The following is a 42,648-nucleotide window of genomic DNA, read 5'->3' on the forward strand; positions in this document are numbered from 1 at the left end:
ATGTGAAGAAAGAAATTATCCGGTATTAGCTCGCGTTTCCGCGAGTTATCCCAGTCTTACAGGTAGGTTGCCCACGTGTTACTCACCCGTCCGCCGCTAATCGTCAAGGAGCAAGCTCCTATCTGATTCGCTCGACTTGCATGTATTAGGCACGCCGCCAGCGTTCGTCCTGAGCCAGGATCAAACTCTCATAAAAGTGTTGTTTCTACTCAATTGCTGGCAATGGTTCAAAACCATTTATCCAATATTTATTGACGTTCGTTTCGTTCAGTTTTCAAAGATCAAATTCTTGTTCGCCGCCTCGACAGCGACTTTCTTATAATACTTTATTCGATTAAGAAAGTCAAGACTTTTTTTCATGTTGTTGTTTGCTGTTTTTTCTTTGTCATCAGCGACGCTTACTAATATAACAAGAATTATATTCTTCGTCAATACTTTTTTTGAAAAATTATTCCATTTTATATTTTATATGGAATAATCCGGGCGTTTTCGATTCTACTTGAAAGGAATCTATCACATCCTTTTCTACGAGATGTTCAATCAATATGTTTAGATCAGTCCCATAATAAGTTAATTCAGGATGGGATTTAATTTCATTCATATTCCAATCAGGCTGCATTTTTAATATTTTCTTTACATGTTTGGTCCCAGCCGCTGTTCTAGAATAAATTAAAAATTCACTCGCGATAAAAAGCAACTCTAATCTTTTTTCAATTGGTTCATCACTTTTCGTTAGTTCTTCATATAACTTATAAATTTCTGGATCTAATTGTTTCACCTGATTCCAGACAGTGAGCTCAGGATGCAAACCTTTTTCAATAATGGCTAAACGGGCTAGATGATGCAGAGAGTGGACAGTGTGATTAAATGCATCCATAAACTGTTTTGTCTCAAAGAACCCTTTGGCCATCCAATATCTTCTAATTAACTTAGCGAATTCAATCCCTGTTTTTATTTCCCTTTCATATAATGGGAAGTCTTCAAGTTCATTTTGGAGATTAAAGAGATAATCATTTTTATCAAATAGAATCTTGCCAACATGAACCCATTCGACAATTTTTCTATTAGTCCCAAGCAATAACCATTCCCTCAATTGCTGATCACTAACAATTTGCAAGGCAATTTTAACATCCTCAAATTGATAGTGCTTCAAAATCGTTGGTTCTTTCTCTATATCATAAACGATTACAAGTAAGATAATGTCAAAGTTGTTTGTAATGGCAGGGATATGAGGTTTCTTATGAATTTGTAAAACCCCCAGAGAATTTTCCATGCTTGCTCGCTCTTGATATATATGTCTTAAAATATCCTCCATCCTGTTTTACCCTCCAAATAAATCGATTTAAAATATAGGTTTCGACATTTTTCTATAAATTCCTTCTAACTGACACGAGCATAGAGTAAATAAATCTAAGTACCCATCATTTCATTGCTTAATTGCAAAAGTTTTTTCGATTTTTCGCCATCAAAGTTTAAGTAATTAATGGGACGTGTACCATTGATTATGGTATAGTTTATTTTCAGGAGGGCTTGTAATGGCAAAAAAATATTCGAGTAAGATAAATAAGATCCGTTCTTTTGCATTGGGTCTAATCTTTATCGGTTTCATTATTATGTATGTAGGGATTTTCTTTAAAAACCATCCTTTAGTGATGACCATCTTTATGTTGCTTGGGCTACTTGCTATCGTTGCCAGTGTCTTCATCTATTTTTGGATTGGTATGCTTTCAACTAAGGCTGTACAGGTTGTCTGTCCGAATTGCGGTAAGACGACGAAAATATTGGGTAGAGTAGACATGTGTATGTATTGTCATGAACCTTTAACTATTGATCCTAATCTTGAAGGGGTCGAATTCGACGAAAAATACAATCGAAAAAGAAGACAATAGAGGAATTTTCGAGGGGAAATCCCCTCCTCAAACTTCCTTAAGCAATTAGATTTACTAGATTCACAAACTTCGTTTCAGAAATGAAAGATTCATGTTATAATATAATTAAGTACAAGAATTTAACAGATAGTTGGTGAGACATTGAATATTTTAAACAGCAGATTGTACAGCATTTTGGAAACGGTGTCTTTTTTCTTCCTTTTAAATATCCTTTGGTTTATTATGTGTCTTCCAGTCATTACGATTTTCCCAGCAACAGCTGCGATGTTCGGAGTGGTTCGGCAATATATAATGAAGAAAGATTCAGCCGTATTTGTACCTTTTTTTCGTTTCTTCAAAGATAATTTTAAACAAAGCTTTATTTTAGGGATCATCGTTTTAGTTTTTTCGTATATCTTCTATATTGATTTTATGCTGATCAGTAGTTTAGGAAATGTGATGCAAAACCTTTTGTTGGCCTCCTTATTTTTAATTGCTCTTATTGGAACATTAACATTCGTCTATATTTTCCCAATGATGGTACATTATAAATTAACTTTATGGTCAACCATTAAAAATTCATTCTTCTTTTCGGTAAAATATTTCCCGACTACACTTTTATCGATTATTTTTATAGGACTAATGCTGGTTGTTTTATATTATTTGCCAGTTGCCTTTCTCATGATCTTTAGCTTTATGGCATATGTTACCTTCCTTATCTGTCATAGCCGTTTCCATAAGGAAGGAGAGCTTGCAAAGAAACATCAATTAACACAGGAGCAGCCTTCCGTTGAGGGGTAGTAAGAATCGTCTAGGATTAGGGGTACTTCCAACAGTGATGCCAGGATAAACGAAGTTTTAGCAAAAAAATAGCAACCTATTCTCCAATAGGTTGCTATTTTTTAATTTTTCAATGTGTCTTTTTATCGTGACAATCAGGACAAACACCATAAATTTCCATCCTATGAGAGTCCACTTTAAAGCCAGTGACATGTGCAGCTAATTGCTCTACATCGTCTAGTCCTGGATAATGAAAGTCAACAATTTTACCACAATGCTCACAAATAGCATGATAGTGGTCAGATGTCACAAAATCAAATCTACTTGAGGCATCTCCATACGTAAGCTCTTTGACTAGGCCTGCTTCACGAAAAACACGTAAATTATTATATACGGTTGCAACACTCATGTTCGGGAACTTACCTTCAAGTGATTTATAAATTTCATCTGCAGTTGGGTGTGACATCGATTGGACAAGAAACTCCAAAATCGCATGACGCTGAGGAGTGATTCGAACTCCAGTTTCCTTTAGTGTGTGGATTGCTTCTTTTAATTGATGTTCTGACACCGTCATGCACCTCTTTTCTAACATAAAATTGATTATCTATTTATAATTCTTATAATTAAGTTTACTAAAAATTAGTTGATACGTCAATGTATCCACTTAATCATGAAGGTTCATTTCTTCATAGCCTAAGGTATGATTCACATATCGAGCGGATACAAATAATAAATCGGAAAGCCGGTTTAAATACGGAAGGACAAAGTCATTTTGAACCTCCACGGCAACTGCTAATCTTTCCGCTCTCCGTACTATCGTTCTTGCAGTATGTAATGTGGCACCAGCTGGATGTCCTCCTGGTAAAATGAAATTTTTAAGCTGAGGTATTTTTTCTTCCCACTGGTCAATCAACGTCTCCAATTCAAGCACATCTTTTTCCAAAACTTTCCATGCTACTTCTTTTTCTGGTGGGGTAGATAGTTCTGCCCCTACATGAAAAAGCATTGTTTGGATTTTGTGAAAAGCTTTTTTTAGGTTATTTATTTGCTCATTTTCCATATTATGAAGATGACTTAGTGCCAACCCAATCATTGAATTCGCTTCGTCAACTGTTCCATATGCATCCACTCGAATATCATGCTTAGATATTCGACTTCCATATACTAAAGAAGTTGTGCCTTTGTCGCCTGTCTTTGTATATATCTTCATTATATTCCCTGTCCTTCCATTCATGAATATCTTTAAACGATGTTCAAAAGTGCGGTAAGGATTTCTACTAAGTGCCAGCACGTCCTTCGATAGCCCGTTGGCTTGTTCCTACGTTGCTCGAAAAAGAAAGCCACTTTCCTTCGTCTGATGTGGATTCTGCGAAGTTTTCCTGTGAGCAACATGAAAATCAGTATATCCTGTACAAGTCCGCCTCGATCTTTCGATATACTGAATATACGCTTGGTCCTTTTTATCCTCTTTTTTTGAACATGCACTTAAAATAAAAAGTGGGCTGAAATAAATCAGCCCGGAAAAATTTATATGCAATGAGGAGGTATGCCCTACTTTACTTTATGCGCGGGTGCTTATTTAGAATGGACAACAGCCGGCTTTTTCGAAAAATAGGCCATTATTTTTCACTATTGTTAAAAAATTTATAAAATTCTAGCTTGTAGCTGCATTTCGGTTTGACATCCGACACCTAGCTTCATTGGCGAAGATCTTAGCAGACATCCACTTACAGCGATCACTTAAGATAGGTTAGTTTGGATAAAATTCAATGCTTCTTGCACATGACCGCTTACTTTGACTTTACGCCATTCCTTGGCTACTTTACCCTCTTTATCAATAATAAATGTCGAGCGTTCAATCCCCATAAATTCTTTCCCAAACATTTTCTTCGACTTCCAGACATCAAATTTCTCAGCTACTTCATGTTCATTATCAACAAGCAATAAAAATGGCAATCCATGCTTATCAATGAATTTCTCATGCTTCTCAAGTTGGTCTGCGCTTACACCCAAAATCACGGCATCTAATGCGGAGAAATCTTCATGATGGTCTCGAAAATCACAAGCTTCGGTTGTACAACCAGGGGTCATATCTTTCGGATAAAAATATAAAACCACATGTTTTTTTCCTCGAAAATCTGACAGCTTGACCATTTCTCCATTACTGGCTTGGAGTTGAAAATCTGGTGCCATCTCATTCACAGTTACAGACATCAATAAGTTCCCCCTCTGTTCATCATTTCATTAAGCGTACAAAAAAATGTGCGGGAATTCAAATATTTGATCATTTAGGCCGTTCATAATCTATAAAGGTTCGTACTACAAAAGCGGCTGGGATTGTATAACCTAGTAAAGCTTCGATCATTACAAATAGGCGGCCAATTCCAACAGGCACTACATCTCCAAAACCCACTGAAAATAAGGTTATCGCACTTAAATATAAAGAGGTTGATAAACGCTGATTCCAACCACTAGATTCCTGGAGTGAAGAATCAATGATCACCGTCCAGCCCTTAATCTCCAATAAAAGAAAAAGTAGCCCAAAACCAATCATGATCACCACATATGTACAGCCTAAAAAGGCGAAATTTTCAAAAGAAACTTGTTTATATTTAAAGCGATTAGGGATAAACAATAATCTTAATGCGAAAAGAATACAAATGATTACTGCAAAAAAGATAATATACCACATTAACATCACTTTTCCTTTCTGTTCTATATGTTACGAAAATAAAAATGCGAATAGAACTAAGAAAAGCAGAGGCGACTGGTTAGCGTCGTCCAAATTTCAAGTCTTCTGACGAGATATAGGAAACACGATGAGCTGAAGCGAAGTTGACTCATCGTCGAAGAAGTCGTAAATTTGCTGGGAACCGAAGCTAGATGGAGAAAAGCAGAATCAACTGGTTAGCGACATCCTTTAAAACTTGATTCCCTTTCATTGCGCAGTTTACGCAGAACGTCTACAATAATAGAAGCTTGTGGATTTATAAGAATGCAAATTCGCATAAAATGATTATGCTTTATACACCGAGAAAAAAGGAGTCTTAACGATGAATGTTACACAATCAGAAAGCATCCAAAAAGAAGCGACGAAACATATTGTTGGAGGAGTAAACAGTCCATCCCGTTCCTATAAAGCTGTCGGCGGCGGAGCCCCGATTGTCATGGAAAAAGGAAATGGTGCGTATTTATATGATGTAGATGGTAATCGATATATTGACTATTTAGGGGCGTACGGACCTATTATCACAGGCCATGCCCATCCACATATTACAGACGCTATTAAAAAGGCGGCTGAATTGGGGGTCTTATATGGTACTCCCACTCCCCACGAAGTGAGATTTGCAAAAATGATTAAGGAAGCTATTCCATCCCTTGATAAAGTTCGATTTGTAAATTCCGGTACTGAAGCTGTCATGACGACGATTCGCGTGGCGAGAGCCTACACTGGAAGAGATAAGATTTTAAAATTTGCTGGTTGCTACCATGGCCATTCAGATCTTGTTTTGGTTGCAGCCGGCTCTGGTCCATCGCAATTAGGAATGCCTGATTCTGCCGGAGTCCCACAAAGCATTGCTAAGGAAGTCATCACGGTTCCTTATAATGATATTGAGGCATTTCGAGATGCTATCGAAAAATGGGGGCCTGAAATTGCGGCAGTTCTAACCGAACCAATTGTAGGTAATTTTGGCATTGTTGAACCCTTCCCTGGTTACCTAGAGGAAGTGAAGAAATTAACGCATGAGGCTGGTTCCCTTTTGATTTTTGATGAGGTGATTACTGCTTTTCGTTTTATGTATGGTGGAGCCCAGGATTTACTTGGTGTTACCCCAGATTTGACTGCACTTGGTAAAATTATCGGTGGCGGCCTTCCAATCGGTGCCTATGGAGGGAAAAAGGAAATTATGGAAAAAGTTGCTCCTCTTGGCCCAGCATATCAGGCAGGTACCATGGCTGGAAATCCGGCTTCCATGTTATCAGGAATTGCTTGTTTAGAAGTTTTACAAAAAGAAGGGGTGTATGAACAACTTGATCAGCTAGGGGCCCTTTTAGAAAAAGGAATTTTAGAGGCTGCCAACAAATATAATATTTCCATTTCCATTAATCGTTTAAAAGGGGCTTTAACCGTTTATTTTACACAGGAAAAGGTTATAAACTATAATCAAGCAGAAAGCACGGATGGAGAACTTTTCGCGCGGTTTTTCAAGCAAATTCTTCACCATGGTATTAATCTTGCTCCATCTAAATATGAAGCTTGGTTTATTACAACCGCTCATACAAAGGAAGACATTGAAGAAACAATAAAAGCTGTTGAACTTTCATTTGCACAGCTTTCCAATACCTAATTTTACTAAGAGAGAAAATTGTAAAGCGCCTGAATAGAGATAGGCTGTTCTTCCAAAACGCTATCCGTTCTTATCACCCAATGAAAGGAAAATGTATATGAAGCTTGGTGCCCGCATGTTAAAAACGGGAATAGCCATCATTTTGGCTTTAATGCTTGCAGAGCTTCTCCATATTCCAACACCTGCTTTTGTTGGGATTGCGGCTATTTTTGCTATACAGCCAACGATTTATCGATCTTATTTAACCGGCCTTGAACAGGTACAAGGAAATATTCTTGGAGCTGCCATAGCTATCGGCTTCGTACTTGCTTTTGGTAATCATATTTTAGTGATCGGCTTAGCTGCAGTTGTGGCTATTGGCCTTATGGTTAGATTTAAACTTGAAAATGCGATCCGTCTTGCCCTTGTGACAATCGTGGCTGTAATGGCAGCACCAACGGACGATTTTCTTCAAGTAGCCTTATTACGTTCAGGTTCGATTTTCCTAGGAATCGTCTCATCATTTATTGTGAACCTAGTTTTTCTACCGCCTAAATACGAGACAAAGCTTTTCCAAGGCATTTCTTCAGTAACAGAGGATATTATTAAATGGACGAGATTATCCACTCGCTTTGCCTCAGAAGAAGGTCTTTTAAAAAAGGATCTAGCCCAATTAAAAGAACGTTCATCAGGAAATAATCAACTATATTCCATGTATAAGGAAGAAAGAAAATATTTTCGGAGAAGTGAATATTCCAAGGCAAGAAAGCTTGTCATTTATCGGCAAATGATTCATGTTAATCACAATAGCCTAGCCATTTTAAATTTACAGCATAAATATGAAAATGTCTTACACCAATTACCTGAGGATTTACAAGTTCACACACGCAGAAGACTAGATTTCCTGCTAAGTTATCATGAACAATTATTAATGAAATTTATGGGGAGAGTGCGGCAAGAAATAGAACTAGATCCTTTTCAAGATGAAAATGTGGAAATCAGCCAACTTTTTGATCGCTTTATTACAGAAGTGAAGAAAGACGAAGATTATAATGAGTATCAACCCTATCATCTGATTCACTTTTTCTCAGCTTTACTTGAATATGAAGAACAACTGGAACACCTAGATCGATTAATTCGTTCCTTCCAACTGTATCATAAGAAAGACGCCGTTTTTACAAAGTAAAAAGATGTGGCTGGTAAAAAGCCACATCTTTTTATATATTATTTCGCCTATCTAAATATTAGACTTAGCTAAACACCTAATTGCTGGACTTCAAAGAGTCGAGAATAGTTTCCTTGTTTCTGCATCAATTCCTCATGTGTTCCCATTTCACTGATTCGTCCATGTTCAATCAGTATAATTCGATCTGCATGGGTAATCGTAGACAGACGGTGAGCAATAATAAATGTTGTTCGATCCTTTGCTAAGATGTCAAGAGCCTCTTGGATAAGATGTTCACTTTCAAGGTCAAGTGCTGAAGTGGCTTCATCCAAAATTAAGAGCGGTGGATTTTTAAGAAAGACACGGGCGATTGCAATCCTTTGTTTTTGCCCACCAGATAGCTTAACCCCTCTCTCACCAACCATTGTCTCATAGCCATCAGATAGATTGATAATAAATTCATGAGCATTTGCGGCTTTTGCGGCTTGATAAACCTCTTCATCAGTTGCTTCTGGTTTTCCTAGCAAAATATTGGCTTTCACAGAGTCACTAAATAAAATATTATCCTGCAGTACCATTCCAATGCGATCTCGCAGACTTCGTACTTTTAAATGGCGAATATCTTCTCCATCTAAGAGCACTCTTCCGGAACTAACATCATAGAACCGTGGAATCAAACTGACAAGTGTTGATTTGCCTCCTCCACTCATACCAACGAGTGCAATCGTTTCACCTGTTTGTACATGCAAATGAATATCTTCTAAAACAGGCTTCTCCTTTTGATCATAGGCAAAAGTAACATGATCAAATTGAATATCTCCTTTTACTTGCGCCGGTTCAATCGCATCAGGTGCATCTTCAATATCATATTTTTCATCAGCTAATTGAAACACTCGGTCCATCGAAGCAATAGCTTGAGTTAAGGTTGTTGACGAATTCACTAAACGTCTTAAAGGATTGTACAATCTCTCAACATACCCCATAAAAGCAACCAAGGTCCCAATTGAAAGATTTCCGTTGATTACCTGGTAACCTGAGTATGTAATAACAATTAATGGGGCTAAATCAGTAATCGTATTGACGACAGCAAAAGCCTTTGCTGTCCAACTTGTATGAATTAATGCCCTGTTTAAAAAATGACTGTTGTTTTGATCAAATTGCGTTTGCTCGTGGTCCTCGATCGCAAAACTTTTGATGATCGACATTCCTGCAACTCTTTCATGTAGATAACTTTGAACCTGTGCAAGTGCTTGAGATCGTTGTCGAGTAAGTTTGCGCATATTCCCAAAGAAATAACGAACAGATATGATGTAGAATGGGAATACGGCCAGAGAAACAAGTGTTAACGGAACATCAAGTGATACCATAATAATAATCGCAATAATAACTGTAGCCGCATCAAGCCATAGATTCATTAGTCCAGTGATAACAAAGTCCTTCGTTTGCTCGACATCATTAATAACCCTTGAAATGATCTCCCCTGCTCGAGTATTGGAGTAAAATTTAAAACTTAATTTCTGAATATGTGTAAATAAGCGATCTCGAATATCATATAAAACTTTATTAGCTGTCCACTGTGCAAAATATTGTCTGAAGTATTCAACAGGTGGCCTGATGATAATGAAAAGCGTAAACATGATGCCCATCGTCCAAAATAATTGAGTGGTTTTTTCCGTAGCAGTCATATTTTCCGCACTAATGACATCATCAATCACATACTTCATTAACATCGGAATAAGAAGCGGAATCGCAAATTTAATTACTCCTATAATAAGGGTCCAAAATATCCTCCAGCGATACGGTTTAACAAACTTTAAATATCTTTTGATAACTCCCAAACCAAAAACTCACTCCTAACATAGAAAAGCAAAAACGCCTTGATCAGCTGAGACAAGAAAAGTCCGGTTTTGACTTTTATTGGTTCAGGTTATTTCAACATCGGCTAAGTTCGCGACGTCCTAGCGTTTCATCTGCACTAGTACATCCTGTACGTCGCAACGCCGATGGGCTTGCATTCTGCGAGCCTCTCGGGGCTAAGCGCTGGAAGCTAGACAATAGAGAAGCAAAAGCGCTTATTCACGAATGAGTAGGTAAAGCTGTGTCCTGTACATCCTATACGTCTCTAGCAACCTCCTGACCTGAATCCAGCAAGCCTAACCTCTATAACTCAAATAGCGGTCATACCAAATATCTATAAAATCTGCTGAAAATGGGCCTTTTCTTTGCCGAATCCAAAAGATAAGCTTTTCCACATTTCTTTTTAAGATATGGTCAATCTCTTCGGGATATCCCATATGTAATCGATTGTATTCGTATTCATCCTCATCTAGAAGTGAATATGTCATGTCTGGAAACACTTTAATATCCAAATCATAGTCGATGTATTTTAACGCCTCTACATCCACAACAAAAGGGGAGCCTAAGTTACAGTAATAATAAATACCATCGTCCCTGAGCATTCCAATAATATTGAACCATAAGTTTGTATGAAAATAGGTAATCGCTGGTTCACGAGTGATCCATGTTCTCCCATCTGATTCCGTTACTAACGTATGATCATTTCCACCAATAAGTAAATGACTATTTGCTTTCAATACTTTCGTTTCTTCCCAAACACGATGTAAATGACCATCATGTTTGTAACTGTGTATTTGTATATTCTCTCCTTCAACTGGAATTTGCATTGATTTCTCCTACTTTCTCTCTCCCTATACAATCGTTTCCTTGGTTAAAGTACGTTTCAAGTTTTATTAATATTTTTATTATAACGTTTTTCGTTCTCTTTTAAAACCAATCCGTTTACACATTTTCCTTTGAAAGAAGAATACAAAAAAATAAAGGTCTAACTTTCAAATGAAAGTTAGACCTTTGTTGGACATTATTGTTGTCCGTAATTTCCAGAGTTATTTGCTTTGTTAGCTTCTGCTTTTTTATTACGCTCTTTTACAGATTGAGCATCTGTTTCGCTAGCGAATTCAGTCTCGTAATTTCCTTGTGTGCTAGCAGCGTTTTGTTGTTTTACTTTTTCAACGTTTGTGCCCGCTTGAGATTTTTTGTTTGCCAATGGTATCACCTCCACGTTTGTTAATGTAACCAAACATGAAATTTTAATCCCAAAAAAACAAAAAAAATTTTAAAAGTGCACATTCAAAAGGTGGATAAAAAGAACAAAGTCGGTTAAGGCGCTGAAGCCTTCGAGCACAAGGAAAGCTCCTTCCAATCCACATCGCACGAGGGAAAAGTGATTTTCTTTCCCGAAGAGCGGACTTGCGTGTGTATGGTGAACTTCGACGTTCGACACAGGACGTATCGGGACTTACTCGAAGATCTTATATCCTGCAGTGTCATTTTTACCAGACTTTTTGAACATCCTCTAAAAGTTACGAACTGCTTCCTATACGAGAATAGAGCGCCCGCCATCTACAATAATCGTTTGTCCTCTGATCATCCAAGCATCATCAGAGACTAAAAATAAAATAGTCTTTACAATATCATCGATTTCGACTATTCGTCCTGCAGGGGTATGTTTTCTTGCATCCTCTAGCAGCTCTTCTCGATTCGGGAAATGTGTTAAAGCTTCTGTATCAATCGCTCCACCTGAAACAGCGTTCACCACAATGTTTTTTTGCGCTAATTCAACAGCTAAATACCTTGTAAGTGACTCGACAGCCGCCTTTGATACGCCCACATTTGTATAGTTCTCTAAATAACGAATCGAGCCTAGAGAACTTAAGCTCACAATCCTTCCTCCACCTGTTTTTTCCATTAACCTTGCGGCTTCTTGAGCACAGAAAAGTACTCCTTTCCCGTTAATATTCATTGTCCAATTCCAGTGCGTTTCTTCGATTTCCATAATAGGTCGCAAAACACCTGAAGCTGCATTATTAATTAAAACGTCCAGCCTGCCAAATTCCTGATCAATTGTAGCAAACATCGCCTTAATTTTATCCACATCGCCTATATTCGCTCGAACAATGAGAGCTTTTCTGCCTATTTTCTCAATTTCCTCCGCAGTTTCCTTAGCCTTACTTTTACTACGTGCATAGTTTACTACAATATCATATCCTAGTTTTGCTAAAGCGATCGCTGTTGCCTTACCTACACCACGACTACTTCCTGTGACGAGTGCTACTTTATTCATTTTTCATCAACCTTTCTTTTTCCTATGTATAGTTTACCTTGATGTCGATGCTTGGACAATAAAGAGCATTTTTAATTAATGCTTTTCATGCTGTACATCTCTTTATAGGCTTTCCAAATCTTTTGATGTGGTACAGGGAACGCGAGAGCTTCAAGCTCCTCTTGCGTAACAAGACGAACCTCATCTGGATGATTCAATGTTTTGATGATCTCGCCTGCAAAAACATCCATTGACCATGTTAAATGAGAAAAAACATGATCCACATGAGTAAAAGTCCCTGTTTCAAGCTGTATATTTTCCTTGTATTCTTCCTTTAGATATCTGGATAATGCTTGTCTTTGGGTAGAGTATTGCTTAGTTGTAACTACTTCTGTTGTAGGAAATTCCCAGAGATTCGCTAGTAGGCCTTCATTCGGTCTTTTGCGAATAAGATAACGATCATCAGTTGTTTTTAATACGGCTGATACTAAAGAGAGATGCTTCACTGATTTTTTCCGTGTCTTAATTGGCAGTACTTGTTCCTTCCCATTCGCATACCCTTGACAATGCTCCCTTACTGGGCAAAGCAGACAGGCGGGAGATGTTGGCGTGCATATAAGGGCTCCTAATTCCATTAAAGCTTGATTAAAGTATGAGGGATTGGCCGGATCAATTAAGGTCCGAACAGCTGCTTCAAATACTTTTCTTGTTGAAGGCTTTGCTATGTCTTCTTCGATTAATAAGATTCTAGATAGCACACGCATAACGTTTCCATCTACAGCTGGCTCTGGTTTTCCATAGGCAATACTTAGAATCGCACCAGCTGTATAGGGGCCGACCCCTTTTAATTTTGAAATTTCTTTTTGAGTATCGGGCACTTTCCCTTCGTATTGCTCCACTACTTCTTTTACAGCTGAATGCAAATTTCGAACACGGGAATAGTATCCTAGACCCTCCCATATTTTGAGAATCGATTCATCATCGGCAGCAGCAAAAGCTTCCATCGTAGGGAATGCTTTCATAAACCGTTCAAAATAGGGAATGACTGTATCTACCCTTGTTTGTTGTAACATAATTTCCGATACCCATACTTTATATGGGTGATTATCTTTTCGCCACGGAAGATCACGTTGTTCTTCTACAAACCAGTCAAGCAAATCTTCACGAAATTGTTGAATATTTATATCATTACGTTCTAAATTAGATTCTTCCATATTTAACGCTCCTACAGGTTAATTAATACTCCATTTAGGGAATCATAAAAATGATAGGACTTCAAGTCCCATATTGCATTCTCAATTTTTTTAAAATATTATTAAAATAAGGAATCAAAGATCACGAATACCCTTTTCTAAGGAGGATTTAGTTTGGATACTGCCACTCATTTTGCCATGGGTGTTGCGATTGGTGGGCTCGCTACCCTAGATCCAGTTGTTGCTGAAAGCACCGCCAATACTCATAGTGTTTTAGTAGCGGCCATCATTGGATCGCAAATACCTGATATTGATACTTTTTTAAAACTACGTAATAATGCCGTTTATATAAGGAATCACCGCGGAGTGACTCACTCTATACCTGCTATTTTATTTTGGCCACTCGTTGTGACGGCTTTGGTTGCTTTCATTTTCCCAGAAGCCAATTTATTTCATTTGTGGCTTTGGTCCTTTGCAGCTGTTTTTTTACATGTCTTTGTTGATATTTTCAATGCCTACGGGACTCAGGCATTACGGCCTTTCTCGGCAAACTGGGTCGCATTGGGGGTTATTAACACCTTTGATCCGATCATCTTTGGACTACACATCTTAGCTATTTTCATTTGGGCATTTGGAGCAGACCCCGGTGCCACATTTTTAACCCTATATATTGTTGTATTTTTCTACTATCTTCTGCGGTTTATTATGCAGAAGGTCGTAAAGTCAGCCGTACTAAAAACCATTCCAGATGCGGAAGAAATCATTATCGCACCTACGATGCATTTTAATCAATGGCGATTGGCTGTGATTTCAAAGGAATTTTTCTATGTTGGCCGGGCGTTTAAACGTTCCATTACCATCTTTGATAAATTTAATCGGATTCCTGTCCCTGAAACCCCAGAAATTGAAGCTGCAAAACAAGATAAAAATGTTTCAGCTTTCTTATCTTTTTCTCCAATATATCGTTGGGAAATTAAAGAATTCGATGATTATAAAGAAGTGCGTTTTATTGACTTAAGATATAGAAGTAATGGACATTACCCCTTCGTTGCCATTGTGCATTTAGACGCGGAGCTACAAATCCTCACTTCCTATACTGGCTGGATTTATAGTGAGGAAAAACTTAGAAAAAAATTAAATATAGTTATCGACTAAGGGCGGGACTTTGCCAGCTATCCTTTGGACGTATGTTTTTCAGTTTGTAATCCATAATAAAGGTGACGACTTAAAAACCGTCAACTAAAGGAGGGTGTCCCATTGCGTAATAAAGCAAAAGATTTCCCATATAAAAATGAAAATAAATTTGAAGGTGAACCACGAGCAAAGGCTGAATATTCTCCAATGCGAGCAAATGGAACGATTAATACCGATCCACAAGGCAAAATGAGAGCATCTGGGAATCGAGAAGATAATTCCAATCAGTCCTGATTATTCACCAACAAGGAGGATTTTCAATGGGTAAAAGCGATGGGAATACACATCAAAACCGTAGTTTAAGTCCTTTTAACCGCGGGTTTTATAATCCGAAAAAAATGAGTTCTCAAGTAAATGGGCAAACAGAGCTTTCCCAAACAGACATCATCAGAGAAAGAAATGCTGTAACACGATACAAAAAATAAAGTGAAACTTCAATCAGTGGGGGTTTTACACTGATTGTTAGTTGAACAAATCGGGCTTTTACTGGCTGTTGATCCCCCACTTACAATTCTAGTTTACTTTTCACGCATTCTTGAAGTGGGAGCCAGTTAATGCGGGATAAAGCTGACCTTCATCCAGTGGGAGCAATCTCTCACTGGATGATTTTTATTCCACATTAAAAAGCAGTCATATCCCATGATTAAAATTTCACTTTATACTTTTTTAAGTAAGGAAATTGGCAATGCCTCCTCTTCCCCTGCTCCATTTAATCGATAGCCCCAGGCAAACACCCCTTTTAGATAATCGATTTTAAAATAAGTCCCAGGTGCCCCTTCTACCGCATAAATTTCACCGGGGATAAAATCAGCCGGGGATAACAAGTAAGCCTCTGCCATTACGGCTCTTCGTTCCATAACAGCAAATTCATTGACCATCCCAAGTTGTTCAGCCTTTCTTGCCTTCTCTTTCGTTAAAGCAATTTCGTGTTTAAGTTCTTCATTCGTCATTTCACTGTATTTTTTTTCCCTTTCCATTACAAAAATCCCCTTTACTCTCTTTGATCTAAAAAACGGCCAATCATGTCTATTTCAAAGCCTTTACGAAATAACGCTTGCTTCATCTTTTGGTTGTATTCATATCCTTCTAAATGTTGATATTTTCGATGAGCTTTTTCTCCATGTTTGAGAAGAGATTCCCATTCCTCATCTTCGTCTTTTTCATACTCAATTTCTTCGATTGCCACTGCGATAATTGAAAATGGAAAACCCTTCGTCTGTAAAAACTGCTCCAACTTTTGCTTTAATATCTTTTCAGAGAGTTTTTTATTTTTCATCGCATATTTATTGCCCAACTGAATAGCGTGATCAATTTGGTCTGCTTTTTTGTAAAGAGCTAATGCCTCTTCTATGTTTGCATTTGAAATATCCTTTTGTAATAGTTCCTGTTTTATATTAGCTGGACCTTTCTTCCCCGCATTTATTTGCGTACGCACATAAGCCTTCGAAAACTCCAGATCATCCACATAGCGATGCTCCTGTAATTTTTGCATTACTTGTTCAATGACTTGTTCATTCCAATCTTTTTTAGCTAAATGCTTCTTAATTTCGCCTTCGGCTCTCATACGGAATGATAAATAATGGATCGCTTCATTATAGGCTTTTCGAATTTCGTCCTCATATTGTAGCTGAACAACCTCAAAATCAGCTAATTCTTTGCCTTTTACTAATCCATTTCGAATTAATATCGCTTCATCCACACTAAAAGCGTATTTCTCATCCAAATAAAGATTATAGCGATCTGCTCTTTTCTTTTGCGCTGTAATTTTGGTGATGATCGCCACCGCTAATCACCCCTGCTTTCTTATTTACTGGCTCTATTTTACCATAATCTCTTGCATGTATGTTTATCAAGGTTTTTGAGAAAAATGATAGGGAAAGCCACGATCAGAAGGAGTTGGTCCTTATGAGCAAAAATAAAAACGTTCAAACGAAGAGTACATTATCTACAACACAAGAAGTGCTTTATGCAAAAGAATTTAAACAGGCAGATCGAGCTGGCGGTTATACGCATTCAAGAAGAAAATAACACAATATAATGGAGGGTTCAGATATGGGTAGAGATGATCGAAGAAAGGCCCGTGACAAGAATAAACAAAAGCTTCCGCAGGTGCCAAACAATATGAAATCGGATGGTCTTGATGTAGAATTTTCACAAGAAGCAGCAGATCAAAATGACCTAGAAGCCATGGAAAGAGCAGACGAAGCGGACAAAAGGGCGCAAAGACGTAAAAATTAATATCTGCAAGACCAAGGAATTAGGGATGGACATTGTTCGCGTCCATCCCTAATCTTTTATTAGTCTATATTATTTTTACTATTGTGTAGAACAGCCTGAGGCCGTTGCCCAACAATTAGTTGTGTTCCATCTGAGTAACCTTCTTCTCTGCCTTCTAACTCTTTTATTAATAATTGCCGTAAAGTATTTATTTTATGAGCGTATGGTTGTTGATTGATTAAATTTTTCGTTTCATAAGGATCTGCTTTTAAGTCAAAAAATTGCTCTTCACCAGTTTGTGAATACCAAATGAATTTTTCTTTTCCATTGACAATAAAATGATGTGATTGCCTGCCTTGAGTGTGTTCACCATGAAGGTACTCTCGCCAGTCACTCTCTCCATCCTTAGTTAATGGAAGGATACTTTTTCCTTCTACACTTGAGGGAATTTCTATATCTGCAACATCTAATAAGGTTGGCATGATATCACGTAATTCCACTACACGAGAGCAAGTCGTTCCTTTTTTCAATCCCAATTGATTCCCCGGATCTGAAAGGATAAAAGGAACTTTTGCGCTTCCTTCATAGGCTAAAGATTTTCTCAATAAATGATGATCTCCTAATAATTCCCCATGATCTGAAACAAATAAAATGACCGTATTATTATAAACCTGATATTCAATAAGACTTTGGATAAACCGCCCTATTTGATCATCAATATGGGCAATCAAAGCATAATAAGCAGCTCTCGCTCTTTTCAAACGTTGCTTCGGCACATTCCCGCCTCCAGCAGTTGGCAACAGGCCTTCCTGGCGTTCATCTAGGTCATTTGCCCAATCCCCTATAACAGGTTCATCCATATCCAGACTCATATAATAATCGAAATAAGCCTGTGGTGGATCAAACGGAGGATGCGGGCGGACAAAGGACATTTTTAAAAAGAACGGTTTGCTTGGATCTCTTCTTCTTAAGAAATCAATCGATTGTGTCACAACCCAATTGGTTGGATGAAATTCTTCGGGTAAATGCCATGGTCGACTCATAGCAGAAGCATTACAATCCAAACCGATATCAGTTAGATCGCGATGCCCGCCAAGTCGTTCTCTAAGCCAAGGTAAATAATCATCTGTATGGTCAAAGGATTCTTGAACTGGTGTGTCCTTCATTCGGTTATGATGTAAATAGCCATCATGTAAAATAACATTATGAAAGCCACATAAATTCCGGGTTGGATATACATGCATTTTCCCAACAGCTTGCGTATGATATCCAGCTTGGCTCATTTCTTCTGGAAGCAAATGAGGATATTGATAGGGAACCCGATCCTGATAGCCGACTCTTCCATGCGATCGCTGAGACATACCAGTTAAAACGGCGGCTCGCGCGGGGACGCAAGTAGGGGTCGCGGAATAAGCATTCGTAAATCGAACACCCTGGAGGGCAAGTTGATCGAGATTAGGCGTTTCTACAGCAGGATGGCCAGCAATACTTAAACAATCAAAACGCATTTGATCGACCATTATCATCAATATATTTGGTTTCATTTTGTGCTCCTTCTTTTAAGGTTAATCAAAATATGTCTCTTTATTTGGATTTTCCAGATAGTCAAAAAGCATATGTATTTGTGCTTCAGTATTGCGATTTTGGGATAAAGCTGGCAAATGATTTTTCGAAAAAAATTGAACATCATCGGTTTCTACACCACTAGTCGCACTTCCCCCGACAATCTCACATTGAAAAAACAATTTGTAATAATGGTAAGGCTGGGGCGGGTGTGCATGTTTATGCGTATCGCAAACCGCAAGTAACTTTTTTACATTGACATCATAGCCTGCCTCTTCGGTGATTTCTTTAATAATATTTTCGGATGGAGAAAGACCAATATCACAAAAACCTCCAGGTAACGACCACGCTCCATCATAATTTTCTTGAACTAAAAGGATTTGGTTATTTTGAAAAACGGCTCCTCTTACATCCAATTTAGGTGTTTGATAACCGGTTTCATTCGCAAACAACTCATACACTTTTTCCATTTCTGTCCCGGAATAATCAGCCATGATTTCTACACTAATTTTTCGCAATTCTTCAAATCGTTCCAGATCATATACATCCTTAGAAAATGTTAATCCAGCTTGGGAAATGGCTTGAATTTTCTTCGCCCATTCTAACCATTTATATTCCATGTTTTCACCTCTAACATTCTTAAATTGCAGTCCCTCTTATAGACCATTTCGATAAAAATTGCCAAAATCCTTTGTTTTTCTCAATAGAAAAAAGGGAAAGCATTTTTCAGCTTTCCCTTCTTAGATTACTGTGTAGCAACCCTTCGGAACTTTTTAAAAATATTTTTGTCTTTTAAATTTTTGATCGTAGCTGGGACTAAGAAGCGGTCAACTCCGTAATATACTGTTCCATTGATGACAAATAAGAGAATGATGGCTACGGCAAGTAAGATTGGATTTGTGCTAATCGTTCCTGCAAGTAGGAAGTTCAAGTTCATGAATGCTCCTGCAATCAGAGCTGGGATTGTCAATGCGCCGACAATTAATCCAAGACCAACGAGTATTTCCCCTGCTGGGATCAAGATGTTGATAATCTTCACATTGGGAAGGGCAACATGTTCAAGGAAAGCGGCATACCATCCTTGGACAACTGGGGCTTCTCCTCCTGCTTTGGCTAACGCCCCTTGTAAAAATCCGCCTGCATCAAATGCGCCTAATTTATGCCAACCTGCTTCTAACCATTGAACACCTAACCAAATTCTTAATGCAGCCCATACAATTGCTACCCAACGATTTTCATACCATTTATTCATCATAATCACTCCTGTTTTTTATTGTTTGTGAAAGTATTCACATTAGAATGTAAAAAAATATTAGGACACTGTAGTGAATGTTTGTTATTTTATATTTGTTTGTGAATATTTTCACTAACTTTCTATAGATTTAATATACTATGAAATTCACTGGAAAGCAAGGTGTTTTTTTAAATGACACCTTTTTGTCAAAACTTGAAAAAGTACCCACGGAAAACCTCAACAAAAAAAAGAGTTAACACACCATACGGGTTTATGTAGATGTTATAAAGGATTAAATACTACCATACGAGTTTAAGTTACACCTTTCAGGATTAAAAAGGCTTCTTCATATTTGGTTGCACCTTCCCATCACTATTTGCTCCATCTGTTCCGCAACCTGAGTTCCTTTTTCAATACGACAGCTTGGTTATGTTGCTCATCTTTTGCAGCATAAAGTAAGCTAATGTCATTGTTTTTTGCTTTTTCCCATAACTTTTCAAAGGCAGCTTTCTTTTCTTCATCGTTTCGAAGTTCATTTACATATTTTTGCTCAAATTCTTCAAAACGTTGAGGATCATGCCCGAACCATTTTCTCAATTCGGAGCTAGGTGCCACCTCTTTCATCCACTCATCCAATTTTGCATCTGCTTTTTTTATACCTCGTGGCCAAATCCGGTCAACAAGAATTCGAAGGCCATCTGATTGGTCAAATGAATCGTATACTCTTTTTAGTTGAATCTTTGGCATAGTCTCCCCTCTCCTCTCTTGTGATCTTTCATCCTTATTCATGTTATCCCCTTTTACTGGTCATACTAACCCTATCATAGAAAAGGAGGCTTCACCCATGAAAAAGAACAAACAAAAAACAATCATTAACCAAGAAGACATGACCATTCGAGCAAATCTCAATAATCTAGAACCAGGTGATTCTGTCAATAAAGAACGTACACTTGAAACCGCGAACAGCAAACTAGCAAAAGATGAAATTCAACAACAAAATAACAATCTTTAGAAAAGCAGACCCATTTTTTGTTTTAGACAAGTTCAAAAAAATAATTAAGACACCTTTGCTTAATGTCACACATTTAATGGTGAAAAAAGATGAGGCTGAGACAAAAGTGTTTTCATACAAGACAAAACCGAACTACTACTAGGTTCATATACGCCGCTCCGGAAATATACTTCGCTTACCGCGGGCGGCTGGAGCTTTCTCAGGCTTACAGGATGTAGGTCACGAAGGCGTTGCGACGTACAGGATTAACTAGTGCAGACGAAGCGACAGGACGTCGCGTACCTATCCTTTGATCCTTATTCGCACTCCGGAATCTCACCGTTGTTTTTCCTCCCACAGGAGTCTGCGTATATTTCCTCCGCTAGGCAATACATTGTTCGTCTTTGAAGTTTAACATTTTAATTATGTCCTAGTCTCGTCGCTTTTTATATAACAAATGAAATGACCTCATTTCTCACAACAACTATATTAGGTTACATAATTAAATTTCTTAAGATATTTTTCAATCACTTTCTTGTTTTCATGCCACCATAAAATAGGGACATCTCCTACTTTTCTAAACCCTAATTTCTGCGCTAAACGATTTGAAGCTTCATTTCCAGCATCACAATCCCAGTACGGAGTTAACCCCAGTTCTTTACTTCTCTTTATAAAGTATGAACAAACGATTGTAGCTAGTCCCCTACCTCGATATTCATTTAATGTAATGATATCTGGAGCAATAAATTTGCCACCAATATAGAAGGTATTACAAACACTTACAAATTCATCATTTTTAAGTAAACAAAATCCAAAGGCATTTTTAAGATATTTATCAGAAGAACCCCAAAGATAGGAATAAGAACTATCAATTTGTGCTTTATATTTATTAAACAATTCTCCATTTATTGGCTTATTTTTAAATCCATCGGGTGTTTCTACATCTTGCACCATTTTATTGATTTCTTCCAAAACATAATGAGTTCTTTTTAATTGAACAACATTTCCTTCAAGTGAGCGTTTAAGAAATTCAAGCCACTCATTTGATGATAAATACATATCGAAGAAATTTACATGATTTGAAGGGTCACTTAAATATTCAATAAGTGAATCGTTAAATACATTATCAGATACATCACCAAAAACATAGTAACATCCACCTTCATTCATAACTAAACCAGCACTTGGACTAATCTTATTATTCACAAATATTTTTCCCTGTTGTTTATGTTCAATTACGGAATATACAAACACATTATGAATGTTTTTAGGCTGTTGTAATAAATCTAATACCATATCAAATTCATTTTCAGTTAGTTCAATCAAAGTAATCCCCTTTTTATAAATTATCATTTTTATCTATGTTAACTATTTCCGGAGCGGGGGTTTATGCCCATTTTCCTTTGGTGAAAATATTTATCCCCCGGCCTCTCTCCACTTTATTATTCCTTAATTAAAACCTATAAAAAGCTGATTACTTCTTAAAGCACCTTTTATAATCGTTTTTCATTAACAAACTTTGGCAAGCCAAACCATAGCGGTCATAAATTTCGTTCCTAACATCCAAATTAATACTGTTATCTGACTCTGGATAATTTGGATCCTCATTAGTGATAGCTAAAGTATTTGCTCCGTTCCAGCTTATAGAAAAGTGACTATTTGCGTTACTATAGTAAATTACCTTGGTCTTATGGTCTGTATTATTAGTGATTTGCACCCAAATATTAACCCCTCCTGCGGCACCTCCATACGTTCTATAGTATGTATTAGCAGTATATTCACCATTCGGGGAGTTTATAGGTCCTTCCTGAAGCGTTCCTCTAAGGTTATTAAATGTAAAAAAGTATTGTGTATATAAAAAAACAGCTAAAACCAACGTCGCTCCTATTAAGGAAGTGATTAATAGCCTTTTAGGAAACGCTCTCTTTTTTGCTAAATAAATAAACAATTTAATAACAAGAACAATGAATAGTATGACTGTTATGACGAAAATAAGGAGACTGAAAAGATTTAAGTAGATATTCATACTTCCTCCAATGAATTATCATTCTTATATAGAATAACACAAAAATACCAATTTTCTTTTAATAATATATGCGTTCCTTAACAATAAAAAAAGTAGTTCATTTTGGACTGCGTTTTAGCATTTGTACTCCAAAGCTGAACTACTTCCTACTATAAGTACTCATTAAGTGTGACTTTAAAAGTATTTTTATCAAAAAATAAACATTGTAATCTGGTTTCTTTTTGGCAAATAATTAAAATTCGGCGAAGTCTCAGTCGTGTCAGGCATCTGCACCTCTATCCATAGCATATAATTCGCGATAACGTTTGTGTTGTTTGATTAGTTCGGTATGGGTTCCTTGCATAGTGATCTTGCCGTTGTCTAGAAAGATGATTTGGTCCATTTTTTCGAGTTCGGTTAGGTGGTGGGTGATCATGATGATTGTTTTATCTTTTAATGTCCCAAACATGGTGTTAAGCAAATCCTTTTCTGTGATTGGATCAAGGCCGATTGTTGGTTCATCCAAGATAACAATCGGTGTTTTTTTCAATAAAATGCGTGCTAATGCAATTCGTTGACGCTCACCACCTGAAAAACGTTGCCCTGTTTCTTCCATTTGCGTGTCTAATCCCTTTGGAAGTGAGTGTATATACTCATCTAATTTCACTTGTTGAATCACATTCTCTAGTTCTTCTTGCGTTACATTATTATTTCCTATGCGGATATTATTTGCAACAGTTGTGGCAAATAAGTAAGGCTTCTGATTTAAGTAACCAATTCCTTGATAAATTTTGTCCCCATATTTTTCGGGTGACTGCCCAGCGATTTCAATATGTCCTGCTTGCGGTGTGACTGCGCCTAATAGTAGTTGCGATAAAGTTGATTTTCCCGAACCGCTCTTTCCTAATATCGCGATTTTTTGTCCATATGAGATTGAAAGCTGAAGATCTTTAATAGCTGCTTTCTGCTCATTTGGGTAATGGAACGTGATATTATCTACAAGGATTGCAGGAGTTTTCGCGTCAAAAGGCTGAGAGTCGCCTCTCGGTTTCTCTTGTGAAAACTGGCGAACATCATCAATGCGTTGCAGTGACTCTTGATAGGTTGGAATTTTTTCTACTGCGTCTGAAACCGGGAGCAATCCCTCCATGATTGGAAAGACCACTAGGGTAAACGCCGCAATATAGGTTGGAGCAATTTGTCCATTGCCCGCTGCGATTCCAGCCCATATTCCTACTAGTAATAAGATAATCCCTGATAAACACTGTAATTGGAATGTCCGCGCTTGTTGCCAATTCACAATCGCTTTCTCTACTTTATTTCCTTGTTTTGTTTTTTCTAAAAAACTTGTAATAAAACGATTCTTCCGTCCACTAATCATCCAGTCATGTAAACCAAAAAGGGCATCCGTTAAATTCTGATAAATATGTTTGCGATTCTTTTTCAAGCTAATTTGCTTTTTCTTTAAACTAAACAAGGATAATAAGGGATACACAACTAAAACAATACTGAGAAGAAAGGCCATTCCAATCGCAAACTTCCAGTCAAACAAAGATAAAGTTACAACTGAAAAAATAAATAAACAGATAGCGGAAGCAGTTGGAAAGATGGTCCTTATATAGACATCTTGCAAATGCTCAATATCATCAGCTAATGTCCCTAACAAATCCCCAGTTTGAAAGCGTGAGTGAATAAATAACGCTTGGGGCTCAAGCATTTTATATAAGTGTATGCGCATATCGCCTAATATTTTTAATACTGCATGATGTCCAACTAGGCGTTCCACATAACGTGTCACTGCTTTGGATATACCAAAAGTCCGGACAGCGACGATCGGAACATATAAAAGCAAGATCGTCTCAGGTCTTTCAGATGCTCGTGTAATTAAATACCCGGAGACAAAGGTTAAAAAGGAGGCTGAGAGAAGTGTTAGCACGGCTAATACTATCGTCGTAATCATTACAACTCTATATTGTTTTAAATAAGGCTTTATATAAATGTGATAAAGTTTCAACGATCATCGCCCCCTTTTTGTGCTTGTCGTAATGCTGAAAATGTTCCAGGTCGCTGCATTAAATCATGATAATGACCAGTTTCTACAAGTTTGCCATTCTCCATAACAAAAATCCAATCCATGCTTTGCATCCAATGCAATCGGTGAGTGGCAAAAAAGACTAATTTCCCTTCCATCAATGGCAGCATAGCTTTTTTCAATTCGTACTCCGTCTCAATGTCCAAATGTGCAGTCGGCTCATCTAACAACATTATTGGGCGATCTTGAAGCAAGCCTCTTGCTAAAGCGACACGTTGCTCTTCCCCCCCACTTAAAGTACGCCCACCTTGACCAATGACCTCTTCCAAACCATTCGGAAATCGGGAAACTAATGCTGTTAATCCGACTTTATCAGCCGCTTTCTTAACTTTTTCCTTAGGAGCATCAGGCGAATATAAACGAATATTCTCTGCAATCGTTCCTGCGAAAATATGTGGATGCTGCGGAATATAAGTTAATTGTTTCTGCCAATCGTCCAAAGAAAAATGCGGGAGTTTTTGCCCGTTACAACTGATTTCACCACTAGTTTTCTCTAAAAAACCCGTTAATAAGTCAATAAGCGTGGATTTTCCCGATCCAGAAGTTCCCACAATGCCAATTTTTTGTAAGCCACGTACGTCAAAATTAAGGTTTTCAAGGCGAGTCAAGCCTTCTTCAGATTCCATACTGACGTTTTTTAACGCCAAAACACTATCTTTCGTCCAAGCCGGAATAGCGATTTCAGCTTGATCATTAGCAATAGTTTTCATCGCTAAAATTTGATGAATTTTTTCTCCAGCTTCCTTGCCATCCATCGTAGCATGATAATCATTTCCCAATTCCCGGACTGGCAGAAAGTATTCAGGAGCTAATATTAGAATCAACAGAGCAGGTAAAAGTATAATATGACCGTTAATCAAGCGTAATCCTAGCTCGACAGCAATAATCGCGACGGATAAACTCGCAAAAAAGTCCAATGAAAAGGTAGACAAAAAAGCAACCCGTAATGTACGGTTTGTTGCAATTCTGTATTTATTACTAACCGTTTCAATTGATTTAGCATGTGATTTACTTTTTCCAAGATATTTAAGAGTTACTAATCCACGCAATGAATCAACAAAATGTCGAGATAGTAGTTGATAGGTTTCCCACTGGGCATCCATCTGCTTTTGCGCTGCCATCCCTAATAATATTAAGAAAATAATCATAATCGGCATCACAACAGCTAAGATAACACCTGAGGCAAGGTCTAAAGTGGTGACATAAATGAATAAAATAATCGGTACACAGACCATCGCAATTACTCTTGGAATAAACAGCCGTAAATAAGTGCGAAATTGAGGAATCCCTTCCATAACTAATGTCACGAGCTGTCCAGTACCCTCTTTCCCTACCATCCTCGGCCCCAATGCAAACAACTTTTTTAATAAAAGTTGCTGATATTCATTCGCTGTATCTTCAGCAAACTGATAGGTTAACCTTTCTTTTATCCATTGAATCAAATGACGCAAAATAAAGGCCACAATAAAAATCGCCAATAGAGGAAGGACTGCTTTCCACGCAGTCCTCTCATACATATTCACAATTGCAGCCGCTAGATAGCGGGCCTGCACAATTAAGATAATCGTTTGGATTACCGTTAACAAACCGACGATGAATATAAGACGTTTGCTTCCTTTGTAATGAAGAAGATGTTTATCCATTAGTCTTCTAAAAGCTCCTTATGAGAGACTCTCTTACGAAAAATATAGTAACTCCAAAATGTATAACCTAAAACAATCGGGATCATTGTTGCTGCCACAATTGTCATTAATTTTAAAGAGTATTGACCAGATGCTGCATTATATACCGTTAAATTATTGGCAAAATCCGTCGAGCTAATAAGCACGTTAGGAAACAGGGCGATAAAAAACGATGACATAACAAGGATCATGATCAAGCCTGTGACGGTAAAGCTATACCCTTCTTTTTTATTACGTAAAAGTGGATATAAAGATAAATACAACACGACCACTAAACCGTAGAGTGTGTAAAGAATCCAACCTTTATCAGCTAGAGCATCTGTATAGAGCCCTGTTAAAACAACGAAAAGTACCACAACGAAACCTGTCAAAAAGTAAATCTTTAATCCCATTTCCTTCGACCTTTCTCGTAATGATCCTGTTGTTTTTAAGGAAGCAAACATTAAACCGTGTAAATAAGAAAGGAGTACGAATGCAACACCGCCCACTAGGGTATAAATATTAATTATATCCGTGAAGCCAGCATACATATTCATTTCTGCATCAATGGGCAATCCTTTAATAAGGCTAGAAAACATAACACCTAATAAAAATGGAGGTAAAATGCTTCCAGCAAAAATGGCCCAGTCCCAGACTTTTATCCAATGCTCTGAATCAATTTTTTCTCTAAACTCGAAGCTAACTCCACGGGCAATTAAAGCCAATAATAATACAACAAACGGTAGATAGTAGCCGCTGAACAATGTTGCATACCAGTGCGGGAAGGCAGCGAACATTGCTCCCCCCGCTGTAATCAGCCATACTTCATTCGCATCCCAAAAGGGGCCAATGCTTTTAATTAGCATTTGTTTCTCTTGTTCATTTTTCGCAAGAAACTTTGTCCCCATACCAATTCCAAAATCAAAACCTTCCAAGAAGACAAAGCCAACAAATAAAACGGCAACAAGGATAAACCACACTTCACTTAGTTGCATGTTGAACACCTCCAAGATCAAACGGGTCTGACGCTGATACATCTTCCTTCGCTTTTGCATGCGGCCCTTGCTTGATCACACGGATAAATAGATACACCATCACAATTGCTAAACATGCATAGATGAGAGAAAAGGAGATAAGCGAAAATAAAATTTGTCCTGCACTCACATTCGGTGAGACTCCATCCATTGTCTTCATAAGACCATTTACTACCCAAGGCTGGCGACCAATCTCGGACATGATCCAACCAAAGGAATTGCCGATGAATGGTAAAAAGATAGCAGGAACCAACCATTTCAAATAACGAATGCTATGGACTAATTTTTTTCTCCATAATAAGAACAGACCTAAAGCACTAAGCAGGATTAGAATTCCACCAGTTCCAGCCATAATACGAAAACTCCAAAATGTTGTTTTGACGGGAGGTATATAAATGCCTTCTCCATGCTTTTCAATCATTTTTTCTTGTAAAGTATTCATTCCTTCTACTTTTCCAGTAAATTCACTATATGCCAAGTAGCTTAATAAATATGGTATTTCGATCCGGTGGGTACTTTCCTGGTTTTTAGTATCAATATTGGCAAACAGAGTCCAAGCTGCGGGATCACCACTATCCTCCCAAAGCCCTTCAGCCGCTGCCATTTTCATTGGTTGGGCGTGCATTAAATAGGTTGCTTGCGCGTGACCAGAAAAAGCGAGTCCTAGGCCAGCGACCAATCCAATAACAAGCGAAATAGCAATCGAACGTTTAAAAATTTCCACATCTTTTTTCTTAATCAAATACCAAGCACTGACACCAGCGATAAAAAAGGCACCTGTAGCAAAGCTTCCGAAGATTGTATGTGGAAAGGCAACCCAAAGTTTAGGATTGGTCAACACAGCTACAAAATCGGTCATTTCTGCACGACCATTTTGAATCGTATAGCCAACAGGATTATGCATGAAGGAATTGGCTGCTAAGATCCAAAAAGCGGACATAATTGTACCGATCGACACAAGCCAGATACAAGCTAAATGTAATTTTTTCGGTAGTTTATTCCAACCGAACATCCATAATCCAATAAAGGTAGATTCTAAGAAAAAAGCTAATAAAGCCTCAACAGCAAGCGGCGCTCCAAATACATCCCCGACAAATCGTGAATAACTTGACCAGTTCATTCCAAATTGAAATTCCTGGATAATCCCTGTCACCACTCCGACTGCAAAGTTAATTAGAAAAAAGATACTCCAAAACTTGGTCATCTTCAAATAAACTTCTTTTTTCTTTATCACATACAGTGTCTGCATGATCGCAATAATAAATACTAGACCAATGGACAATGGGACAAAGATAAAATGAAACAATGTCGTTGAAGCAAATTGAATCCTCGCAAGAATAACCTCTTCCATTCCATTTTCCTCCTTAAGTGAAAAAGTGAACAAACTTTGACAAAAGTAATTCATTTTGTGTGCTTGTGCACTTTTAATTCGTGAAATTATGAACAAACTTTGACAAAAAATTTTTGCAAAGACATGAGTGAAAATTTTCCTCTGTAATGTCTATCGCAAATCTAGGCGGATAGTAAATCATCCCCCTTTATCTTTCAGCCAAGGTCCAATGATTTTCCTTTTTCTCCACATAGTGAATAACTGAGCATTCTATATTTCTATCATACTACAGATTCTCAAAATAGGAATAAGGTTATGTTACAAATTCGGTACCAATATAAGTCCATTTATTGAACAGAGAATAAGCGAGCAATTTTACTAGCTTATGAGGTTTTATTGTAAAAAGATTTATGGAATTTGTCAATCAAGCTAGTTTTTTATTGACGTTTTTTTGAGCATTATTAGAGGTATAAATAACGTATAAACTTTAAAACAAGGGTGGTTATGATGATGAAAAAGGCTATACAAGTCGCTATTTTTCTAGGCGCTATTTTTCTTATTGGAGGTTGTGCAACTAAGGATCACTCTTCACAAGAAACTCCAGCAGAAAACAATACTGAAACTAATGATGCACAACAAAGTGAGGACCAAGACGACGCTAAACAAGATCCCCAACCTAATGAAGAGGAGAATTCCTCACAACCAGAGCAACAAGACGAGAAAGACCTTACACAGGAAGAGATAATGGAAGGAATAAAAGAGCAAATTGATACAGACCTGACGATTGTTCTTCCAGACAGCATCCCTTTAGATAAAGGAGAGCATTTGACAGCTGCTACCACCTCATCAGAGGATCAATATACGGTTATCTTTTTTGCTAGTCAAACTTCGATTCCCATTAATAATGATCAATTAAAAGATGGTGATGCTAGGCAGATTGCACGATTAACCGTACAACAATACGATACTCAGGAACAGGCAAACGAAGAAATAGCTTATGAAGATTTTGAACAAAACGGCGGTAATGAAGTGGATCTTGGTCATGACATCACTGGGTATCAAGATGCAGGAGCAGGCAGCCTCTGGACAGGCTGGAATGAAGGCCGTTGGGCATTGGCGGCACATACGCAAACAGATCAAGCAGAGTCTGGTGAAAAACTGGCCCGCAATGCCGTCACTTTTCTAGAAGATCATTCATTACCGATCCCAGAAGAACACGGTTTTGTTCATTTAGATGCAACAGGGGATGATCAGCAGATTCTCTGGCAAAAAGAAAATGTCGTTTATCAATTAGATCAAATCGCTGATCCGATCATCGGTTTAAAGATCGCGACATTATTTGAATGATGGATTACTCTTGAAAATTGTGATTAGAAAAAAAGTGGTATTCAATTTAATGGGGATTTTCTTCCATCCCCACCTTCGCTTCTCCGTTTTCCAAGGTCCTGAAGTGAGGGATTACTGCACGGTAATGCGGGATCAAATAGTGGATTTTTTGCTCAATCATCACTTTCCCTTCTCGTTTTAAGGCATCTGCTCATGCATTCTACAATGTATGCTCATATTGTAGAGTATGGGGGTGATTGATTGTCTAGGAAAAGAAATCAGCTTGGTTGCATTTTTCCTGGTTATAGATGGTGTGGACCAGGATGTAGCGGGCCTGGTTCACCTATTAATGATGTGGATGCCTGTTGTATGAGACATGATCGCTGCTTGAATAGGGGGATTCATCCTTGTATATGTGATGAACAATTCATGCATTGCCTTCGTCCGAAAATGGATCGCAGAAGTCGAGATGGCCAACATGCGAGACTGATGTATAGAGCGATACAATTGAAAACAACTTTTCAATGTCAACGATTCAGAAGGGATTGGTGAAAGCCGCTTAATCAGCTCCTTCCGAATCTCTTTTTTTACAGAGGATGTTCTAAGCACTCAGTAAAAATGACACTGCGAATTAAAGAATCTTCCGTTCAAATCCCCACATCCTGTGGACAACATAAAAGTCAGCACAAACATGCGAGTCCGCCTCGAACTTTCGACGTATAAGCTGATAGAACGTCAGTGCAGTCGCCGACTTAATCCTTTTGAATACGAACTAATCATTTTCCTAGCGTGATGAAGGCTTGAGTGAAAGGAAACTAGCATTCTCCTTAAACTTATAGGATAATATTAGAATAATCAGGACTTTTAAGGAGGACTTACATTGAAAAATCATCCTATATCATTACCAATTGCTTATATGATCGAAACACTAAGAAACCAAGGGATATCTGATGCCGAGATACTAAATCAAATCAAACGAAAGGATATTACCCCTTGGAGCCATGTAAATGAACGCTTTGATTTTGATGAACTTATAAAGCTCGCAGATCAAGATCAAGATGCCTTTACCTCCATCATTGAAGATGGTTACCAAATTAAATTTATCACGATCAGAGGCCTGCAAACACTGCTAAAACTTAAATTCCAACTAATCGAAGGCCGCGATTATCAGCTTACTGGCAAAGGGATCAAAGAACTACATATCAAAAAGGACGCCTGGCTTCAACTCAAATCATTACTATCGAAAAATTGTCTAGTCCAAGAAGAACCTCTTGAAGAGAACAGTTCCTATAGAAATGTAAAAATTGAATTAGGGGTCTGACCCTCACTGCGTTAATACTTTATCACAATGGGGGTCAGGCCCCTTATACTAGATGGCAAGCTACAAAATGCTGGTCTTCAATTTCGCGAAATTCGGGTACTTGCGCTCGGCAAATATCCTTTGCTAAGGGACAGCGTGTGTGAAATTTGCATCCTTTTGGGGGATTGGCTGGATTGGGGATGTCCCCTTTCAGGATGATTCGTTCGCGTTTCAATGTTGGATCGGGAATGGGGACCGCTGAGAGTAAAGCCTTTGTATAAGGATGAAGCGGGTTCCCATATAGTTGATCCCGACTCGCCAGTTCCATCATAGAGCCAAGATAGAGAACGCCTATTTTTGAACATAGATGCTCGACAACACTTAAATCATGCGAAATAAATAAGAAAGTAATGTCTTTCTCTTTTTGCAATTTCTGAAATAAATTAATGATTTGCGCCTGGATGGAAACATCTAGAGCTGACACTGGCTCATCAGCGACAATAAAATCCGGTTCTAAAATGATTGCTCTTGCGATGCCAATCCGTTGTCGTTGTCCCCCACTGAATTCATGGGGAAATCGTTCATAGTGATACGGAGCAAGACCACAAATATCTAAGACCTCTAACACTTTTCCTCTTACTTCTGTCTTGCTACATAAACCATGATCCAGCAATGCTTCCCCAATCGCATCACCAATTCGAATCCTAGGATTTAACGAACTAAATGGGTCCTGAAAGATAAATTGCAATTTTGGTCGTAAATTCCGCATGTCTTCCTTAGCTAGCTGATGAAGGCTTTGCCCATTATATTTTACTTCTCCTGATGTAATCGAATGTAGCCGGAGGATGCTTCGGCCAATTGTACTTTTTCCACTCCCCGATTCTCCAACGAGGCCAAACGTTTCGCCTTTTTCAATGGTAAAGCTCACGCCATCAACTGCCTTGACTACTTCTTTATTGCGTTTAAAAATCGAAGAGGTTTCACCAAAATATTTTTTCAGATGATCGACTTCAATTAACGGTTCTGCCGCTGCTGTCATACGCTCACCTCTTCTTCATATAACCAACAAGCTACTTGATGATCATCCTTAATCGACTTCATACTAGGGCTCTTCTCAACACAAATCTTCATACAGTGTTCGCACCGATCACTGAAATAACAAGATGGCTGCAAATCAATCAAGTTTGGCACCTGTCCAGGAATCGTATAAAGCGTCTCTTTACGTTGATTGATAACAGGCTTAGCTGCAAGCAGCCCTTTTGTATACGGGTGTTTTGGGTTCTTAAATAATTCTGTGACAGGCGCATGTTCAATAACCTTTCCTGCGTACATGACGATCACATAATCAGCAACTTCCGCTACAACGCCAAGATCATGAGTAATCAATAGCATCGACATTTGTCGCTCATCCTTTAACTTTCGCAACAATTCTAAAATTTGTGCTTGAATTGTTACATCAAGGGCTGTCGTTGGTTCATCTGCAATTAATAATCGCGGATCACAGCATAGAGCGATCGCAATCATAATCCTTTGTAACATTCCACCACTCAACTGATGGGGATAAGAGGAAAAGATCTCTCGACTTCTGCCAATTCCGACCAATTCAATTAATTCTATCGCTTTTTGTTTTGCTTGCTTCTTGGAAATGACCGTATGTTCCATCAAAGGCTCAATTATTTGTTCGCCAATCGTTAAAACAGGATTAAGCGAACTCATCGGTTCTTGAAAGATCATAGCAAAGTCATTCCCACGCATCCTTCGCAAATCGCCTTTTTTCATTTTCAACAAATCTTTTCCTTCGAAACTGATTTCTCCTTCACATTTAGCTCCTGATGAATGATCGATTAATCCCATAATAGACATGGCTGTAGCACTTTTACCACATCCCGATTCTCCGACCAGACATACGGTTTGCCCTTGCTTTATTTCAAAACTTACATCATTCACTGCATTCACATTCCCAGCTTCTGTTTGAAATTGGGTAAGCAAGTGATTTACTTGCAGGATAGACCCTTCTGTCATGTCTATTACCTCCTCTTCATGTTTGGATCGATTGCATCGCGCAAGCCATCACCGAGTAAATTAATACTAATCACTGTTAGGAAGATTGCCACACCAGGTGGAATCCATAGCCAAGGGCGTTTTTGAAAATCAATCAGTGAGTTCGCTGCATTGATCATATTGCCCCAAGAAGCTGTTGGTGGAACGACCCCTAGTCCAAAGAAACTTAGGACAGATTCACTTAAGATCGCACTCCCAACACTCAATGTCCCTGCCACAATTAATAAAGGAACGGTATTTGGTAATAAATGATTCAACAGCTTTCTTCGATCCCGCAGTCCTAATGCATCTGTTGCTTGAATAAATTCACGTTCTCGTAAACTAAGAATTTGGCTTCGTACTAATCTCGCAAGTCCGGGCCAGCCGACTAGACTTAGCATTAACATAACGATATAGAGCCGTTGCTCAGCTGGTACTTTCCACTCTGACATCACAGCCGCCATTATAAATAATAATGGTAAGCCAGGTAATGTCATCAATATGTCTGCGGTTCTCATCACAATTTGATCGATGATCCCTTTATAATAGCCCGCTAATACACCTAATATAGCTCCGATTGTTAAAGACATGACCATCGCGCCTAGCCCTACTGTCAAAGAAATTCTCCCAGCTAGCATCAATCTTGTTAAGACATCCCTTCCTAACTTATCTGTCCCTAGCCAATGAGCAGTACTGGGAGGTTGATTGATATTCGTTGGATCCACCCCAGAAACTCCATAGGGAGAAAAGAAAGGACCTAAAAAGGAAAACAAAAAAACAAAAATAAGAAACCCTAATCCTGAGAGGGCAATTTTCTTTTTTAACAAACGACGAAACACCTGTCTCCAAAGAGAAGATTTTTGTTGTTTCGTATGTATCTTTGGATCCATCGTCGTTACTGAAGGACTTTCCATATGTTTCAACTCCTTATAATTCACAGGAAAAGGAATCCACTTTTTTCCAATAAAAAATTATTTTAAACGAACTCGGGGATCTGCTACTCCATATAATAAATCTGCTACTAGATTGCTGATAACAGTCAAAAGGGCGATAAACATCGTAAAGCCCATTAATAATGGATAATCTCGAACCGTAAAAGCCTGCATGTAAATGGCTCCAATCCCTGGCCAATTAAAGATTTGCTCTGTAATAATCGCACCACTGAACAAGGCTGGTAACTCGAAAGCAAATAAAGTAATTGCTGGCAAGAGAGCATTTCTTAATGCATGTTTATAGACAACCGTTTTTTCCTTCAGTCCCTTTGCCCTTGCTGTACGGACAAAATCCTGACGAATCACTTCAAGCATATTGGTTCGGAAATAACGGGCCAAGCCTCCAATCCCTAACATCGTTAAAACTAACACAGGTAAAATCATATGCTGGCCTACATCTTTGATATATGCCCAGCCAGTATAATTACTTCCAGTAGTGATCATACCCCCAGCTGGAAACCAGCCAAGATCAACGGCAAGAAATTTAATTAAAATTAAGCCAAGAAAAAAGGAAGGGGTAGCCATACCCGCAAACACTAACACGGTTGCCAATGAATCAAATAAAGAATATTGACGAGTCGCAGAAACAACGCCGACGACCAAAGCAACCCCCCATGTTAGAATCAATGAAGCTAACGCAACAAAAAAAGAACTCCATAAATAGTTTCCTAGCACTTCGACAACTGGACGTTGGAATTGTAATGAATAGCCAAGATCCCCTTGCAGAAGATTTCCCATCCAGATAAAATATCGCTTCAACATTGGCTGATCAAAACCATAAAGTGCGTATAGCTCCGCCTTCCGTTCAGCCGTTAAATTTGGATCGGCATCAATAAAGTTACCAGGAACTAATGAATACAAAAAGAAAATCAGCAATGAAGCTCCAAGCAAAGTTGGAATTAAATACAACACTCTTTTTAAAACATATTCTTTCAAGCTTAGTTGCCTCCCATCTATCCAAAAGGATGATGACTATTTCCAATAATTTTCTTATCTAATTGGGCGTACCCGCACATTGTGCAGATACGCCTGAATGAAAACGATGATGCATATTTAATAGATTTATAGGATTATTGTTGTACATCTACCACTTCTAGATTTTTCAAGCTAGGAGCAATCCCGCGATATCCATTCGGTTCAAAGCCCTTTACCCGTGCGTTCGTTCCACTTAACACTTTTGTATAGGACATTAGAATTACGGGAGGATCCTCATCCAATGCTTTGTATAATTCATGAAAAGCTGCTGCTCTTTCATCTTGATCATTGGTTGCGATTGTAGCATCGATCAAACCATCAATCTCCTCATTTCCATACCCTTTTATAATCGAATCTTGTGTTTTTGTGTGAAAGCTATCAATTCCATCATAAGGATCTGTCAGCATAGTCGTGGAAAAAGATGCCAAGTCATGATCGCCCTTCTCTACTCGGGAAAGCAAAGCATTAAAATCCATTTGTTCTACTTGCAGATCAATCCCGATCTCCTTATAATTTTCCTTTGCAATCGGAATAAAGGTATCCCCTAAACCGCCAGCAGAAGTAAAGTAATAGACAACGAGCTTTTCACCATCTTTTTCTCGAATTCCATTGTCTCCTTCTGTCCAACCAGCATCCTCTAACAATTGTTTCGCTTTTTCTGGATCGTAATCTGTGCTGCCAATTTCATCTGTATAAGCCCAAGAAGCTGGTGAAACCGGAATATTCGCTACTTGCGCATAGCCTTGGTAATACGTATCAATAATCGTTTGTCGATCAAGTCCGTATATGAAGGCTTGTCGCACTTTCGGATCTTTGAAAATCTCTTTCTCATGATTAAATGTGACATAACCATAGGCAGAAGAGGTATATACATTAATATCGGCAAATCCTAGAGCTTGTAAAAATTCAAAATTATCTTGGCTAGCAGCCAATCCACTATAATCCAATTCACCTGTTTGGAAAAATTGCTGAGAATCCCCTTCAGTTGTTTTATAAATGAATTGATCCACTTTTGGCTTTCCATCATAAAAATGTTCATTAGCTTCATAGCGAATTTCCTGACCTGGTAAATAGTCGACAAAACGGAATGGTCCTGCTCCAACTGGTTTTAAATGCAAGCCATTTAAGTAATCAAGATCACCTTTTTTGTAGTCTTTTCCATAGTAATCTTTCTTCAGCACTTGACCGCCAAGTAAACGCAAGGAACGAGCATTTACTTCTTCTGTCGTAATTTCAATCGTTTTATCATCCACTACTTTAATACCGGAGATACTATCGGCATCTTCGTTTTTATAATCTAATCCCCCTACAACTTTTGCTTCCGTGATATCCGTACCACCACCATAACTAGGGTCATGCAGGAGTGTTAGGGTAAATTCAACATCTTCAGCTGTTAGCGGCGTTCCATCATCAAATTTCAAATCATCTCGTAAATAAAAGGTATATGTTAATCCATCTTCGGATACATCCCATTCTTCAGCAAGTCCTGGGATCGGTTCACCTGCTTCATTGATATCCACTAATGGAGGAAACATCACCGATTGAACATTTCCATCATAACCACTTGAATTAAAATAAGGCGTAAATACTCCCCCAGGCTCTTGTAAACCTACAACTACCATATTCCCCCGATTGACAGCTAATTGAGGAGAAGCTGATGGGTCTTCTGCTGGAATTTGCATATCTTCTACAACATTCGTTGTATCCGCGGCCTTTTCAGTGTCTGCTGACTTTTTCCCATCATTTGTTGACGTTTCTCCTGAGCTACAAGCAGCTACAAGTAAGCTGAACAATATTGTTACTATTAACAAAATCCCTTTTGACTGTTTCATTTTCTTCATTCCTTTATTATTATTCAAAATTTTTCGACAAAAATTCCAAAAAACAAAAATGATTGTTAAAACAAATAATGGGCTACAATTTTCACAAAGGATCTTTCGATATTTAGTAACGCCCGCTCATCGAAATCAAACCTCGGATGATGATGGGAATAATGAGTCTGTTCGTTGTCATTTCGACTCCCTACTCTAAAATAGGTTCCCGGTCTTTCTAGTAAAAAGTAGGAGAAGTCCTCTGCACCCATGGAAGGCTGTAAAGTAATAACAGCTTCATCTGAAAATTCTTCCTTGAAAAGGGTTCTCGCAAGCTCTGTTTCTTGCTCATGATTATATAGAGCAGGATATCCTAGTAAATAGTCAATCGAATAATTTGCCTGAAAGGCAGACGTAATTCCCTTTACAATCGAATCAATATCCTCTTTGACTTGCATCCTCACCTGTTCATCAAAAGTACGAACAGTTCCTTCGATTTTGGCATTTTCTGCAATGACATTAAATGCATTTCCAGCTTGGAACACGCCCACTGTCACAACAGCAGATTGTAATGGATTTACTTGTCGACTAACGATTTTTTGTAAAGCATTTATAACCTCACTGCCAATCACAATGGAATCAATCGTTTCATGAGGTCTTGCCCCATGCCCGCCTTTTCCTTTAATCGTAATTTCAAATTTATCGACTGCAGCTGAAGTAAAACCTTCTCCCACCGCAACTTGCCCTAATGGAATATCAGATGCTAAATGGGCACCGAATACATAATCCACGCCATCTAATACATTATCCTCAATCATGAATTTCGCCCCACCAGGTGGCAGTTCCTCTGCAGGTTGGAAAATAAAGATGATTTTACCATTAAGCTTTTCTCGAAACTGGCTTAGCACTTGCGCAGTCCCCAATAAAGCAGCTGTATGACCATCATGCCCGCATGCATGCATCACTCCAGGTTTTTGCGATTTATAAGGTACATCCTTTTCGTCTTGAATAGGTAATGCATCGAAATCAGCTCTTAAAGCAATCGTTGGTCCAGGATTATTACCTTTAAGAATGCCAATAAGTCCATTTCCGCCGATCTTTGTTTTGACCTCTAAATCAAAACTGATTAACTTTTCCTCGATAAACTTTGCTGTTTCTGTCTCCTGAAAAGATAATTCAGGATGCTGATGCATGTATCTCCTCCATTGGACGATCTCTTGATGATTTTTCTCCAACTCTCTGTGAATTAACGCTAAATCAGTTTGATTTGTCTTTTGCAATTTGAGTTCCCCTTCCTCCCAAAAACCTATTAAACTTATAGGATTTAGTAACTTTGATTTATTGTATGGCATATTCTAAAAATTTTCAACTACTTTTTTCATAAATTATGGCAAAAAAAATCATTTAATTTATCTGTTTATTCAGATAAATGACGTTAAAAAGAAGAAGTCCGGTTAAAAAACTCAGTTAACCGGACTTCTTAAATAGTTTCCCCTTTTCAGAACGAACAAGTTCTATCCATTTAAATTTTAGTGCTAGATAAGTGATGAATACTGTTAATCCCTCAGCTAGCGGGAAGACAAGCCAAATGGTATTGGAACCGAAGATTTTTGGCAAAATCAAAAGCAAGGGGATGAATAAAACAAAACTGCGGCTTAAGGTAATTCCTGTAGCAATACGTACTTTCCCAATCGATTGATAAAATTCCACAAAAACCATGTTGATTCCTAAAAACAGATACCCAGCAAAAAAATAGACAATCCCCATTTTTGTATAATCAATAATTTCGGGAATTTCAATGCCGAATAAGTCAATGATCATTCCTTTTCCGGTAAGTCCAACCATAAATATCGCTACTCCAAGACCAAATCCTGTAATGAGCGCAATTCGGATAAATTGTTTCATGCGTTGATAAAGCTTCGCACCATAATGATAACTTGTAATTGGTTGTAAAGCTGCTCCAACACCGATAAAGAGCATAATAAACACCGTATGCATATAGTTCACAACCGCATAAGCAACAATCCCGATTTCCCCGACATAATGACTAAATGTTACGTTAAAAGCAACTGTCATTACTGCTGCCGAACCTTCTACAATAAAACTTGGAAAACCAATCGAGAAAATGTTCCCCAGAATAGAAAAGTCAAGTTTCGTTCGAACAAATCCTAATTGTTTTTTCTTCGTTAAAAAATGCGTAAGTAAAACGAGAATCCCTATGATAGTACCAAGTACTGTTGCATAAGCCGCTCCTTTTACACCCCAGTGGAAAATGAAAATAAACAGATAGTTTAATCCAATATTTACAACAGATGTTACAATCAATCCCACCATCGCGAGTGTAGGGTTTCCGTCATTTCGAATAAAAATACTTAAAATATTTTCAAGGACAAAGACAAGCCCAAATAAAAGAATAACGTGAAGATAACCATCTACATACGAAATAATTGAATCATTGGCCCCGAATAAATAAGCAAGCCGTTCTTCAAACAGTAAACTGATTATAATAATCAAACCAGTTGTCGCAATCGCGAGGATAATCGAATGTGTAAATATTTCTTTTGCCCGACGTGGATTATTTTGGCCAAGGGCAATGGAATATAATGTGGCACCACCCATGCCAATCCACAGTGAAACAGATAGAATAACTGAGTATATGGGCACCGCGATATTAACGCCTGCTAACCCTTTTTCTCCAACACCGTGACTGACGAATAGACCATCGATTAAAATATTGATGGCCATCAGCATCATTCCAAATAAAGAAGGGATTAAATACTTCCTAAATAATCGCCGGGGCTCCATTGTTTGCATGATTGAATGATTGTTTTCCATAAAAATACCACCTAAAGTTAAATTCTCTCTAGACTACTCTGTTTTTTAATGTTTTTTTCCTTTCTATGCTATGATGATAAGGTATTCGGTTACCGTATAGTCAAGAGTAAAGAGGTGGAAAAATTGGAGTCTCCGAAAAAATTATTTACAACAGGAGAATTTGCAGAATTATGTGGCGTGAAAAAGCAGACTTTTTTTCATTATGATGATATCGGTCTGTTAAAACCAGAGTATAAAAACGATCTGGGTTATCGCTTTTATTCCGTTCAACAAACAGAAGTGTTTGCCGTGATTGAAATGTTAAAGGAGATCGGCATGTCTTTAGCTGAAATTAAAGACTTTTTGCATTTCAAATCGCCTAAAGAAACAATCGATTTATTAGCGGAAAAAGAAGAAGCCATGAAGAAAAAAATTGCAAAAATGCAGCGCACCCAACAAGTCATTCAAAACAAGAAAAAACAAATCGAAGAAGCATTAAGGTTAGATTTTGATCGCTTTACAATCGAAGAATCGGTAGATGAAAGCTATGTTTTAAGTAAAAATATTTTAAACTGTTCAGATAAAGAATTTACGAAATCGATTATGTCATTTATTAAATATACAAAGCGCGAAGAACTAGATATCGGTTATCCGATTGGAGGTTTAATTCGGCAGGAACAAATCCTGGCTGCTGATTATTGGAATTATTCGCATTTTTATATGCGTGTCGAACACTCAGCTATCAAAGAGCCTTTTATTAAAAAAGCGGGAAACTATGTTGTTGGCTATCATAGAGGTAGTTATCTAACAATCAAAAAAACCTACGAAAAAATAAAAACATATCTGAGTAAGAAAGGCTATCTCATTTGTGGCGATAGCTTTGAGGAGTATGTAATGGATGAGGTAAGTGTAAATGGAGAAGAAAATTATGTGACAAAAATTATGATACAGGTAGAAGAAAAGTAACTGCTACTTTTCTTCTATCCTAATTATGCCATATTCCATTCAGAGGATTGCGAGCTCCTCTGTTTTAAACTGAGCATTACGATAAAGGAGACAATATATAAGGCCGCTAAGTACACCATAGCCGTCATCATACTATAATTTTGCAAGAGATGGCCAACAAGAATAGGAGAAAAACCGCCTAATGCCCTTCCGAAGTTGAAAATCGTGTTCGTTGCTGTGCTCCGAATATGGACAGGATAATAATGGCTAATCAGTGCACCATACCCGGCAAACATTCCGTTCGAGAAGAAACCAACAATGGCACCTCCAATTAACACTCCAGCACTTCCTGTTGCAAAAGAGTATAAAAAGACAGCACTCGCGGACGCAAGCAGAAAAATCCCAAAGGAACGTTTTGCTCCTAATCGATCCATAAATTGCCCAAAAGTCAACATACCAATAATCATCCCGACAGCCGTACTAATCGTCCATAATGCCGAACTTGATACTGACAGCCCTTGTGATTGTTGTAACATCGATGGTAACCAAATCATCAATCCATTATATCCTGCGATTTGAACAGTCGCCATAATTGCCAGGGCAATGGTAGTGATCGTTGTTCTTGGTGTACGAAACAGCTCACTTAATTTTCCTTCCTTTTGCTTCAGGCTCATCTTTTCTTCCTTTTGTGCAGCCAACCATTCTGGTGATTCCTTCAGATTTTTTCGCACAATAAAGGCAAAAATAACTGGGATAACACCTACGAAGAATAATGCCCTCCATCCCCAGTAAGGGAGAATCATCGCACTTAATAGCGCCGCTAGAATGACACCTATTTGTGCTCCAGTACTAACGTAGGAAGAAACCCTGCCTTGTTTATGTTTTGGCCATGCCTCTGCTACAAGAGCCATACCAATACCGTATTCTCCACCTGCGCCAATTCCAGCAATAAAGCGAAATAAATAAATTTGTTCAATATTTGTAGCAAATCCAGTTAGGGCCGTGCCAATCGCAAATAAAAATACAGTATAAGTAAAAATTCGAACACGACCAAACTTATCGGCTAAGATACCGAAGATCACTCCACCAATTAGCATGCCTATATTGGTTATCGATGAAATGAATCCGCCCGTTGCAAGATCAATATGAAACTCTGCGACGATCATCGACATGGCAAATGAAATAAACATAATATCCATGCCCTCTAGTGTCAAACCAGCCATAGAGGCGACTACCGTTTTCCTTTGATAATTCATCTAGTTTTTCCACCCTTCAGTATTTGTTTGTGTTGCCAAAATCTTCTTGTTGGTTTGAAGGAATGGTCTTTTGTATGTTGTCTCAAACAAACATCTCCATTCTCTTTTCAAGCCTCACAGGACATTGTTTAAAAGAGATAAAGCTTGTCTCAAATAGGCAAAATAAATACCCTTCCGTCTCAGAGGACAAAAGGGCATAGGTAAACATAGACATAGAAATATCTATATACTCGTCCTTTTCGGCCTCTCGGGACCGGTTTAAAGGCTATATATTTGTTACATATAATAGCATGTTTAACCTTCTTTATCAACGGAAATTGTTTTTAAGTTTACCATTTTTTTCATAGAAGATCGTTTTTATGGAAGAATAGCTAGTTTTTTAAATAGAAGGTCTAGCCATTATGTCAGCTCGTT

44 protein-coding genes and 1 rRNA gene are annotated in these 42,648 nt (G+C 38.1%); 14 read left to right on the forward strand and 31 right to left on the reverse strand.

Annotated features, from left to right (window positions below; all coding sequences use genetic code 11):
• Both KI375_RS25470 and KI375_RS25475 read right to left on the reverse strand, forming a co-directional pair.
• Window positions 1-196: ribosomal RNA gene (locus KI375_RS25470) — 16S ribosomal RNA — on the reverse strand; the annotation flags it as partial.
• A 252-nt stretch (window positions 197-448) separates the two neighbouring features.
• Window positions 449-1,315 (reverse strand): nucleotidyltransferase-like protein, encoded by an 867-nt coding sequence (locus tag KI375_RS25475; protein WP_212976186.1) that lies wholly within the window; start codon window positions 1,313-1,315, stop codon window positions 449-451.
• Window positions 1,316-1,535: 220 nt separating this feature from the next.
• Here KI375_RS25475 and KI375_RS25480 point away from each other — a divergent pair, with 220 nt between their 5' ends.
• The gene (locus tag KI375_RS25480; protein ID WP_207450427.1) at window positions 1,536-1,889 is read left to right on the forward strand and encodes a YgzB family protein; all 354 of its coding nucleotides are present in this window, start codon (window positions 1,536-1,538) and stop codon (window positions 1,887-1,889) included.
• 141 nt (window positions 1,890-2,030) lie between these two features.
• Complete coding sequence (locus KI375_RS25485; protein WP_212976187.1) at window positions 2,031-2,669, forward strand: YesL family protein; 639 nt, start codon at window positions 2,031-2,033, stop codon at window positions 2,667-2,669.
• Between the two features lie 109 nt (window positions 2,670-2,778).
• Here KI375_RS25485 and perR read toward each other — a convergent pair whose 3' ends face one another.
• The 4 genes from perR to KI375_RS25505 form a co-directional block, all read right to left on the reverse strand.
• On the reverse strand, window positions 2,779-3,216 hold the full coding sequence (gene perR / locus KI375_RS25490; protein ID WP_207450431.1) for a Fur family transcriptional regulator: 438 nt from the start codon (window positions 3,214-3,216) through the stop codon (window positions 2,779-2,781).
• A 96-nt stretch (window positions 3,217-3,312) separates the two neighbouring features.
• Window positions 3,313-3,858 (reverse strand): cob(I)yrinic acid a,c-diamide adenosyltransferase, encoded by a 546-nt coding sequence (locus tag KI375_RS25495; RefSeq protein ID WP_212976188.1) that lies wholly within the window; start codon window positions 3,856-3,858, stop codon window positions 3,313-3,315.
• A 530-nt stretch (window positions 3,859-4,388) separates the two neighbouring features.
• A complete protein-coding gene (gene bcp / locus KI375_RS25500) occupies window positions 4,389-4,862 on the reverse strand; it encodes a thioredoxin-dependent thiol peroxidase (protein ID WP_212976189.1) in 474 nt (157 codons plus the stop codon).
• 70 nt (window positions 4,863-4,932) lie between these two features.
• Window positions 4,933-5,346: an ion channel gene (locus tag KI375_RS25505; RefSeq protein ID WP_306419875.1), complete on the reverse strand. Its 414-nt coding sequence runs from the start codon at window positions 5,344-5,346 to the stop codon at window positions 4,933-4,935.
• Window positions 5,347-5,701: 355 nt separating this feature from the next.
• Between KI375_RS25505 and KI375_RS25510 the strand changes: the two genes are divergently transcribed.
• Window positions 5,702-6,997: a glutamate-1-semialdehyde 2,1-aminomutase gene (locus tag KI375_RS25510; RefSeq protein WP_212976190.1), complete on the forward strand. Its 1,296-nt coding sequence runs from the start codon at window positions 5,702-5,704 to the stop codon at window positions 6,995-6,997.
• A 97-nt stretch (window positions 6,998-7,094) separates the two neighbouring features.
• Window positions 7,095-8,162 (forward strand): FUSC family protein, encoded by a 1,068-nt coding sequence (locus KI375_RS25515; protein WP_212976191.1) that lies wholly within the window; start codon window positions 7,095-7,097, stop codon window positions 8,160-8,162.
• Between the two features lie 68 nt (window positions 8,163-8,230).
• Here the strand turns inward: KI375_RS25515 and KI375_RS25520 are convergent, their stop codons facing one another.
• The 5 genes from KI375_RS25520 to mutY form a co-directional block, all read right to left on the reverse strand.
• A complete protein-coding gene (locus KI375_RS25520) occupies window positions 8,231-9,979 on the reverse strand; it encodes an ABC transporter ATP-binding protein (RefSeq protein ID WP_212976192.1) in 1,749 nt (582 codons plus the stop codon).
• A gap of 315 nt (window positions 9,980-10,294) precedes the next feature.
• Window positions 10,295-10,825 (reverse strand): nucleoside tri-diphosphate phosphatase, encoded by a 531-nt coding sequence (gene ntdP, locus KI375_RS25525; RefSeq protein ID WP_207450444.1) that lies wholly within the window; start codon window positions 10,823-10,825, stop codon window positions 10,295-10,297.
• 194 nt (window positions 10,826-11,019) lie between these two features.
• On the reverse strand, window positions 11,020-11,205 hold the full coding sequence (locus KI375_RS25530; RefSeq protein WP_212976193.1) for a gamma-type small acid-soluble spore protein: 186 nt from the start codon (window positions 11,203-11,205) through the stop codon (window positions 11,020-11,022).
• 330 nt (window positions 11,206-11,535) lie between these two features.
• Window positions 11,536-12,282: an enoyl-[acyl-carrier-protein] reductase FabL gene (fabL, locus tag KI375_RS25535; protein WP_212976194.1), complete on the reverse strand. Its 747-nt coding sequence runs from the start codon at window positions 12,280-12,282 to the stop codon at window positions 11,536-11,538.
• A 71-nt stretch (window positions 12,283-12,353) separates the two neighbouring features.
• A complete protein-coding gene (mutY, locus tag KI375_RS25540) occupies window positions 12,354-13,475 on the reverse strand; it encodes an A/G-specific adenine glycosylase (protein ID WP_212976195.1) in 1,122 nt (373 codons plus the stop codon).
• Window positions 13,476-13,628: 153 nt separating this feature from the next.
• Here mutY and KI375_RS25545 point away from each other — a divergent pair, with 153 nt between their 5' ends.
• From KI375_RS25545 to KI375_RS25555, 3 genes are all read left to right on the forward strand, one after another.
• Window positions 13,629-14,609, forward strand: a complete 981-nt coding sequence (locus tag KI375_RS25545) for a metal-dependent hydrolase (protein ID WP_207450452.1) — start codon at window positions 13,629-13,631, stop codon at window positions 14,607-14,609.
• 102 nt (window positions 14,610-14,711) lie between these two features.
• Window positions 14,712-14,882 carry a small, acid-soluble spore protein K gene (locus tag KI375_RS25550; RefSeq protein WP_212976196.1) on the forward strand — a complete coding sequence of 57 codons (171 nt, stop codon included), beginning with the start codon at window positions 14,712-14,714 and terminating at the stop codon, window positions 14,880-14,882.
• Window positions 14,883-14,908: 26 nt separating this feature from the next.
• Window positions 14,909-15,073 carry a YpzG family protein gene (locus KI375_RS25555; RefSeq protein WP_207450454.1) on the forward strand — a complete coding sequence of 55 codons (165 nt, stop codon included), beginning with the start codon at window positions 14,909-14,911 and terminating at the stop codon, window positions 15,071-15,073.
• A 231-nt stretch (window positions 15,074-15,304) separates the two neighbouring features.
• On the opposite strand, the gene KI375_RS25560 is transcribed toward KI375_RS25555, so the two are convergent.
• Both KI375_RS25560 and recX read right to left on the reverse strand, forming a co-directional pair.
• Window positions 15,305-15,625, reverse strand: coding sequence for a YfhH family protein (locus KI375_RS25560; protein WP_212976197.1), 321 nt, complete (start codon window positions 15,623-15,625; stop codon window positions 15,305-15,307).
• 14 nt (window positions 15,626-15,639) lie between these two features.
• Entirely contained in the window at window positions 15,640-16,431 is a 792-nt protein-coding gene (gene recX / locus KI375_RS25565; RefSeq protein ID WP_212976198.1) for a recombination regulator RecX, read from the reverse strand.
• A 122-nt stretch (window positions 16,432-16,553) separates the two neighbouring features.
• On the opposite strand from recX, the gene KI375_RS25570 reads away from it, so the two are divergent.
• Together KI375_RS25570 and KI375_RS25575 are read left to right on the forward strand one after the other, a co-directional pair.
• A complete protein-coding gene (locus KI375_RS25570; protein ID WP_158323265.1) occupies window positions 16,554-16,676 on the forward strand; it encodes a YfhE family protein in 123 nt (40 codons plus the stop codon).
• A 24-nt stretch (window positions 16,677-16,700) separates the two neighbouring features.
• On the forward strand, window positions 16,701-16,886 hold the full coding sequence (locus KI375_RS25575; RefSeq protein ID WP_212976199.1) for a YfhD family protein: 186 nt from the start codon (window positions 16,701-16,703) through the stop codon (window positions 16,884-16,886).
• 59 nt (window positions 16,887-16,945) lie between these two features.
• On the opposite strand, the gene KI375_RS25580 is transcribed toward KI375_RS25575, so the two are convergent.
• The 4 genes from KI375_RS25580 to KI375_RS25595 all read right to left on the reverse strand — a co-directional run bounded on the left by KI375_RS25580 (window position 16,946) and on the right by KI375_RS25595 (window position 20,409).
• Window positions 16,946-18,409, reverse strand: a complete 1,464-nt coding sequence (locus tag KI375_RS25580) for an arylsulfatase (protein WP_212976200.1) — start codon at window positions 18,407-18,409, stop codon at window positions 16,946-16,948.
• Between the two features lie 21 nt (window positions 18,410-18,430).
• Entirely contained in the window at window positions 18,431-19,048 is a 618-nt protein-coding gene (locus KI375_RS25585) for an NUDIX hydrolase (protein WP_212976201.1), read from the reverse strand.
• Window positions 19,049-19,173: 125 nt separating this feature from the next.
• The gene (locus KI375_RS25590) at window positions 19,174-19,683 is read right to left on the reverse strand and encodes a DoxX family membrane protein (RefSeq protein WP_207450463.1); all 510 of its coding nucleotides are present in this window, start codon (window positions 19,681-19,683) and stop codon (window positions 19,174-19,176) included.
• Window positions 19,684-20,034: 351 nt separating this feature from the next.
• Window positions 20,035-20,409, reverse strand: a complete 375-nt coding sequence (locus KI375_RS25595) for a DUF488 domain-containing protein (protein ID WP_212976202.1) — start codon at window positions 20,407-20,409, stop codon at window positions 20,035-20,037.
• 97 nt (window positions 20,410-20,506) lie between these two features.
• Here KI375_RS25595 and KI375_RS25600 point away from each other — a divergent pair, with 97 nt between their 5' ends.
• The gene (locus tag KI375_RS25600) at window positions 20,507-20,674 is read left to right on the forward strand and encodes a hypothetical protein (protein WP_207450684.1); all 168 of its coding nucleotides are present in this window, start codon (window positions 20,507-20,509) and stop codon (window positions 20,672-20,674) included.
• Between the two features lie 468 nt (window positions 20,675-21,142).
• Here KI375_RS25600 and KI375_RS25605 read toward each other — a convergent pair whose 3' ends face one another.
• The 6 genes from KI375_RS25605 to KI375_RS25630 form a co-directional block, all read right to left on the reverse strand.
• Window positions 21,143-21,979, reverse strand: coding sequence for a GNAT family N-acetyltransferase (locus tag KI375_RS25605; protein ID WP_212976203.1), 837 nt, complete (start codon window positions 21,977-21,979; stop codon window positions 21,143-21,145).
• A gap of 148 nt (window positions 21,980-22,127) precedes the next feature.
• Window positions 22,128-22,679 carry a DUF5412 family protein gene (locus KI375_RS25610; protein WP_244853077.1) on the reverse strand — a complete coding sequence of 184 codons (552 nt, stop codon included), beginning with the start codon at window positions 22,677-22,679 and terminating at the stop codon, window positions 22,128-22,130.
• 259 nt (window positions 22,680-22,938) lie between these two features.
• Entirely contained in the window at window positions 22,939-24,672 is a 1,734-nt protein-coding gene (cydC, locus tag KI375_RS25615; protein ID WP_212976204.1) for a thiol reductant ABC exporter subunit CydC, read from the reverse strand.
• Complete coding sequence (gene cydD, locus KI375_RS25620) at window positions 24,669-26,393, reverse strand: thiol reductant ABC exporter subunit CydD (protein ID WP_212976205.1); 1,725 nt, start codon at window positions 26,391-26,393, stop codon at window positions 24,669-24,671. The genes cydC and cydD overlap by 4 nt, the downstream gene beginning before the upstream one ends.
• Complete coding sequence (gene cydB / locus KI375_RS25625; RefSeq protein WP_212976206.1) at window positions 26,393-27,406, reverse strand: cytochrome d ubiquinol oxidase subunit II; 1,014 nt, start codon at window positions 27,404-27,406, stop codon at window positions 26,393-26,395. The genes cydD and cydB overlap by 1 nt, the downstream gene beginning before the upstream one ends.
• Window positions 27,393-28,796 carry a cytochrome ubiquinol oxidase subunit I gene (locus KI375_RS25630; protein ID WP_212976207.1) on the reverse strand — a complete coding sequence of 468 codons (1,404 nt, stop codon included), beginning with the start codon at window positions 28,794-28,796 and terminating at the stop codon, window positions 27,393-27,395. Before KI375_RS25630 ends, cydB begins: the two co-directional genes overlap by 14 nt.
• 489 nt (window positions 28,797-29,285) lie before the next feature.
• On the opposite strand from KI375_RS25630, the gene KI375_RS25635 reads away from it, so the two are divergent.
• The 3 genes from KI375_RS25635 (at window position 29,286) to KI375_RS25645 (ending at window position 31,422) form a co-directional block, all read left to right on the forward strand.
• Window positions 29,286-30,122, forward strand: a complete 837-nt coding sequence (locus KI375_RS25635; protein ID WP_212976208.1) for a hypothetical protein — start codon at window positions 29,286-29,288, stop codon at window positions 30,120-30,122.
• Between the two features lie 240 nt (window positions 30,123-30,362).
• Window positions 30,363-30,653 (forward strand): phospholipase A2 family protein, encoded by a 291-nt coding sequence (locus KI375_RS25640; protein WP_212976209.1) that lies wholly within the window; start codon window positions 30,363-30,365, stop codon window positions 30,651-30,653.
• 328 nt (window positions 30,654-30,981) lie between these two features.
• Window positions 30,982-31,422: a hypothetical protein gene (locus KI375_RS25645; RefSeq protein WP_212976210.1), complete on the forward strand. Its 441-nt coding sequence runs from the start codon at window positions 30,982-30,984 to the stop codon at window positions 31,420-31,422.
• A gap of 43 nt (window positions 31,423-31,465) precedes the next feature.
• Here the strand turns inward: KI375_RS25645 and KI375_RS25650 are convergent, their stop codons facing one another.
• The 7 genes from KI375_RS25650 to KI375_RS25680 all read right to left on the reverse strand — a co-directional run bounded on the left by KI375_RS25650 (window position 31,466) and on the right by KI375_RS25680 (window position 40,054).
• A complete protein-coding gene (locus tag KI375_RS25650) occupies window positions 31,466-32,440 on the reverse strand; it encodes an ABC transporter ATP-binding protein (RefSeq protein WP_212976211.1) in 975 nt (324 codons plus the stop codon).
• On the reverse strand, window positions 32,437-33,423 hold the full coding sequence (locus tag KI375_RS25655; RefSeq protein WP_212976212.1) for an ABC transporter ATP-binding protein: 987 nt from the start codon (window positions 33,421-33,423) through the stop codon (window positions 32,437-32,439). The genes KI375_RS25650 and KI375_RS25655 overlap by 4 nt, the downstream gene beginning before the upstream one ends.
• A gap of 5 nt (window positions 33,424-33,428) precedes the next feature.
• Window positions 33,429-34,355, reverse strand: a complete 927-nt coding sequence (opp4C, locus tag KI375_RS25660) for an oligopeptide ABC transporter permease (protein WP_212976213.1) — start codon at window positions 34,353-34,355, stop codon at window positions 33,429-33,431.
• Window positions 34,356-34,412: 57 nt separating this feature from the next.
• The gene (locus tag KI375_RS25665) at window positions 34,413-35,369 is read right to left on the reverse strand and encodes an ABC transporter permease (protein WP_212976214.1); all 957 of its coding nucleotides are present in this window, start codon (window positions 35,367-35,369) and stop codon (window positions 34,413-34,415) included.
• 134 nt (window positions 35,370-35,503) lie between these two features.
• Window positions 35,504-37,240: an ABC transporter substrate-binding protein gene (locus KI375_RS25670; protein ID WP_212976215.1), complete on the reverse strand. Its 1,737-nt coding sequence runs from the start codon at window positions 37,238-37,240 to the stop codon at window positions 35,504-35,506.
• 65 nt (window positions 37,241-37,305) lie between these two features.
• On the reverse strand, window positions 37,306-38,499 hold the full coding sequence (locus KI375_RS25675; protein WP_244853079.1) for a M20 metallopeptidase family protein: 1,194 nt from the start codon (window positions 38,497-38,499) through the stop codon (window positions 37,306-37,308).
• Between the two features lie 187 nt (window positions 38,500-38,686).
• A complete protein-coding gene (locus KI375_RS25680) occupies window positions 38,687-40,054 on the reverse strand; it encodes an MATE family efflux transporter (RefSeq protein WP_244853081.1) in 1,368 nt (455 codons plus the stop codon).
• Window positions 40,055-40,177: 123 nt separating this feature from the next.
• Here KI375_RS25680 and KI375_RS25685 point away from each other — a divergent pair, with 123 nt between their 5' ends.
• Window positions 40,178-40,999, forward strand: a complete 822-nt coding sequence (locus KI375_RS25685; RefSeq protein ID WP_212976217.1) for a MerR family transcriptional regulator — start codon at window positions 40,178-40,180, stop codon at window positions 40,997-40,999.
• A gap of 23 nt (window positions 41,000-41,022) precedes the next feature.
• Here KI375_RS25685 and KI375_RS25690 read toward each other — a convergent pair whose 3' ends face one another.
• A complete protein-coding gene (locus tag KI375_RS25690) occupies window positions 41,023-42,234 on the reverse strand; it encodes an MFS transporter (protein WP_207450493.1) in 1,212 nt (403 codons plus the stop codon).
• Between the last annotated feature and the right edge of the window lie 414 nt (window positions 42,235-42,648).

This window comes from Bacillus sp. J14TS2, assembly GCF_018333015.1.
In the GTDB taxonomy this organism is placed as follows: Bacteria; Bacillota; Bacilli; order Bacillales; family Bacillaceae_C; genus Lederbergia.

Bases quoted from the DNA above. Each gene is read 5' to 3' on its own strand.
- KI375_RS25475 (WP_212976186.1), bottom strand. From the start codon at position 1,315: ATGGAGGATATTTTAAGACATATATATCAAGAGCGAGCAAGCATGGAA.
- KI375_RS25480 (WP_207450427.1), top strand. From the start codon at position 1,536: ATGGCAAAAAAATATTCGAGTAAGATAAATAAGATCCGTTCTTTTGCA.
- KI375_RS25495 (WP_212976188.1), bottom strand. From the start codon at position 3,858: ATGAAGATATATACAAAGACAGGCGACAAAGGCACAACTTCTTTAGTA.
- bcp (WP_212976189.1), bottom strand. From the start codon at position 4,862: ATGTCTGTAACTGTGAATGAGATGGCACCAGATTTTCAACTCCAAGCC.
- KI375_RS25505 (WP_306419875.1), bottom strand. From the start codon at position 5,346: ATGTTAATGTGGTATATTATCTTTTTTGCAGTAATCATTTGTATTCTT.
- KI375_RS25510 (WP_212976190.1), top strand. From the start codon at position 5,702: ATGAATGTTACACAATCAGAAAGCATCCAAAAAGAAGCGACGAAACAT.
- KI375_RS25515 (WP_212976191.1), top strand. From the start codon at position 7,095: ATGAAGCTTGGTGCCCGCATGTTAAAAACGGGAATAGCCATCATTTTG.
- ntdP (WP_207450444.1), bottom strand. From the start codon at position 10,825: ATGCAAATTCCAGTTGAAGGAGAGAATATACAAATACACAGTTACAAA.
- fabL (WP_212976194.1), bottom strand. From the start codon at position 12,282: ATGAATAAAGTAGCACTCGTCACAGGAAGTAGTCGTGGTGTAGGTAAG.
- mutY (WP_212976195.1), bottom strand. From the start codon at position 13,475: ATGGAAGAATCTAATTTAGAACGTAATGATATAAATATTCAACAATTT.
- KI375_RS25555 (WP_207450454.1), top strand. From the start codon at position 14,909: ATGGGTAAAAGCGATGGGAATACACATCAAAACCGTAGTTTAAGTCCT.
- KI375_RS25560 (WP_212976197.1), bottom strand. From the start codon at position 15,625: ATGGAAAGGGAAAAAAAATACAGTGAAATGACGAATGAAGAACTTAAA.
- KI375_RS25570 (WP_158323265.1), top strand. From the start codon at position 16,554: ATGAGCAAAAATAAAAACGTTCAAACGAAGAGTACATTATCTACAACA.
- KI375_RS25575 (WP_212976199.1), top strand. From the start codon at position 16,701: ATGGGTAGAGATGATCGAAGAAAGGCCCGTGACAAGAATAAACAAAAG.
- KI375_RS25580 (WP_212976200.1), bottom strand. From the start codon at position 18,409: ATGAAACCAAATATATTGATGATAATGGTCGATCAAATGCGTTTTGAT.
- KI375_RS25585 (WP_212976201.1), bottom strand. From the start codon at position 19,048: ATGGAATATAAATGGTTAGAATGGGCGAAGAAAATTCAAGCCATTTCC.
- KI375_RS25590 (WP_207450463.1), bottom strand. From the start codon at position 19,683: ATGATGAATAAATGGTATGAAAATCGTTGGGTAGCAATTGTATGGGCT.
- KI375_RS25595 (WP_212976202.1), bottom strand. From the start codon at position 20,409: ATGCCAAAGATTCAACTAAAAAGAGTATACGATTCATTTGACCAATCA.
- KI375_RS25600 (WP_207450684.1), top strand. From the start codon at position 20,507: ATGAAAAAGAACAAACAAAAAACAATCATTAACCAAGAAGACATGACC.
- KI375_RS25610 (WP_244853077.1), bottom strand. From the start codon at position 22,679: ATGAATATCTACTTAAATCTTTTCAGTCTCCTTATTTTCGTCATAACA.
- cydD (WP_212976205.1), bottom strand. From the start codon at position 26,393: ATGGATAAACATCTTCTTCATTACAAAGGAAGCAAACGTCTTATATTC.
- cydB (WP_212976206.1), bottom strand. From the start codon at position 27,406: ATGCAACTAAGTGAAGTGTGGTTTATCCTTGTTGCCGTTTTATTTGTT.
- KI375_RS25630 (WP_212976207.1), bottom strand. From the start codon at position 28,796: ATGGAAGAGGTTATTCTTGCGAGGATTCAATTTGCTTCAACGACATTG.
- KI375_RS25635 (WP_212976208.1), top strand. From the start codon at position 29,286: ATGAAAAAGGCTATACAAGTCGCTATTTTTCTAGGCGCTATTTTTCTT.
- KI375_RS25650 (WP_212976211.1), bottom strand. From the start codon at position 32,440: ATGACAGCAGCGGCAGAACCGTTAATTGAAGTCGATCATCTGAAAAAA.
- KI375_RS25655 (WP_212976212.1), bottom strand. From the start codon at position 33,423: ATGACAGAAGGGTCTATCCTGCAAGTAAATCACTTGCTTACCCAATTT.
- opp4C (WP_212976213.1), bottom strand. From the start codon at position 34,355: ATGGAAAGTCCTTCAGTAACGACGATGGATCCAAAGATACATACGAAA.
- KI375_RS25670 (WP_212976215.1), bottom strand. From the start codon at position 37,240: ATGAAACAGTCAAAAGGGATTTTGTTAATAGTAACAATATTGTTCAGC.
- KI375_RS25680 (WP_244853081.1), bottom strand. From the start codon at position 40,054: ATGGAAAACAATCATTCAATCATGCAAACAATGGAGCCCCGGCGATTA.
- KI375_RS25690 (WP_207450493.1), bottom strand. From the start codon at position 42,234: ATGAATTATCAAAGGAAAACGGTAGTCGCCTCTATGGCTGGTTTGACA.